Source organism: Arthrobacter sp. 001422645 (genome assembly GCF_059816125.1).
Genome location: NZ_JCBANT010000007.1, coordinates 115344 through 172931, shown reverse-complemented (window position 1 = coordinate 172931; position 57588 = coordinate 115344). Strand labels below are relative to the sequence as shown.

Sequence of the window (57588 nt, the reverse complement as noted above, 5' to 3'; positions counted from 1 at the left end):
CAAATTCAACCAATTCAATACAATAAATTGGTATCAACAAACTTGGCACACTATTGAGTTCTCAAACAACAGACACACCCGGCACCACCACAACCAATCGGTCGCGGATCGCTCCGGAGCAACTTTTCAAACTTACCGGGCCGCTTCACCCTTGTCAAATCCGCGTTCCGACTCAGTCTCGCCGTGAGGCATCTGGGTCGTGGTGGCGGATCAACTCCGGGGAGCAGCGCGGAAATAAACTCTACCACCACATTGCCCTGGTGACAAAGGGGCGCCGGCGGGCCCTCCGGTCGAGCGCTGGAAAGCCCGGAATCACGGGGATTCCGGGCTCTTCAGCGACACCCAGGCCAGCGCCCGCAGGGACCGCGGGCCGGCGTCAGCTCACCGGCTTGAAGAACGCGGCTCCCAGGGGAGGCAGCGTGACGGCAAGGGTCGCGGGCTGGCCGTCGGTGCCATCCTCCGTGGCCGTCAGCGTGCCCCCGTTCAGGACACCGGAGCCACCGTACGTGTCGGCGTCGGTGTTCAGCACTTCCTGCCATTCCCCCGCCACCGGGACGCCGAGGCGGAAGTCGGCGTGCGGTCCCCCGGAGAAGTTGAAGGTGCACACCAGCGGGTTTCCCGCGGCATCCCGGCGGATGAAGGTCAGGACGTTGCGGTCCGAGTCCCCGCCGTTGATCCACTGGAAGCCGGCGGGGTCGTTGTCTTGTTCGTAGAGCGCCGGGGTGGCGCTGTACAGCTCATTGAGGTCCTTGGTCAGGAGCTGCATTCCGCGGTGCGCGGGGATTTCGGCCAGCCACCAGTCCAGACCGTGCTGCTCGGACCATTCGGCTTCCTGGCCGAATTCGGTGCCCATGAAGATCAGCTGCTTGCCCGGGTGGGCCCACTGGTAGCCCAGGAAGGCGCGCAGGTTGGCCAGCTGCTGCCAGCGGTCACCGGGCATCTTGCGAAGCATCGAACCCTTGCCGTGCACTACTTCGTCGTGGCTGATCGGCAACAGGAAGTTCTCCGTGTAGGCGTAGACCATGGAGAACGTGATGGTGCCGTGGTGCCAGCGGCGGTTGAACGGGTCCTCGGAAATGTACTTGAGCGAATCGTGCATCCAGCCCATGTTCCATTTGATCCCGAAGCCCAGGCCGCCCTGGCTCGTGGGTGCGGTGACACCCGGGAACGCGGTTGATTCCTCGGCGATCATGACCGCTCCGGGGTGGGTCTTGTAGACCGTGGCGTTGACTTCCTGCAGGAAGGAGATCGCCTCAAGGTTTTCCCGTCCGCCGAAACGGTTCGGCTGCCACTGCCCTTCCTCGCGGGAGTAGTCGAGGTAGAGCATCGAGGCGACGGCGTCCACTCGCAGGCCGTCGATGTGGAATTCGTCGAGCCAGTACAGCGCGTTGGCGACGAGGAAGTTCCGGACTTCGCTGCGGCCGAAGTCGAAGATCAGCGTTCCCCAGTCCGGGTGTTCGCCGAGGTTCGGGTCGGCATGCTCGTACAAGGCTTCGCCGTCGAACCGGGCGAGCGCCCATTCATCCTTGGGGAAGTGCGCCGGGACCCAGTCCAGCAGCACGCCGATGCCGGCCTGGTGGAGTTCGTCCACGAGGTACCGGAATTCGTCGGGATGGCCGAAGCGTGATGTCGGGGCGAAGTACGACGTGACCTGGTAGCCCCAGGATCCGCCGAAGGGGTGCTCGGCCACCGGCATGAACTCCACGTGCGTGAAACCGAGCCACTTGACGTAGGCCACCAGCTCCTTGGCCAGTTCCCGGTAGCTGAGGCCTACCCGCCACGAGCCGAGGTGCACTTCGTAGACGCTCATCGGCGAGTTGTGCGGATCCCGTCCGGCCCGGGCCTCCATCCACTCCGCGTCCTTGAAGGCGTAGGAGGGTTCGACGACGCGCGACGCCGTCAGCGGCGGAACCTCGGTGCCGAAGGCCATCGGATCCGCTTTCTCCACCCAGTAGCCGTCCCGGGTCCGGATTTCAAATTTGTAGCACGCCCCTGCTAGAACGCCAGGGAGGAAGAGTTCCCAGACCCCGGAGGAGCCGAGGGACCGCATGGAGTGCTGCCGTCCGTCCCAGCCGTTGAAGTCGCCCTTGACCCGGACCGCCTGGGCGTTCGGGGCCCACACGGCGAAGGACACACCGTCGACGTCGCCCATGCCGGACTTGTAGTGCTGGACGTGCGCGCCGAGCACATCCCAGAGACGCTCGTGGCGGCCTTCACCGATCAAATGCAGGTCGAGCTCGCCAATAGTGGGCAGGTAACGGTAGGGGTCATCGGCCGGCTGCGGCGCCTGGCCCTCGTACGTCACTTCCAGCCGGTAGTCCGGCACATGGCCCTGCTCCAGCGGTTCCAGCACGGCAACCCACACGCCGCCGAACTCATGTGTCATCGGGAAGGTGCCGGCAGCGGTCACAACAGCGACGGCTTCGGCGAGGTGCTTGACCGTGCGGATGGTGACATGCCCGTGGTCATCGAGGTGCGCGCCCAAGACCGAGTGGGGGGCGTGGTGCTCGCCGGCGGCGACCCTCGCCAGGGTCTCCGCATCCACCTGGAGTGGACTTCCGGGACGATCGATACGTGCTGAACCTGTCATTTTGATACCTTCCGCTGCGGCCTCGGCCGGAACGCCGGAGCCTGTACTGCCGAGGAGACGACGTGATGCGTTGACCGGAATGGAGAGCCAGTCCGGCCTGTTCCGTAGTTCGTAGATGACTTCGTAGAGTGCCTTGTCGAGCCACAGTGCCACGAAAAGAGGCGAATCGCGGTCGATACTGCCGGGAATGACGTCCGCGTAGCCGGCCAGGAAGGCCTCGGCGCAGTCGTCGACCCAGGTTTCCGGGACGTCTGCGTCCGGGTGCTCGCGGACGGCCGCGCCGGCGGCGTAGTCAAAGGACCGCAGCATTCCGACGACGTCACGCAGTGGGACGTCCGGGAAATTCCGTTCCGAAATCGGCCGGAGCGGCTCCCCCTCAAAATCGAGGATGGCCCAGCGGGGCGACTTCCCGCGGCCACCCGGAACCTGGAGGATCTGGCCCAGGTGGAGGTCACCGTGGATCCGTTGCAGGGAACCGGCGCCGCTGCCCTCAAGCCGCAGGAGGAGACGGTCCAGCGCGTCGTCGTAGGGGCCGACGGCGGCCCCGGCCTGGGCCCAGGACTGCCGCACCCTCTGGGCGACGCCGGGCGCGATGTCACTTCCCGGGGCGGATTCGGACGCGACGCCAAGCGCCTCGGCCAAGCGGCGGTGCACCGTCGCGGTGGCGGCGCCGAGTGCGTGTGCCTCGGCGGTGAAATCCTGGCCGCGGCTCGCCGCGTTGACGGCCAGCCGCCAGGCGTCCAGTCCGCCGGCGAGGAACTCGTGCGCCACGGCCAGTTCACCGCGAGCGGGGCGGTCGCGTTGTTCCCCGGCCGGCGCGTCCCACTCCCCGGTGACCCACCCCAGGGTTGCCGGCACTTCAAAGGTGCGCCCGGCGGTCAGGGCTGCGCCGATTTCCACTTCCGGGTTTTGGCCCTCGGAGAGCACCCGGAAGAACTTCAGGATCGCGGCCGACTGGCCGTCTTCGACGATCACCGAACTGTTGGACTGCTCGCCGGAGAGGACCTTCACGACGCCGGTGGCCCGTGGCAGGATGTAGCCGGACTCAACGAGGTGGCCTGAGGCGTTCCCGGTCGGAATGGTGCCGCCGAGGCGCATCAGCTCCAGCCACGCGGCGATGAACTCGGGGTCGTGGACGCCGTCGTAAATCCACCGGGCGTCGGGCGCCCCCACGGCGTCGGGCGCCCCGGCGGCCCCGGCGGGGCCCGGTACGGATATCCGCCCGATCAGCCCTGCTTCCGCCCCGCCCAGCGGGGAACGCCGAATGCTGAGCGGGACCTGGACGACGTCGGTACGGGAGCCGTCCGGCGTCGGGTAGCTCACGGCCAGCAGCAGCACCTCGAGTCCGGCCGCAGCTGGTGCGCCGCCGGGTTCGCCGGCCAGGCTCAGGCGCCCGGCCGGCTCGAAGCTGAACGCCGCGCTTTTGACGGGGAACCATCGCTGGCGCGGGAGCCAGCCGCCGAGCAGTCCGCTCAGGGCAGGGGTAAGAGTGGGTCGGGTCATCTCAGCCTTCGATGGACAGGATCGGCATGGCCTGCGTGTAGGGCGACGCCGGGTTGGAGGCGGCCGAGCGGATCCGCAGCCAGAAGAAGTCGTGGCTGCCCAGGGTCAGCGTCAGGGTTCCGTCGTCGGAGATCCCCGGGAACGCCTGGCCGCCGAACACGTCCCGGAGGCCCCGGCCGGCGAACCTCGGTACCCGCAGGGTGGTGGCCACGGGGTGCTGGGACAGATTGAAGGCGCACAGGATGGTCTCACTGTCCTCGCCGGCTGAGTTGCCTTCCTTCAGTTCCCGAAGGTAAGCGAGGACGACGTCGTGGTCTGCTTCGACGTGCTCGAAGCCACCCAGGCCGAAGGCCGGGTGGTTCTTGCGGACACTGAGGATCTGGCGCGTCCAGCGCAGCAGCGAACCGGAATGGGCTGCTTCAGCTTCGACGTTGGCCATGCTGTAGTTGTAGACCAGCGACTGGATCACCGGGAGGTACAGCTTGCCGGGATCCGCATGGGAGAACCCGGCGTTGCGGTCCGGGTTCCACTGCATGGGCGTGCGGACGGCATCGCGGTCCTCGAGCCAGATGTTGTCCCCCATGCCGATCTCGTCCCCGTAGTACAGGAACGGGCTGCCGGGCAGGGAGAGCAGCAGGGCATTGATGAGCTCGATCTCGGAGCGGGAGTTGTCCAACAGCGGCGCCAGCCGGCGCCGGATGCCGATGTTGGCGCGCATACGCGGGTCCGGCGCGTACCAGCCGAGCATGGCGGCGCGCTCGTCGGCGGTGACCATTTCCAGGGTCAGCTCGTCATGGTTCCGCAGGAAAGTGCCCCACTGGGCGCCGTCCGGAATGTCCGGAGTGTCCTTCATCGTCTCGATGATGGGCGCAGCCTTCTGGTCGCGCAGCGCGTAGTACAGCCGCGGCATGATCGGGAAGTGGAAGGCCATGTGGCATTCCGGTTCCTCCTGCGTGCCGAAGTACTCGACGACTTCAGCGGGCGGCTGGTTGGCCTCGGCGATGATCACGCGGCCCGGGTAGCTTTCGTCGACCATCTTGCGCAGCTTGCGCAGGAATTCGTGGGTCTGGGGCAGGTTCTCGCAGTTGGTGCCCTCTTCCTCGAAGAGGTACGGGATGGCGTCCGCACGGAAGCCGTCAATGCCCTGGTCCAGCCAGAAACGCACGACGTCGAAGAGCGCGTCGATGACTTTGGGGTTCTCAAAGTTGAGATCCGGCTGGTGGCTGAAGAAGCGGTGCCAGAAGAACTGGCGCCGGATCGGGTCGAAGGTCCAGTTGGATTCCTCGGTGTCCACGAAGATGATGCGGGCGTCTTCGTACTTCTCGTCCGTGTCGCTCCAGACGTAGAAGTCGCCGAAGGGTCCGTCCGGATCCTTGCGCGATTCCTGGAACCAGGGGTGCTGATCCGAGGTGTGGTTCAGCGGAAGGTCAATAATCACGCGCACGCCACGGGCGTGGGCCTCCGCGACCAGGCGCTTGAAATCGCTGATGGTGCCGAATTCGTCAAGCACGGAGTTGTAGTCCGAGATGTCGTAGCCGCCGTCCCGGAGCGGCGACTGGAAGAACGGCGGGAGCCAGAGGCAGTCGACGCCGAGCCACTGCAGGTAATCCAGCTTGTCGATCAGCCCGTGGAAATCGCCGGAGCCGTCACCGTTTCCGTCGGCAAACCCCCGGACCAGCACCTCGTAGAACACCGCCTTGCGGTACCAGTGCGGATCATGCTGGAGGCCGGGCGCGTTCAGTTCAAAGGTCCCCTTCGGGCTGAAGTGCTGGTTGGGGTTCGTCGGGCCGAAACTCACTCGTTCTACCTCCGGATGCTAAGAATGTGTGCGGGTTCTACATGGGCGTCCAGTCGAACGTAGTTGTACTCCCCCCATTCCCAGCTCTCGCCGGTCAGCAGATCATCCACCATAAAACGGCCATTGTGCGTCAGGTTCTCCGGATCCAGCTCGAGCGCTGCCAGGTCCAGGGTCACCGTGCTCTCACGGATGCCGTGCGGGTCCACGTTGACGACGATGATCAGGGTGTCCTTTGTGCCGTCGGGAAGGGTCTTGTGCTTCGAGAAGACCACCGTGGCGTTGTCCGTGCTTGCGTGCACCGTCAGGTTCTGCAGGTCCCCCAGGGCGGGGTGGGCGCGGCGGATCGCGTTGAGCCGGGTCAGGTACGGGGCCAGGCTGCGGCCGGATTCGGCCGCGGCGTCCCAGTCGCGGGCCTTGTACTCGAACTTTTCGTTGTCGATGTACTCCTCGGCGCCGGGCCGGGCCACATGCTCGTAGAGTTCGAAGCCGGCGTAGACGCCCCAGATGGGACTCGCCGTGGCAGCCAGCGCCGCCCGGATCTTGAACGCGGGCGGCCCGCCATACTGCAGGAACTCGGTCAGGATGTCGGGGGTGTTGACGAAGAAGTTCGGCCGGAAGAAAGCCGGCGACTCGTGGCTGACCTCCTGGAAGTACTCCTCCAGTTCCTCCTTGGTGTTCCGCCAGGTGAAGTACGTGTAGGACTGCTGGAAGCCGGCGCGTCCCAGTGCGTGCATCATGGCCGGGCGGGTGAACGCCTCGGCGAGGAAGACGACGTCGGGGTGCTTCTTGTTGACCTTGGCGATCAGCCATTCCCAGAACCACACCGGTTTGGTGTGCGGGTTGTCGACGCGGAAGATCTTGACGCCGTGGCTTACCCAGAGGAGGACGATGCGCAGGATCTCGTTGGACAGGCCTGCGGGATCGTTGTCGAAGTTGAGCGGGAAGATGTCCTGGTACTTCTTCGGCGGGTTCTCCGCGTAGGCGATGCTGCCGTCGACCCGGGTGGTGAACCACTCGGGGTGGCTCGCGACCCACGGGTGGTCCGGCGCAGCCTGCAGCGCCAGGTCGAGGGCGACTTCCAGCCCCAGCTCCCCGGCCCGCGCCACAAAGGCGTCGAAGTCCTCAAAGGTGCCGAGGTCCGGATGGATGGCGTCATGGCCGCCCTCCTTGGCGCCGATGGCCCACGGGGAACCGGGATCGTGCGGTCCGGCCAGCAGGGTGTTGTTCGGGCCCTTGCGGTGCTGGATGCCGATCGGGTGGATCGGAGGCATGTAGATGATGTCGAAGCCCATGGCTGCGACGGCGTCGAGCCGCCTGGCAGCGGTGCGGAAGGTGCCGGAGGTCCACTCGCCGGTGGCGTGATCCTGGACGGCACCCTCGGACCGGGGGAAGAATTCGTACCAGGAGCCCCGGCCTGCGAGCTCGCGCTCCACCAGCAGGGGGTAATTTTCGGAGACGGTGACCAGTTCGCGGATCGGCTGGCGGTCGACGACGGCGGCCACCTCCGGGCTGAAACCGGCGGCGAGCCGCTCCTCGGGCGTCTTGCCGGCATCGTTGAGCCCGACGACGGCCATCCGCAGCGTTCGCCGGTCGGCGGACGGGCGCGAGGAGTCCTCGGACGCTTCGGTGAGCAGTGCGGCGCCTTCGGCCAGCATGAGTTCTACGTCGATGCCGGCTTCCACCTTGACCTCGGCGTTGTGGTGCCAGGTGCCGTAGCGGTCGTGCCAGGCTTCGATCACGAAGGACCAGTTGCCCGTGGTGGTCGGGGTCAGCAGACCTTCCCAGCGGTCGGTTCCCTTGCCTCGGTCGCCGCGGGGCGGGGCGAGACGGACGCGCTGGCGTTCCTTGCCGCGGGGATCCAGGAGGACGGCGCTGACGCCGAGCAGGTCGTGGCCTTCGCGGAAGGCGGTGGCGCCCACCACCAGGGTTTCTCCCACAACGGCTTTGGCGGGGAATTTCCCGCCGTCAACCGCCGGCTGTACGGCGGTGATCGGAAAACGGCCAAAGCGAAGGCCGTCCGTGATCAGGGCCTTCGGCTTTTGCTTGGACACGGCACTGGTTCGCGAGTTAGTCACAGGCTCGACGTTATCGACAAATCGGCCAGATTGCTAAGGCTGCTCCGTTTTTCCAATGGTTTTCCGGAAGCCTGTCCGTCATTTATACAAAAGAAACTTAAACCGGTTCCGGGCCTCCGACTTGTCCGTTAGTGTTTCGCAGGTGAAGGCAATCCGCAGATTTACCGTCCGAACCGTTCTTCCCGAGCCGATCCGGCCGCTTGCTCGCCTCGCCACCAATCTCCGGTGGTCCTGGCACCGGCCCACCCGGCAGCTGTTCGAGAGCCTGAATCCGAAGATCTGGGCCGAAAGCTCGCACGATCCGGTGAGCTTCCTCGGCCTTGTCAGCCGGGAGGAACTGCAACGCCTCGCCGCGGACCAGGACGTGGTGCGCCGGGTCCATGCTGCCGCCGAAGACCTCGACCGGTACCTCGAGCAGCCCCGCTGGTACCAGAGCCTTGGCGACGGGGCACCGGCGTGCATCGCCTACTTCTCCCCCGAGTTCGGCATCACCGAGGTGCTGCCGCAGTACTCCGGCGGCCTCGGCATCCTGGCCGGCGATCACCTGAAGGCAGCATCGGACCTGGGCGTGCCGCTGATCGGCGTCGGGCTGCTCTACCAGGCCGGCTATTTCAAGCAGTCACTGTCCCGTGACGCCTGGCAGCAGGAAACCTATCCCGTCCTTGATCCGGACGGGCTGCCGCTGACCCTCCTGCGCGAGGCCTCCGCGGACGGCAACGGCAAGCCCCTCCAGATCTCGCTTCCGCTCCCCCACGGCCGCCGGCTGCTGGCGCACATCTGGCGCGCCGACGTCGGGCGTGTCCCGCTCCTGCTCCTGGACTCCAACGTTCCCGGCAACGACGAAGCCGCGCGCGGCATCACCGACCGTCTGTACGGCGGCGGCGGCGACCACCGCCTCCAGCAGGAACTCCTGCTGGGCATGGGAGGCGTCAAGGCGCTGCGCGCCTTCCAGAAGCTCACCGGCAGCCCCGCGCCTGAGGTGTTCCACACCAACGAGGGACACGCCGGTTTCCTGGGAGTGGAACGCATCCAGGAATTGATGTCCGGGGAGAGTCCGCTGAGCTGGGACGAAGCACTGGCCGCCGGGCGCGCCTCCACCGTATTCACCACCCACACGCCGGTCCCTGCCGGCATCGACCGCTTTGAGGTCTCGCAGATCCAGCACTTCTTCGACGCCGGCCTGGCTCCGGACGTGCCGGTGGCCAAGATCCTGAACCTGGGCCGCGAGGACTACACCGACGGCAATCCGTTCGTTTTCAACATGGCCGTTATGGGCCTGCGGCTGGCACAGCGCGCCAACGGGGTGGCCAAGCTGCACGGCGTGGTGTCCCGCGGAATGTTCTCCGCGTTGTGGCCCGGATTCGACCACTCCGAGGTTCCCATCACGTCGGTCACCAACGGCGTGCATGTGCCCACGTGGGTTGACCCGCGCGTTTCCGCCCTGGCCCGTGACCAGTTCGGCTCCGACGCCGAAGAGCCGGGCCGCTGGGACCTCACCTACAACGTCAGCGACGAGGACGTCTGGGCCCTCCGCCGCGAGCTGCGCGTGTCCCTCGTGGAGGACGTCCGGCGCCGGCTCCGGGCCGCCTGGAAGAAGCGCGGCGCGGCCGACGCCGAGCTCGCCTGGACGGATTCCGTGCTGGACCCGGACATCCTGACCATCGGCTTCGCCCGGCGGGTGCCCACCTACAAGCGGCTCACCCTTATGCTCCGCGAGCCCGAACGGCTCAAGGCCCTGCTGCTGCACAAGACCCACCCGATCCAGCTGGTCATCGCGGGCAAGTCGCACCCGGCCGACGACGCGGGCAAGAAGATGATCCAGGACCTCGTCCGGTTCACCGACGACCCGGCCGTTCGGCACCGGATCGCGTTCCTGCCGAACTACGACATCGCCATGGCCCGGACCCTGTTCCCGGGCTGCGATGTGTGGCTGAACAACCCGCTGCGTCCGCTTGAGGCGTGCGGCACCTCCGGCATGAAGGCCGCCCTGAACGGCTCGCTCAACCTCTCCGTCCTGGACGGCTGGTGGGACGAGATGTACGACGGCGAGAACGGCTGGGCGATTCCGACCGCCAACAATGGAGCATCCCCAGAGGAACGCGACGACATCGAGGCTGCGGCGCTGTACGAGCTGCTGGAGACGCAGGTGGCACCGCGCTTCTACGGCCTGACGGTGTCCGACGGCGCCGGCGCCGCCGGACCTTCGCAGCCCGGGCCGCAGGCTGTCCCCACGCATTGGGTCTCGATGATCAAGCACACCATGTCCCACTTGGGTCCGGCAGTCTCCGCAGACCGGATGCTCAAGGATTACGTCAACGTCCTGTACCGGCCGGCCGCCGTCGCCGGCCGGCGGGCCGTGGCGGAAGATTTTGCCGAGGCCAAAGCCCTGGCGTCGTGGACTTCCGCGGTCCGGGCCGCGTGGCCCCAAGTTCAGGTGGAGCATGTGGACTCGGTGGGTGTGTCGGAGGACCCGCAGATCGGCGACATGCTCCAGGTAAACGCCTACGTGGCCCTGCACGACCTCACCCCGGATGATGTGTCCGTCGAGGTGGCGTACGGCAAGGCTGAAGACAGCGACGAGCTGGCCGATGTCACGGTGGCGGAGCTGAAGGCGATTGAAGACCTCGGCAAGGGCCGGCACCTTTTCAGCGGAACCGTCGTGATCGACCGGTCCGGTTCCTTCGGCTACACGGTCCGGGTGCTCCCGAAGCACACGGCCCTCGCGTCGAAAGCCGAACTGGGCCTGATCGTGAACGCCTAGGGGCCGCCGTTCCGCTAGAGGCAGACGGCGGTGACGGCCAGGTTCTCTCCGGCGTAGCGCTCGGCGTCCTGCAGGACTTCGCAGATCACGCCGAAGGAACGGTCGGCCCGGAAGGCGGCCGGGACCTCCCAAATGAAGGTGAGGGGGGCCTGGCCGTCGTCGGCGACGGCATCAGCGAAGTCGTGCAGGGTGTCGTTGAGCGCGTCGAAGTCCACGCCGTAGTCCTCCGGGAAGTCCAGCGTCTCCGCGAACGTCTCCAGGAGGGCCCGCTTGGTATCGGCGGCTGGGACCAGCAGAGTCCGCCGGCCGGCGTCGGCCGCCAAGGCCTGCAGCTCCTCGATGGTCCAGGTGTCTGCGGAGTAGATCTTCATGGGTTCCTTTGTTTTGCCTGTTCCGCGTGCCTGGGTGAGCACCGCCGGACTACGTGCGGTAGATGTTGATGGAATTGGCCTGCACCACGTCCCGCTCCCCGGAAGCGACGCGAACGCCCTGGCGCCGGTCGTGGAGCCCGGAGGTGGTCAGACGGAGTTCGAAGATCCGGTTGCCGGTCCCGTCCTCATTGCTCAGCTGCGGCAGCGTGACCTTGATGTCCTTGGCGCCGCCGTTGACCACCACGAGTCCGTCCACGTGGCCGTCGTCGGAACCGAGCAGGAGCTGCACCACCCGGTGTCCCGGATCCTGCCAGCGGTCCCCGGCCATGGGCTCGCCGCGCTCGTCGAACCAATGGAAGTAGGACTGCTTTTCGCGCGTCGGGTAGTCATGCGGCTGCCCGGCAAGAAACTCCTTCCGGAGCCGTATGACGCGCTTGGTGGTGCGCAGCATCGAGTGCGACTCGGGAGTGCTGGTCCAATCGATCCAGGTGATGGGGTTGTCCTGGCAGTAGGCGTTGTTGTTGCCCTGCTGGGTGCGGCCGATCTCGTCGCCGGCGGTGATCATGGGCACGCCCTGGGAGATCATGAGCGAAGCCATCAGGTTGCGGCTGGACTGGGCCCGCCGGGCGAGGATGTCCTCGTCCTCCGTGGGACCCTCGAAGCCGTGGTTGTAGCTGCGGTTGTCGCCGTGGCCGTCACGGTTCTGTTCACCGTTGGCCTCGTTGTGCTTGCGGTCGTAGGACACAAGGTCGGCCAGGGTGAAACCGTCATGGGCGGTGACGAGGTTGACGGAGGCGAGCCGGGACCTGCCGGACGGCTCAAACAGGCTTGCGGAGCCGGAGAGGGCGTCCGCGAGGCGGGCCACCGAACCGCCCTGCCCGCCGGCGTCGATCGAGGCGCGGTCTGCGAGCCAGAAGGTGCGGACGGCGTCGCGGAAGTGGTCGTTCCAGTCCACCCATCCGGCGGGGAAACGGCCCGTCTGCCAGCCCCCGTAGCCGATATCCCACGGCTCGGCGATGAGCTTCGTGGCGGACAGTACCGGGTCGGCGCCGATCGCGACCAGGAACGGGTGCCGGGGATCGAACTCGTTGGCGGCGTTGCGGGCCAGTGTCACCGCGAGGTCGAAGCGGAAGCCGTCGACGTGGAACTCGGTCACCCAGTAACGCAGAGAATCCAGCACGAGCTGGATCACGCGGGGCTCGCCGAAGTTCAGGCTGTTGCCGCAGCCGGTGGTGTCCACGTATCTGCCGTGGCCGTCATTTCGGTAGTAGGTCATCTCGCCCAGGCCGCGGAAGCTGAGCGTCCGGCCGTCCGGGCCGCCCTCCGCGGTGTGGTTGTAGACGACGTCGAGGATGACCTCAAGGCCCGCGGCATGCAGCAGCTTGACCATGCCCTTGAACTCATCCTGGACGGCCTGCGCGCCCTTGGCCTGCGCCGCCTCGGTGGCATAGCCGGGGTGCGGGGCGAAGAACGCGGCCGTGTTGTAACCCCAGTAGTTCGTCATGCCGAGGTTCTGCAGGTGCGGTTCGTCCACGTGGAAGTGCACCGGGAGCAGCTGCACGGAGGTGATCCCCAGCGCAATCAAGTGCTCGATCATGGCCGGGTGCGCCAGTCCGGCGTAGGTGCCCTGGAGGTCTTCGGGGACGTCGGGGTGCAGCTTGGTCTGGCCGCGGACGTGCGCTTCGTAGATGATGGTGTTGCGCCACGGAATCCTTGGACCGCGGTCGGCACCCCAATCGAAGTCGCTCTCCATCCGGACGCTCGTGATGAAATCCTCGCGCTCGTCCACCGCCCGGCCGTAGGGGTCCAGCAGCAGCGGCTGCACGCTGCCGGCGTCGAAATCCGTGGCGGGCATGGACAGCGGGAGCGCCTCGTGGTCCGGCGTCGCCCGGAAGCCGTACCGCGAACCGGCCGGCATGCCTTCAACGATGCCGTGGTGCACGCCGTCGGTCACGTTCGGCAGGGTTTTCACTTGCCAGACACCCCCGGGCGCCTGGTAGGCGATCTCCAGTGTGGTCACGCCGGGCGCGTAAACAGCCACATTCGCGAAGGCACCCCGAGGATCGTCCGTTGCCGGCGACCCGGTGACCGGAACGCTGATTCCCAGCGGAAACGCACGCGAGGCGTCTACGGTGGAAGCTGTGTCTACGTAGGGCATAACCATTGCTTCAAGTTTAGCCGGGCCGAACAAATAGCCCCGGATTCTGATTTCCTGACGAAGTGCAGTGTACGGAATAGCGGCGTTGCATACTGGAACAAGCGCCGAAAATGGAGGTAATAGTGCGGATTGCACTCGCTCAAATCATCACCGGACGCGATCTGGCCGGAAATCTGGACCTCGTCGCGGACTATGCGGCCCGGGCAAAATCAGGCGGCGCCGAGCTTGTGGTGTTTCCCGAGGCCACCATGCGCTCCTTCGGCAACTCGCTGCTGGACATCGCGGAGCCGCTGGACGGCCCCTGGGCATCGGCGGTGCGCGCCATCGCGGCGGAGCAGGACATCGTGATCGTTGCGGGGATGTTCACCCCGGGAACGGCGGACGACGGCGGCAAAGTGCGCAACACCCTGCTGGTCACCGGCCGCGGCATCGAGACCAGCTACGACAAGATCCACCTGTTCGACGCCTTCGGCTTCGCGGAATCGGATACCGTCGACGCCGGCACCACGCCCGTCACGTTCGAGTTCGACGGCGTGACGTTCGGCCTGGCCACCTGCTACGACATCCGGTTCCCGGGCCTGTTTACCGAGAACGCCGACCGCGGCGCCGAGGTCAATATTGTGTGCGCCTCCTGGGGTTCCGGTCCCGGCAAGGCCGAGCAGTGGAAGCTCCTCGCCCGGGCTCGCGCCGCGGATTCCACCACCCTGGTCCTCGCCTGCGGCCAGGGCAATCCGGCCAGCCAGGGCATCGAGCCGAAGGGTGCGGCGCCCACCGGCGTCGGGCACTCCGCCGTCGTCTCCCCCTTTGGCGAAGTCCTCGAAGAGCTCGACGGCGCCCCCGGCCTGCTGTTCGCCGACCTGGACCCCGCCGTCGTCAAAGAAGCCCGAACCAAGCTCCCGGTGCTAGCCAACCGCCACAAGTTCTAGGTTGCTCCGGTCGTTTCGTTCGCGGTCACCTTCGCCGAGGTCACCGTCCGCGGTCAGCGGCGCCTTGCCGTCGCTTAGCGGTCTGCCCCTTCCCAAACTTCGCAAGCTCAGTTCGGGGCCCTCGGGGCTTTCCTTCCTCCCGACGCTTCCTCCGGCCGCGGGCGGCCTGCGAAAGCTCTGGTCGGCGATGCGCTCCTAGCAAAACCCCGCCGCCCGCTCGTATTCAGCCCACCCCGCATCGAGGTACTGCAAAGAAACGACGCTCCCTCACCTTTCGCGATTTATCCGGCAACGCTTCCTCACCTTTCGGCGTTTAAAGGCAACGCTCCCTCACGAGACGTGAGGGAGCGTTGCCGTAATTTCACCGTAGGCGAGGGAGCGCTTGCCCAATCACCGCAAAAGGTGAGGGAGCGTTGGCTATCCACCCGTTAAAGGTGCGGGAGCGTCAGAGCCGGTACCGGAGTTTTGCAAGGAGCGCATCGCCGACCAGAGCGGAGTGAGGCCGTCCGCGGCCGACCGGAGCGTCGGGAGGAAGGGGCTGACCGCTAAGCGACGGCAAGGCTCCGGTTCCGGCGGACCCAGCCACAACTAAGCGACGGCAAAGCTCCGGTTCCGGCGGAACCTAACCACAACTCAGGTGACGGCAACCCGAACCGCCACCTGAAGCGAAGTTTACTTGGCGGCGCGCTGGCGGGAGATCTCGTAGAGGGAGATGCCGACGGCCATGGAGGCGTTGAGCGATTCCATCGCCGAGTCGATCGGGATGGAGACGATCTGGTCGCAGTTTTCGCGGACCAGGCGGCTGAGGCCCTTGCCCTCGGAACCCACGACGATGCAGACCGGCTCGGTGGCCAGGGCGAGATCGGGCAACGAGACGTCGCCGTCGCCGTCGAGCCCCAGAACATAGATGCCCATGTTCTTGAACGCCTTCAGCGTGTTGTTCAGGTTGGCCGCGCGGGCCACCGGGACGCGGACGGCTGCGCCGGCGCTGGTCTTCCAGGCCGAGGCGGTCACGCCGACTGAGCGGCGCTCCGGGACGATGACGCCGTGGCCGCTGAAGGCCGAGACCGAGCGGATGATCGCGCCGAGGTTGCGCGGATCGGTGATGCCGTCGAGCGCGACGAAGAGCGGCGCGTTGGAGACGTGGCCCCTCTTCCAGGCTTCGAGGGTTTCTTCGGCCAGTTCGTAGGCGTCCTGGTACTCGTACGGCGGGATCTGCAGCACGAGGCCCTGGTGGATGGCGTCGTCCGTCATGCGGTCCAGCTCGGGCTTGCCGGTTTCGAGCAGCGGGATGCCGCGCTCGGCCGCCAGCTTGAGCGACTCCTTGACACGATCGTCCATCTCGATGCGGATGGCAACGTGCAGGGCCTTGGCGGGAATGCCGGCGCGCAGTGCCTCGACGACGGAGTTGCGTCCGGTGACGACTTCCTCCGTGGCACGGCCCTTGGGGCCGGAGCGGGCACCGGCGTTGCGCGGGGCGCCCGGCCGCTTGGCTGCGGAGCGTTCCGCGAGCTGCTTGTTTTTGTGGGCCTTGTGGTAGGGGCGGTCCTCCGCCTTCGGCGTGGGGCCCTTGCCCTCAAGTGCCTTGCGGCCGTGACCGCCGGTTCCGACGGAGGGGCCCTTCTTCAATTTGACCGAGCGGCGACCGTTGTTGGCCATGAGTTTCACCCTTTAAATACGCGATTCGTTGATAAGTCTGACCTCCAGTCTACTGACTCGAGGTAAATCCTCGACCGGAGGAGACGACGGCGGCCCGCTTCACCGGCCGCCGTCAACGAGGTTCAGCCGCGCTTCAGGCTCCAGGTCGCACCGTCCGGGCCGTCTTCGACGACGACGCCGGCGGTGGCCAGGGTGTCCCGGATGGCGTCGGACGCCGCCCAGTCCTTGGCGGCCCGAGCCTGTGCCCGCGCCTCCAGTTGCGCATCGACCAAGACCCCCAGGGCCGTGGTGGAGCGCTCGTCGGCTGCTGGGGCCGCGGTGTCGTTGAGACCAAGGACACGCAGCATGTCCGTGACGCTGGCCAGTGCCTGCCGGGCGTCGTCGAGCTGGCCGTCGGTGAGCGCGGTGTTACCGGCGCGGACGGTGTCGTGCAGGACGGCGAGGGCCTGCGGGACGTTGAGGTCATCGTCCATGGCCGCCGCGAAGGCATCCGGAACTGTGCCGTGGCTGAAGAAGCCGACGGTGCCGTCATGCGTCATTGTGCTCCGAAGTGCCCGGCTGATGAACCCGTCAATGCGTTCGACGGCGGCGGCCGCTTCCGCCAGGGACGTCGGCTGGTAGTCCAGGACCGAGCGGTACTGCGCCTGCCCCAGGTAGTAGCGGACGACGCGGGCCGGGGCGAGTTCGAGCATGTCGGCCGGGCTGACGGTGTTGCCAATGGACTTGGACATCTTCTCGCCGGCGTAGGTGACCATGCCGTTGTGCATCCAGAAGTTGGCGAAGCCGTGGCCTGCCGCCTGGGACTGCGCCATTTCGTTTTCGTGGTGCGGGAAGCGCAGGTCCAGCCCGCCGCCGTGGATGTCGAACTCGGTGCCGAGGTACTTGGTGACCATCGCGGAGCATTCGAGGTGCCAGCCCGGACGGCCGGTGCCCCACGGCGAGGCCCAGCCCGCCGTCGTCGGCTCCCCCTCCTTGTGGCCCTTCCAGAGCGCGAAGTCGCGCGGGTCCTTCTTCCCCCGGGGGTCGGCGTCGGGAGCCCCCTGCATGTCATCGATCTTCTGCCGGGTCAGGGAGCCGTACTTGGCCCAGGAGCGCACGTCGAAGTACACGTCGCCGGAGTCGTCCAGGGCCGGGTACGCGTGGCCGCGGTCGATCAGTTGCTGGATGAGGGCGTGCATTTCCGGGATGTGGCCGGTGGCGCGCGGCTCATAGGTGGGGCGGGAGACGCCGAGGGTGTCGTAGGCCTTGAGGAATTCCTGCTCATAGCGGTAGGCCAGTGCCCACCATTCCTCGTCGCGCAGGGCCCCGGGCTCGTCTTCAAAGTCAGGCCCAAAGGACGCGGCGGACTTGGCGAGGATCTTGTCGTCGATGTCGGTGACGTTGCGGACCGCGGTGACGCGGAAGCCGCGGTACTGCAGCCAGCGGGTCAGCTGGTCAAACGCGATGGCCGAACGGATGTGCCCGACGTGCGGCATGCCCTGCACGGTGGCTCCGCAGTAGTACAGGCTCACCTTGCCCGGAACCAGGGGGACGAAGTCGCGGACTTCGGCGGATGCAGTGTCATAGAAGCGCAGGGTCACCGCTCCAGATTAGCCGATGGGGTCCGGCCCGGGCGCGCGGACCGGTGCGGGCGCCTACTTGCAGTACTCGCCGATCTTGTTCATCTGTTCTGCGAGCTGTTTGGTCTGTTCGTCGCTCTTGGCGCCCAGGGAGGAGCCGGAGACGTCTTCCATGACGTCGGCCATCTTCTGGATGGGGGCTGCCACCTCCGGAGCCACCTTGTCCGCGACCTCCTGGTAATGCTTGGCGATCTGTTCCGCCTGTTGCTGCTGGTTGCCGGTGGGGACAAAGGTGTCCTGGTTGAGGAACGCGCAGCTGTCCGGGACGCTCATTTTCGGCGTCCCGGCACAGCCGGCCAGCAGCAGTCCGGCCACAAGTACGACGGCGGGCAGCAGCTTTTTCACGGGGAGTCTCCTGGTGTTTCGCGGGAAGGGATCTGCGTTAAGCCTAGGCGACGGGCTCCGGCGACGCGGATGGGACGGGGTAGACGAGGGCCGTCGCCGTGGCCGAAATGCCTTCGCCGCGGCCGGTGAAACCCAGGCCGTCACTCGTGGTGGCCGAGACGCTAACGGGAGCGCCTGCTGCCTCGCTCAAGACCCGCTGGGATTCCTCCCGGCGGGGGCCGAACTTGGGCCGGTTGGCCACAAACTGCACAGCAATGTTCCCGATCTCGAAGCCCGCGGCACGGACGATCCGCGCGGCCTCGGCCAGCAGCGTCACGCCGGAGGCGCCGGCGTACTCCGGACGGTCGGTGCCGAAATGCGTCCCGAGGTCTCCGACGCCGCAGGCGGAGAACAGGGCGTCGGCGGCAGCATGGGCTACCGGGTCGCCGTCGGAGTGGCCGGACAGTCCGCGCTCCCCGTCCCAGAACAGCCCTCCAAGCCAGAGCGGCTGGGGCGCGTCCTCGGGAGCGTAGGCGTGGACGTCAATCCCAATTCCGGTCCGCGGGATGACGGGCAGATGCGCGTGCTGGGGTCCGGACATGCTCAGCCTTCCACCCAGCGGGCACCCAGCGGACCTTCGAGGAGCCCCTCGGCGATGATCAGGTCCAGCGGCGTGGTGATCTTCAGTGATTGGCTGGCGCCGCGGACCGCGTGGACGGGGACGCCGAGGAGTTCCACCAGCATGGCGTCGTCCGTGACGGCGGCCGCCTGGCCGGCGTCGAACGCGGCAGCGGCCTCGTGGGCACGGCGGAGGGTGGCAAGGTCGAATCCCTGCGGGGTCTGCACGGCCCGGAGGGTCTCCCGGGCCGCGGTGCCGGTGACGATCTCGGGGGCGATCGCGGCGCCGTCGCCAGTGGACGGTTCCACCGTTTTGACCGTGTCCACCACTGGGATCACCGGGATGACAGCCAGGGCGCCGGCCGTGAGGGCGTGGGCGACACGGTGGAAGACGGCCTCCGGCGCCAGGGCGCGGGCGGCGTCGTGGACCAGGACGGCCTCCGTGGCCGGCAGGAGCGCTGCCAGCGCGGCGCGGACCGACTCGGCCCGGCTGGCACCGCCGTCGACAATGGTCACGACCGGGGGCTGTCCGCCGCCCGTGGCAGGCATGCGGAGATGCTCCGCCTTGAGGTCCCGCGCGAAGGCGTCGCAGAGGGCATGGAGCTCCGTGTCCCCGGGAGGAACGGCGACGCAGATCTGCTGCGCTATACCTGCCGCCGCGACGCCCCGCAGCGCGTGGGTGAGGATGGTGTCGCCGCCCAGCGGAACCTTGGCCTTCGGCATGCCGTAGCCCAGGCGCTGGCCGGAGCCGGCAGCCACGACGATGACGGCCACGACGGGACCGGCCGGTGACGTGTTCGTCGGTGCAGTATCCATGCGGACAAGACTACGTCCCTGCGCCCGCAGCATCCCAGTGAGCTATCAGTTTTGATGCTTCCGGGGCGCTGTTAGGGACCATATGTGATAGTGCAACCCCGGGTGCGGGGGAAGCGGGCAAGAAGAAACCCCGGCAGCCTGAGGCCACCGGGGTTCGATTCTTGTCTGTTCGACGTGTTGCTTAGGAAGCCAGGACCTCGTCGAGAACGCTTGCAGCCTTCTCTTCATCAGTCTTCTCAGCCAGCGCCAGTTCTGAAATCAGAATCTGGCGGGCCTTGGCCAGCATGCGCTTCTCCCCTGCGGAGAGACCCCGGTCGTGATCGCGGCGCCACAGGTCGCGGACGACCTCTGCCACCTTGATGACGTCACCGGAAGCAAGCTTTTCCAGGTTTGCCTTGTATCGACGTGACCAGTTGGTGGGTTCTTCAGTGAACTCGGCCCGCAGCACTTCAAACACGTGCTCCAGACCTTCTTTGCCCACTACGTCCCGGACCCCAACTAGGTCAACGTTTTCTGCTGGAACTTCAATGGTCAGATCACCCTGAGCCACCTTGAGCTTGAGATACATCTTCTCTTCGCCCTTGACAGTGCGCATCTTGATTTCTTCAATTTTGGCTGCACCGTGGTGAGGGTAAACTACTGTCTCGCCGACCTCAAAAACCATGTGGACATTCCCCTTTCCCGCAGACCAGTTTATCACGTTTAAGGCATACGACTGCCATGGAACGCACCCAAGAACCGCATGAATACGCGGAAAATGGCCCCAAACGGCCCTTCAAACCCCTTGACGAATGCGGATATTAGTGCATCACCCCGCCTTTGCCAAGGGCCGGCGGCATCCCTTCGAGCGGCCTGCCGGGTCCGCATCCGAGGGGCAATATGTGCGACCCGAATCATCGTTTGGGACGGATTGCCGATAGGCTATGGCTGAATACTGTTCCAAGACTCTCAAGGAGTGCGTGACGTGGGTTTCACTGCGATGAACCGGGGCCAGCGCGGCAAGCTGGCAATGGCAACGGCGGCTCTGGGCATCGCCCTGCTGTCTGTAACGGGCTGCGGCTACATCAACCCCCAGTCGACCGGCGCGGAGTACGCGGCGTCGGACGGAACGCAGGCCAACGTGGGTCCGCTGCAGCTGCGCAACATGATGATCATCTCCGCCGGTGAGGACAAGCCCGGCCGAGTGATCGGCGCTGTCTACAACACGTCCGGCGAGGACGTAACTCTGACCATCCTCGGTACCGCCGGCTCCCAGACCCAGGTCCCGGTCAAGCCGAACTCCTACACGATGCTCAACGATTCCACGGACGAGGCCATCCTGAGCACCACCGGCGGCGCTCCGGGATCCCTCGTAGAGGTCAGCATCAGCGAGGACGGCACGAACCAGGACACGAAGTTCAAGGTTCCGGTACTGGACGGGACGATCGCCGACTACCAGCAGTACCTGCCGGCAGGCAGCGAGCCCACCGGCACCGCCACGCCGACCCCGTCGCCGACGAGCACCACAGACCACTAGCTTCCACACAGAAGGTAGGGGCACCCGCACTGAGCGTTTAGTGCGGGTGCCCTTCCTTTTCTGCGCTATGCGCGGGCGGGCTGGCGGCCCGGAGCTGGTTTAGGGGTCGAACTTGTAACCCAGGCCGCGGACTGTGATCAGGTGTCGCGGCGCGGAGGGATCCGGCTCGACCTTGCTGCGCAGCCGTTTGACGTGAACGTCCAAGGTCTTGGTGTCCCCCACGTAGTCCGAGCCCCACACCCGGTCAATCAGCTGCCCCCGGGTGAGGACCCGGCCGGAGTTCCGCAAGAGCATCTCCAGCAGCTCGAATTCCTTCAAGGGGAGCGAGACCTGCTCGCCGCTGACGGTGACCACATGCCGCTCAATGTCCATGCGCACCGGTCCTGCCTGCACCGTGCTGGAGACCAGCTCCTCGGGTTCGCCCTGGCGGCGCAACACAGCCCGGACACGGGCTACCAGTTCCCGGGATGAGTAGGGCTTGGTGACGTAGTCATCGGCGCCGAGTTCCAGACCCACGACCTTGTCGATCTCCGCGTCCTTCGCCGTCAACATGATGACCGGGACGGACGAGCGCTGCCGCAGCTGCCGGCAGACCTCAGTGCCGGACTGTCCGGGCAGCTGCAGGTCCAGCAGCACCAGATCGGCTCCGTTGCGGTCGAATTCGATGATGGCGTCAAGTCCGTTGTCCACCACCTCCACTTCGAACCCTTCCTTGCCCAACAGATAGGACAGAGGGTCGCTGAACGACTCTTCGTCCTCGACAACTAGAATCCTGCTCAAGCGGTAGCTCCTTGCTCATGGGCGCCTGCGGCGTCACGTCGTACGGGTCTTGGGTTCTGGGACGAGCCGTGCGCCGCGGACTCCGTGGCCGCGCGGGCCGAGGGGTCGCGCTCCCCGGCAGCGGCGTCATTGTCCTGGCCCTCCAGTTCCGGAAGGCGGATGGTGAAGGTGGAGCCCTGGCCGGGCTGTGACCAGAGAGTCACCTCACCGCCATGGTTGGCGACCACGTGCTTGACGATGCTCAGGCCAAGGCCCGTGCCGCCGGTATGGCGGGACCGTGCCGCGTCCACGCGGTAGAAGCGTTCAAAGACGCGCTCCTGGTCCTCGGGGCTGAGCCCCTCGCCCTGGTCCGTCACGGACACAGCCACCAGGCCGTCCTTGGACCGGATGCCGATCCCGACGCGGGTATTTTCCGGGGAGTAACGGATGGCGTTGTCGATCAGGTTGCGCAGCGCCGTCACCAGCTGGTCCTGGTCGCCGTAAACCATCGCGTCCGCATGCCCGCCGACCACGAGTTCGATGTTCCTGCTCTCTGCCGGCAGCTGCGAGCGGTCCACCGCCTCGGCGACCACGGTGTTGATGTCCACCGCCCGCCCCTGCTGCGCGACGTTGGTGCCCTGCAGCCGGGAGAGTTCGATGATGTCCTGCACCAGGGCGGCCAGCCGGGCGGATTCCTTGTGCGTGCGCCGGGCGAAGCGCCGCACGGCTTCCGGGTCATCCGCGGAGGACTCAAGCGCTTCGGCCAGCAGCGAGATGGCCCCGACCGGCGTCTTCAGTTCGTGGGAGACGTTGGCGACGAAGTCGTTGCGGACTTCCTCGGTGCGGGTGACCTCGGTCCTGTCGTCGGCCAGCAGGAGGATATATTCCTCCGCGATCACGGCCGCCCGCACCTGGACCACGATGGTTCCCTGGCCCAGCGGACCTCGCGGGAGTTCCAGGAGCCGTTCGAGGATGACGCCGTCGCGCCGGACTTTGGCCGTCATTTCCAGCAGCTGCTCGTGGACCAAGGTGTGGCCGCGCACCAGGCCGTAAGCGTACGCGGCGGGGCTGGCACGGACGACGCCGTCGATCGCGTCCACCACCACGAACGCCCGTCCGACGGCGGCCAGCACCTCGGCGGCGCCCTCGGGAAGCGAGGGGTCCTCGAACTCGACGTCCACCAGCTTGCGCTGCCGCTCGCTGACCCGGAACGCGTGCACTCCGAAGACGCCAAGCGCCAGGCCGATCAGGCCGGCGATCACGCCGATAAGCATTGGATCCACGGCTCCAGCTTATGCTCTGCCCCGCGTCGGAAACTGTAATCTCCCGCTATTGCCGCTCCGGTTCAGCTAACGTTCACCTATTGGGGCGTAACAGTTCACCGGATGCTGGAACACTTGACAGTTGGAGCGCCGCGAGGTGACCGAAATGGGCCCGCCACTGTTGGTGGCCGGCAATATTTCCGAGGAAAGGATGCACACGTGCGCAAGGTTTTTCAGGAAGAGCTCGCCCAAGTGGGGGAACAGCTCGTCGAAATCTCAAAGCTGGTCAGTGAGGCCATCGAGAAAGCCACGACTGCCTTCGACGGCGCCGACATCGATCTTGCCGAGGACGTCATCGCGGCCGATGCGCGGATCGACTTCCTGCAGAACAGCCTCGACGAGCGCGCCATCGATATCCTCGCCCTGCAGGGCCCCGTGGCCAGTGACCTGCGGATGATTGTGGGATCCCTCCGGATGAGCGCCTCCCTGGAGCGCATGGGTGACCTCGCCCGGCACCTCGCCCAGCTCGCCCGCCTGCGCTATCCCGCGACCGTGGTTCCCGCCCAGCTGCGGGAAACGTTCAAGAGCTTCGCCGAACACGATCTGCTGATCGCTGAGAAGCTCACGGTGCTGCTGGAAACCCGGGACCTCGAAGTGGCACGGGACATCATGAAGGCCAACTCGGCCGTGAACGACCTGCACCTGAGCGTTTTCAAGGCGATCGCACGCAGCGACTGGCAGGAGTCCCCGGCCACAACCGTCGACGTCGCACTGGCCAGCCGCTACTTCGAACGTTTCGCGGACCACGGCGTCTCCGTGGCGCAGAAGGTCACCTACCTGGTCACCGGTGCGTGGCAGCCGAACAGCATCGAGCACAGCTAGCCCTCCCCGGGTCGGGAGAATATTGTCCGGACTCCAGCGCCGGACCGCACATCGTACGACGCCGGCCGGTCACCTTCAGAGGTGACCGGCCGGCGTCGTACGTTCAGTGGTTGCGTGAGCCGAGGGCGCTACTTCTTGCCCTGGTTGGCGACGGCCTGGATGGCTTCGGCCGCGGCCTCGGGATCGAGGTACGTGCCGCCCGGATTGAGCGGCTGGAAGTTCTCGTCCAGTTCGTAGACCAGCGGGATGCCCGTGGGGATGTTCAATCCGGCGATGGCCTCGTCGCTGATGCCGTCAAGGTGCTTGACGAGGGCGCGCAGGGAGTTGCCGTGGGCAGTGACCAGGACGGTCTTGCCGGCCTTAAGGTCTTCCTTGATGTCCGATTCCCAGTAGGGCATCAGGCGGACCAGGACGTCTTTGAGGCACTCGGTGCGGGGCAGGTCGTCACCGAGGTCCGCATAGCGCGGATCGTGGGCCTGGGAGAACTCGGAGTCGTCGGCCAGGGGCGGCGGCGGGGTGTCGTAGGACCGGCGCCAGGTCATGAACTGCTCTTCACCGTATTCGGCGAGGGTCTGGGCCTTGTCCTTGCCCTGCAGGGCGCCGTAGTGACGCTCGTTGAGCCGCCAGTCGCGCTTGACCGGAATCCAGCCGCGGTCGGCCTTGTCGAGGGTCATGTTGGCGGTGTTGATGGCCCGCTTCAGCAGGGACGTGTAGACGACGTCCGGGAGGATGTTGTTCTCCACGAGAAGCTCGCCGCCGCGGATCGCCTCGGCCCGGCCCTGGTCGTTGAGGTCAACGTCCACCCAGCCGGTGAACAGGTTCTTGGCGTTCCATTCGCTGTGGCCGTGGCGCAGCAGAATCAGCTTATAAGTCATGGTTTTCATCCTAGCGGAGCGGCCGCGGGCAGTGCCGTGCATTACATCTCCCCCGCCACAACGCAACGCGGGGTCAGTCCGCGCCGGTCCCGCCGGGTGCCTCATGGGCCGGAACTGAACCCGCGCTGGAGGATAAGGTGGGCAGGTGGTGCAGAAGGCTGAGCGGGTGGTGCCCCCGCAGACCCATGTCATGGACAAACGCGGCATGGACAAACGCGGCGTGGCGAAAAGCGGACCCCGCGCCGGCCGCCCGGTGGGCAACATTACCCGCGGCACCACCAACCCCAACCGGATGCGCCGGCTGGACCGCTGGCTGACCGGCACGCAGGCCTGGCGGCTGCGCGCGGCGGCCGATCCCCTGGTCGTGGATCTGGGCTACGGCGCCTCCCCGGCCACCGCTGTCGAACTCTTTGACCGGCTGTCCGCGATCCGGCCCGATGTGCGGGTGGTCGGAATCGAAATCGAGCCCGAGCGGGTCCGGCTGGCCAGGGAACTGGAACGGCCCGGGTTGAGCTTCGAGCTGGGCGGATTCGAACTGCCCGTGGCCGGCCGCCCCGTCCTGGTGCGGGCCTTCAACGTGCTGCGGCAGTATGAGGAAGCCGACGTCGCGGCCATCTGGCGGCTAGTGCAGGGGCGGTTGGCGCCGGGCGGGCTGTTCATTGACGGCACCTGCGACGAAATCGGCCGCCGGGTGACGTGGGTGGCGCTGGACGCCGAGCGGCCGCTGAGCCTGAGCCTGTCCATGCGGTTCGGCAGTTTTGCGCTGCCCTCGGAAGTCGCCGAGCGGCTACCGAAAGCCCTCATCCACCGGAATGTCCCGGGCGAGCGGATTCAGGGCTTCCTGCAGGCCATGGACAAGGCCTGGCTGGAGGCGGCTCCGCTCGCGTCCTTCGGAAACCGGCAACGCTGGACGGCCATGTGCCGGTCACTGCGCGACGGAGGCTGGCCGGTCCAGGACGGCCCGTCCCGGTGGCGGCTGGGAGAACTTACGGTCGGCTGGGACGCGGTGGCGCCGGGTTAATGTGGAAGGGTCACCAGGGTCCGTAGGGGCCCATGTTGCGACTGCCGCCGCGGCCGGCGTCCTTGACGGCAGGGCGGACGTCGGCGAGGTAGACGGACGCCGCCGTTACGGCGACGAGTCCGAACAGTCCCAGCGGACCTAGTAGGCCACCGCCGCCGCCCAGGAGGGAGAGCAGGCCGACGGCCAGGGCGCCGCCGGTGACGGCCAGCCAGAAAGTCTTGGTGCGCTTGGACACGGCTTCGAAGGCGTTCGCCTTGTGCCGCAGGCAGTCAAAGAACGCCCACACCTCAAGGGCGAGGGCTACCAGGGCCAGGAGAAAATAGATCCCTGTTTCGACATAGTAAATAAGCGCTCTTCCGTCCATCCCCCCAGCCTAACCGCCCAGAGTGGCCAGAGCCTGCTCCAAATCGGCCCAAAGGTCCTCGACGTTCTCGATCCCGACGCTCATCCGGACCAGGTTGTCCGGCACACTGGCTGGCTCGGCCGTGTGCCTCCGCCGCCGTTCGATCAGCGACTCCACGCCTCCCAGGGAGGTGGCCGGCAGCCACAGCTTCAGGGCACGGATCATCCGGTCCGCGGCGTCGGCTCCGCTGAGGCCGCCCACCGGGGCCATTTCAATGCACAGCACCGAGCCGAACCCCTTCATCTGGCTCTTGGCCCGTTCGTGGCCGGGATCGGTGGGAAGTCCCGGGAACCGGATGCTGCCGACCCGCGGATGCGTGCGCAGCCGCTCGGCCAGCACCGCTGCTGAGGCCTGCGACCGCTCAACCCGCAAGGCCAGCGTGCGCAGCCCGCGCAGCGCCAGCCAGGCCTCAAAGGGCCCGGCGATGCCGCCGTGGATGGTGCGGTGGTGCAGCAGCGAGGCGCGGAGTCCGGCGTCGGAAGTCACCAGGGCGCCCAGCACGACGTCGGAGTGGCCGGACAGGTACTTCGTCACTGAGTGCAGGACGACGTCGGAGCCCAAGGCCAGCGGTTGCTGCACCAGCGGCGTCGAGAAGGTGTTGTCGGTGACGACGACGGCGCCCGCCGCGTGCGCGGCCGCCGTCAGCGCACGGATGTCCGCGACGCCCAGCATCGGGTTGGTGGGACTCTCCAGCCAGAGCATGCTGGCTGGCCGCCCGTCCGCCGGAGCGAGCTGCGCCAGGACGGCATCGGTGTCCGCGATATCCACGGTGCGCAGCTCCAGGAACCCCTTCTCGGCCAGCTCCGTGGCCATCACCAGGGAGCCTGCGTAGCTGTGGGACGGCATGACCAGCACGCCTCCGGCGGGAACCAGGGAAAGGGCCGAACTGACGGCGGCAAGGCCGGAGGCGTAGAGGAGGCCGGGAAGCGCGGCGCCTTCGAGCTGGCCGAGGGCTTCCTCGAAGGGGTCCCAAGTGGGGTTGGAGTATCGCCCGTAGCCGCGGTCGCCGTCGCCCAGCGGACCCGTCCCGAAATACGTGGAGGACAGCACCAGCGGAGGGTTGACAGGTTCGTCGCGTTCGCGCGGCGGGCGGCCGGCCGCCACAACGACTGTTTCTGCGGAAAGCGCGGCTGCCTGTTGTTCGGAAAGACTCATGGTCACAGGGTACTTCGGGGCCCGGCAGGGCGCCCAAGGCGTTACGCCGCGGCGCGTTTCTGTCAGGGATTGTCGGTAGGCTAGAGCAGTGACTACCCAGAACCCCGGACTGTTTATCGCCTTCGAAGGCGGTGACGGCGCCGGCAAGTCCACGCAGGCGGCTGCGCTGGCCGCGGCGCTTGAGTCGCGCGGCCTCACGGTGCTGCGGACCCGGGAGCCGGGCGGCACTCCCATCGGCGAGAAACTGCGTTCCCTGGTCCTGGACCACGGCCACGGCCACATCGACGCGCATACCGAAGCCCTGATCTTTGCGGCGTCCCGCGCCGCCCACGCCAGCCAAATCATCCGCCCCGCCCTGGAGCGCGGCGAGATCGTCCTCACGGACCGCTACATCGACTCCTCGGTCGCTTACCAGGGCGCGGGCCGGGACCTCGGCATCGACGCCGTCCGGGACATCAATCACTGGGCCACGTCGGGACTGCAGCCGGATCTCACCGTGTTGCTCGACGTCGACCCCGAGGTCGGGCGCCGCCGCCGCACCGCGGGCGACGCCGCCGAGGACCGGCTGGAATCCGAGGCCGACGAATTCCACGCCAGGATCCGGACCGCCTTCCTCACCCTCGCCGCGGCCAGGCCGGAGCAGTACCTCGTCCTCCCTGCCCGCCTACCGGTCGAGGACCTGGCCGCGCGGATCCTGGCACGGGTCGAGGCCCTGCTGCCCCTCCCCCGGAGCGTGCAAGCATGAGCGTCTGGGACGACCTCCAGGGCCAGCCCGCCGTCGTGGACCAACTGCGCCAGGCGGCCCAGGGCGAGGGCCTGACCCATGCGTGGCTTTTCACCGGCCCGCCGGGTTCCGGCCGGTCCAACGCGGCGAAGGCCTTTGCCGCCGCCCTGAACTGCGACCAGGACGACGTCAGCAGGCGCGGCTGCGGCGAATGCGCGGCCTGCCTGACGATCCTGGGCGAAACACACTCCGATGTGGCTTTTGTGCGCACCGAAAAGGTCACCATCACCATCGATGAGGCCCGCGATCTGGTCTCCACCGCCGGTAACCGGCCGTCCTCGGCTCGCTGGCGCATCATTGTCGTGGAGGACGCGGACCGGATGGCCGAGCGCACCACGAACGTGTTGCTCAAGGCGATCGAGGAACCGACTCCCCGCACCGTCTGGATGCTCTGCGCGCCGTCCCCGGCCGATGTCCTCGTCACCATCCGTTCCCGCTGCCGTCCGGTGGCGCTGCGGCTTCCGCCCGCGGCCGACGTCGCGGCGCTGCTGGTGAAGCGCGACGGCGTCGATCCTGCCGTCGCCGAACGTGCGGCCCGGGCCGCGCAAAGCCATGTCGGGATCGCCCGACGTCTGGCCCGCGATCCCGAAGCCCGTGAGCGGCGGCTCGAAACTGTGCGGTTCCCCTTGGGCCTCCGGGGCGTCACGGCCGCGGTGCTGATGGCCGAAAAGCTCGTCAAGATCGCCACAGAGGAAGCCAACAGCTCCAACGATGAGCGCGACGCGGCGGAGAAGGCTGCCCTGCTCGCCACCCTTGGAGCGCCCGAAAGCGGCACGCTGCCGCCGGCCATGCGCGGCCAGGTCAAGCAGCTTGAGGATGACCAGAAACGCCGCGCCAAGCGTTCGGTGACCGATTCCCTTGACCGCACGCTGACCGATTTGCTGTCCTTCTACCGGGACGTGCTGATCATCCAGATGGGGAACGCCGTGGAGCTGGTCAACGTTGAACTCAGGAGTGAACTCGTGGAGTTCGCCCGCCACTCTTCCGCCGAAACCACCCTCGCCCGCATGGACGCCATCAACAAGGCCCGCAAACGGATCACGACTTCCAACGTGGCCCCGTTGCTGACCATCGAGTCCATGGCCGCCAGCCTCATCTGAGGGACCATCAAGTGACCCCGTCCCGTCAAAGGAGAACCGTATGAAGTCTGCACGAGCCGTGCCCGCCAGATCCCGATCCGTAGCGATCGGCATGCGGGCAGTCGGTGCCATGGCCCTGGCCCTGACGCTCTCCTCGTGCACCCTCTTCGGCGGCGGCAGCGGGGCGAAAGACTCCAGCACGCCGAATCCCGAGATCGCCGCCGCCGCTCCCGCCGAACTCCGCAGCTACTACACGCAGCAGGTCGATTGGGCCCCATGCGAGTCAGACTTCGAGTGCGCCAAGATCAAGGTCCCGCTCGACTACAGCAAGCCGGACGGCGAGAGCATTGAAATCGCGGCGCTCAGGCTGCCCAGCGAGGGCAGCAACAAAAAGGGCAGCCTGCTGGTCAACCCCGGCGGCCCCGGCGGCTCCGGCTACGACTTCGTCCGGGACGCCGGCTCCACCAACATCTCGGAAAAGGTCCGCTCCAACTACGACATCGTCGGATTCGATCCGCGCGGCGTGAAACGCTCGGCGCCGGTCAAGTGCATGACCGACCAGGAGCGCGACGCCTCCCGGGCCAAGGTCTATGAACTGGACACCGACGCCGGGCTGGCCGAGGCCATCGCGGACAACAAGGCCATCGCCGCCCAGTGCGCGGAGAAGACCGGTCCCGTCCTGGGCCACATCGATACCGCCAGTGCCGCCAAGGATCTGGACATCCTGCGCGGCGTGCTCAACGACGCCAAGCTGAACTATCTGGGCTACTCCTACGGCACCTTCCTCGGCTCCACGTACGCCTCGCTGTTCCCGGACAACGTCGGCCGCATGGTCCTCGACGGCGCGATGGATCCTTCGCTGAGCTATGAGGAGCTGACCAGCGGGCAGGCGAAGGCGTTCGAGAAGGCCATCCGGGCCTACGTGACTCACTGCCTCGAAGGCAGCGACTGCCCGCTCAGCGGCACGCCGGACGACGCCGTCGCCCAGATCCAGGACATCATCGCGGCCGTGGAAGCGGACCCGCGGGCCGCGAAGGACGGCCGGGTAGTCAACGCCTCCATGTTTGTCAGCGGGTTGATCCTGCCGTTCTACAACGATGACAACTGGCCCCTGCTGACGCAGGCCCTGGACAGCGCGCTGAAGGGCGACGTGACGCCGATGCTCCGGCTCGCTGACTTCGGCGCGGACCGGGAGCCGAACGGCAGCTACTCCGGGAATTCGAGCTTCGCCTTCTCTGCCATCAACTGCCTGGACTACCCGATGGTGACGGACACGGCCGGGATGCGGGCTGACGCGCAGCAGCTGCGCCAGGACTCCCCCACCTTGGGCTCCTACTTCGCCTACGGTGGCACCAACTGCAAGGACTGGCCGTACAAGAACGTCCGGACCCCCGCTCCGGCGGACTACAAGGGTTCCACCGACATCCTAGTGGTCGGCACCACGGGCGACCCGGCAACGCCGGTGGAGTGGGCCGCCGAGCTGCGCAAGCAGCTGGGCACCGCAGCGCTGCTGACGTGGAAGGGCGAGGGCCACACGGCCTACGGCCGCTCCAACGACTGCATCGGCGATGCCGTGGACGGCTACCTCGTCGACGGCAAGACCCCTGCGGACAACACCGTCTGCTGAGGCGTTCCGCACTCATTTTGACCCGGGCCTGAGGACTCTACTACAGTTGTCTCTGGCATGAAGCGGCCGGGCCACCCGGACCCTTCACGCGGTTGCTTCCTTAGCTCAGTTGGTAGAGCGTCTCACTCGTAATGAGAAGGTCGCCAGTTCGATTCTGGCAGGAAGCTCGGAAAGAACCCCCGGAAATCAACGATTTCCGGGGGTTCTGTCGTTGTCCATGATGCCGCCGAGAGATTTCCGCGCGGTGCCACGCGGGCCGCTGGTGCGTTCCTGTCGTTCACGAAAACCCGCCTCCTTGGCGCCCGGCGCGAGCCAGCGGAGTCGAGATACGCCGTCCTCGGCGCGGCACAAGAAAAAGCCAAGGACGCAAGCGCACAGTAAGAGCATGAAATCACTACGAAGCGATGAAGTCGTCGCCGTACGTGGCGTCCTCACCGATACACACTCCGTCGATTTCCATGTACTTGGGGTAACCGGCGCAATTGACCGCTTGACTCTTCCCCTCCGCGAACGCGGCATCGTGGTGCACTTGGAGGCTCCGCACCACGGGATGGAAGTGGACCGGCAATCTGCAACGCTCCTGTACCGGGCGGCGCAGGAGCTCCTCAGCAACGTCTACAATTTCGCCCAGGCGTCAGCGGTGACGATCCGGGTGGGCTGCGTCACCCACGGCACGAGCCACGGCGTCCAGCTCAAAGTGACCGACGACGGCGGAGGTTTCGACGTGCCGGCAGCCATGATTGGCCGGCACACCGGTATGGGACTGCGACTCATGCGAGCGTCCGTGGGGCTTGCCGGCGGAGAAATGATCATCGATTCGGCCGCCACGGGAACCTGTGTGACGGTAACGCTGCCCCTGGACTAGCAACGGTTTTTCTGCCAACGCTCCCTGCCGGGGTCCCGTCTGGGCGCGGTCCGTGCCCCTACGATGGATCGGGTGAAGACCACAAAAGGGGCCTCCTACACCGCTGCCGCGGCGCTGATGCTGGCAGCCGTGCCGCTGGTCCTCGCCCCGCCAGCCGCCGCAGGCCCCTGCGATCACATCGGCGGGATCGTCCCGGCACTCATCTGCCCGACGCCCCCGAGCAGTCCGGTTCCCACCGCGACGCCGGCCCCGACATCAAGCGCCACCGCCGGGCCGCCCGCCCCGTCAATCCCGTCCGGAACGGCCCCTGCTCCGCAAAACCCAGGAGTCACCGCCGCGGCGGGCGTGCAGGCCCCAACGCAAACCGGCGGCGCTGGCACTCCGACGCCGGCCAAAGTTCCGTCGGCCACGGCCTCTCCCGCTAACAGCACCCCGGCCTCGACAGCGCCGAAGCCGACGCCGGCAGCGCCACCGTCGCCTGCGACAGAGGGCCTCGTGGCCGCAGTGACGCCCGCGTCCGAGGACCTGGCTGCCGGCGGCCTTGCCGGCGCGGTCCTCCTGGCATGTGGTGGACTGCTGGTTATTGCCTGGGCGTTCCTGGATGTCCGGAAGCCCCGCTAGCAGGCAGGGCGTCGCGGGACCCGCGCCGCTGGCCCCTCCGGAGGGCAATTGTGCGGAGTTCTCGTCGAACCACGGCACTGTCGACGCTAAGCGGCCCAGACCGAGGCAGCGCCGGAGTGGCCGGTGACGATGCTCTGGTAGATGAAGAAGGCCCCCACTGCCGCCGAGACAACCAGGAGGGTTATCCGGACGGCGCGGTTTGTCCGCAGGCGGCCCAGGAAGGAGAAGCGCCGGCCGATGGGGTCATAGGCCGCGATCAGCGCCGCGGCGACGACCACGAAGAAGACTACGGAGACGGCCTTGAGCACGTCCCCTTGCTCCGCATGTTCCCGGATGAGGGCCGACGCGGGGCGGGTCTCCTCCAGCTGTTCCCCGGCCTCCGCCGTGAGCAAGGACAGGGGAACCAGGCCCAGGGACAGCACTCCCAGCGGCCAGGCCAGGTAGCTGCGCCAGCGGGGCAGCGCGGCAAACAGGATCGCGGCCAGGCCGGCGATCGGCGCCAGCACCACGACGCCGTGGATGAGCAGGATGTGCGCAGGGAGCCCTGCGATGTCGATCATGCGTGCCTAACCTCCTGAATTACCGTCCGGTGGCGCGGCTTTGCCGGGGCCGGGCTTCTATGATTCTTGCATGGAAGAGCGAGGCCTGGCGGACGTTGCGGCGCAGCTCTATGCCCTCCCCTTCGACGAATTTGTTGCCGAGCGGACCGTAGCCGCCAAAGACGCAGCCGCCACGAAAGACCGGTCCTTCGCCGCGGACGTGCGTTCCCTGCCCAAGCCGTCCGTGGCGGCGTGGGCAGTGAACATGCTCACGGCCCGGCGGCCGGAGGTCGTCCGCGAACTCGCCGCGCTGGGGCAGTCGATGCGCGCCGCGCAGTCCGCCCTCGACGCCCCGGAGCTCCGACGGCTGGGACAGGAGCGGCGCCAACTGCTGGTCAGTGCGGTCAAGGCCGCGCAGGCGGTCGCCGAAGATCTGGGCCGGAAGATCAGCGGAACGATTGCGGCGGAGGTGGAGGAGACCTTGCGCGCGGCGACGGCGGATGAGGGGGCCGCCGCTGCCGTACAGTCGGGCCGCCTGCTCCGGGGGCTGTCCGCCGACGGCGTCGACGTCGTGGATCTTTCGGGTGCCGTTGCGCTGCCCGGCCTCGTGGTACCTCCGCGGGGTCCCTCGCTTCGCCCGCCTGCGGAACGCACCGGAACATCCGGCGGCGCCGGAACCCCGGCCACAAAAGACGCGGACCAGCCCCGGCTGCGGGCCGTCCGGCCGGACACGCGGAAATCCACTCCGTCTGCAGTGGAGCGGGCCCGGGCTTTGCTCAAGGACGCGGAAGAAGCATCGAGTGCCGCTGCAACGGAAGCCCGGGAGCATCAGGAGGAGCTGGCATCGGCCACCATGCAAGCCTCGGAGCTCACCGACACCGTAAGGCAACTGCGGGAACAGCTGGCCCGGTGCGAGCAGGAACTCACGGCCGCCCGGAAACGGCGCGAGCTGGCCACCGCCCGGGCCCAGCAGTCAGCCCGGGCAGCGGCCAGAGCCGTGCGCACCGCGGACCTTGCCCGGGAACGGGTGCTGCGGCTTGGCAACACGCCGGACTCATGACCACAAAGTGTCAGAGGCCGGCAGGACACTTAATTCATGGACACCAACCAGTACTTCGAAGTCACGTATCTGGACACTGACTGCGGCCGCATCCGCACCGAGACCTTCGATCACCTCGCGGACGCCGAGCGCTTCGCCAGCCGCCAGGCCGCCGACGAGCACGGCTGGGCCACCATCGACGCGGCGCCGGTACGGGAAAGCCGGAAGGCAGCCTAGCCCGGTCGCCGGGTAACCGGACAGCAGCAGGGCCCCCATCCGGTTCGGATGAAGGCCCTGCTACGGTCTACGCCTCTTCGCCGGGTAAGGCTTAGGCGAAGTCGGAGACTGCCGGGTCGGGGCCGATGCGGCCGGCGCCCTCGGCGGACTTGTCCAGGCCGTTGATGGCCTGCACATCGGTCTCATCCAGGCTGACCTCAAGCGCAGCGTAGTTCTCGCGGATGCGGGACTCGGTCACGGACTTGGGGATGACCACGTTGCCGATGGCCAGGTGCCAGGCGATAACCACCTGCGCCGGAGTGGCGCCGTGCTTGGCAGCGATCTGGGCGATGACCGGGCTCTCCAGCAGCTCGCCGCCCTGGCCCAGCGGCGACCAGGCCTGGGTGAGGATGCCCTTGGAGGCGTTGAATTCGCGCAGCTCGGACTGGTTGAAGAAGGGGTGCAGCTCGACCTGGTTGATGGCCGGCACGACGCCGGTCTCGTCAATCAAGCGCTGCAGGCCTTCCTTGGTGAAGTTGGAGACGCCGATGGTCTTGACGCGGCCCTGCTTCTGCAGCTCGATGAGCGCCTTCCAGGTGTCCACGTACTTGTCCTGCTTGGGCTGCATCCAGTGGATCAGGTACAGGTCCAGGGTCTCCAGGCCCAAGCGCTCCATGGATTCCTCGAAAGCCTTCAGCGTGGACTCGTAGCCCTGGTCAGCGTTCCACAGCTTGGTGGTGATGAAGATGTCCGCGGCAGAGAGGCCCGAGCGCTCAATCGCACGCCCCACTCCTGCTTCATTGCCGTAGATCTTGGCGGTGTCGATGTGGCGGAAGCCGGCTTCGAAGGCCTGGACCACCACCTTCTCGGCGACGTCGTCTTCAACCTGCCACACTCCGTAGCCAAGCTGGGGAATGGTGTTGCCGTCATTGAAAGTCAGTACCGGTGAAAGTGTCATCCAGCCATCCTGCCAACGCCGGCAAGGGACCGCCAGCGCAAAGCCCGCCGCTAAGCTAGGCGCTTAACCGGGAATTTTAGGCGCGGGTCAGGGGCGGTGCAGAGCTCTCAGTGCGCGGCGCCCGCCTCCGCAAGCCTGCGTTCCGCGTCGTTGACCTGCTCCATCACCGATGCGGCACGGCGCCGTACCGACTCCGCGCCGGCCGGGACAGGACCGACGGCGAGGCGGAGCATTGCCGCCGCCTCGGCCGTGGTGGCCAAGGAGTTTCCGGCCGTGGACAGGGCCCGGTGGACCCCGGCCAGGCTACCCGGTATGTCGAGTCCCTCGCTGGGTACACGCCGCTGGGCCTCCATGCAGACCTGCCGGACCCGCCCGGACAGCGCAGACAGCTCATTGGCAATCTCAAGGAGCTCGGCGTAGAGGGCGTCGTCCTCTACCCCCTCGAGGACCTGGTGGTAGCGGTCCAGGCCGCGGGTGAAGCGGTCGTGGGCCCGCCGCCAGAGTCCCTTGCCAAGCTCGGCGTCGTCTTTCCGTCCCTGCCGGGCGGCACTGAAGAGTCCCAAGGCTGCCCTAGAGGTACTGGCCGGGGCCGTGGTCCGGGTCCACTGGTACGGGAGCCTGCCCGGGATCCGCACCCGGTCTGGGCGCCGCGGCCCGCTGGGGCTCGCCGTTTTCGCCGATGATCACGCCGGGGGCGATCACGGTTCCGGGCGGCAACTGGCGGAGCTGCGCCTGCGCGGCAGCGTGGTCCCGGGCGGCATGCTGCGCTGCGAGGGCCGTCTGGATACCGTGGAAGAGGCCTTCGAGCCAGCCGACCAGCTGCGCCTGCGCAATCCGCAGCTCCGCGTCCGACGGCGTTCCGTCAGCGGGGAAGGGAAGCGTGATCCGTTCCAGCTCCTCGACAAGTTCCGGGGCGAGGCCGTCTTCCAGCTCTTTGATCGAGCGTTCGTGGATGCCGGCCAGCCGTGCCCGCGCCGCGTCGTCGAGCGGGGCGGTCCTCACTTCGTCCAGGAGCTGCTTCATCATGGTGCCGATCCGCATCACCTTCGCGGGTTCATCCACGAGATCCTGCAGCCGGCTGGGCCGGGCGGGCACCGCCGTCTGTTCCCGCGTCCGCGCCTCCGGGCCGCCGTCGCGCGCCGTCCGGCGGTCTAAGGTGGCGCCTTCGACGGGAACCTCGTCTGCGGGCTGAGTGTCGTGCGGATCGCTCATGGCTTCATACTCTCACGAGCCCGGAGCCGCGCAGGCGGCATCCCCGGTTCAACACATGGCACAGCACACGGCACAACATCTGGCGCAACACACGGCCCGCCAAAGGGTCCAAAAACAGCTGCGGGCGCCGTCGGGCACTCATGTGCCCGGCGGCGCCCCGGCCGGAGGCTAATCGGACCGGTCGAAACCGGTCAGCAGCACCGGCCCTGCGGATTGGCATCCTGGCGGTCCGTCTGGTCCCGCCAGAATTCCCGCTCGGTCATCGGCGGGGAGCCGTGGCCTGCTTCGGCGTGATGTGCCAGGTACTTCGCATACGCGTCCGCACCCATCACACTGCCCAGGTATCGGGAGAATCCCCGGAAGCCCGCAACTATTGTGTTCATTTCTGGCTCCCCGTTAGTGGTGGCCGGCCTTTTCGGTCCGTTTGTCCGCCGGCAACTGGTTCCACTGGACCATGAGCTCACGCTCGGATGCCGTGGGAACCGGGCCGGCCGGGGCGAAGACACGGGCCGGCAGCGCCGGATCCTCGTTGTCTGTGTTGGCCACACCGGCCTTGGCATTGCGGAACGCCTTGTAGGTGGCGATCAGCGCCGTCGTGATGACGATGATGCTGAGCACCACGAAGATGACCGACAGCCAGCCCTGGATCGCGGTGTTGCGGATCACGGCTTCCATCGCCGGGACCGTCTTGGCCGTCCCGAAGGAAGTCTGGCCCTCCGCGAGTGCCTTGGAGAAGGCCGCGTTGTTGGCGAAGTAGCCAACCGCCGGGGTGGAGGAGAAGATCTTCAGGTAGCTGGCCGTGATGGTCACGACCGCCGCGAAGGCCATCGGAATCGCCACGATCCACAGGAACTTGAAGGAGCCCTTCTTCGCCGCGATGGCCAGGCAGACGGACAGTGCGATGGCGGCGAGCAGCTGGTTGGCGATGCCGAACAGCGGGAACAGCGTATTGATGCCGCCCAGCGGATCCGTGACGCCCATCAACAGCACGGCGCCCCAGGCAGCTACCATAACGGCGGTGGCGAGCCAGGCGCCGGGACGCCAGGAGTGCTCCTTGAACTTCGGGATGAAGTTGCCGACCGAGTCCTGCAGCATGAAGCGCGCAACGCGCGTGCCGGCGTCGACCGCGGTGAGGATGAACAGCGCCTCGAACATGATGGCGAAGTGGTACCAGAAGCTCATCATGGCGGTGCCGCCGATGAACTGCTGCATGATGTGCGCCAGGCCGACGGCGAGGGTGGGGGCGCCGCCGGTCCGGGAGACGATACTTTCCTCACCGACGTTGGCGGCCGTCTCCGCGAGCATGTTCGGGCTGATATTCACGCCGGACAGTCCCAGGCTGTTGACCCAGGCGGCCGCGGTTTCCACGGTGCCGCCGGTGAGTGCCGCCGGCGAGTTCATCGCGAAGTAGAGGCCGCGGTCAATGGAGATGGCTGCCACGAGGGCCATGATGGCCACGAAGGACTCCATCAGCATTCCGCCGTACCCGATGAAACGCGTCTGGCGTTCCTTCTCGATCAGCTTCGGTGTTGTGCCGGAGGCGATCAACGCATGGAATCCCGAGAGCGCGCCACAGGCGATGGTGACGAACAGGAACGGGAACAGCGCGCCCGGGAAGACGGGACCGTTGTCGCGGCTGGCGAATTCGCTGAACGCCGGGACGGAGATTTCCGGGCGGACCACGATGACGGCCAGGGCCAGCATCACGATGACACCGATCTTCATGAAGGTGGAGAGGTAGTCACGCGGTGCCAGGAGGAGCCAGACCGGCAGGATGGCTGCGACGAAGCCGTAAATGATGATGGCCCAGGCGAGGGTGACCTTGTCCAGGGTGAAGAGGGCATCGCCCCATTCGGTCGCGGCGACGACGCCGCCGCCGATGATGGCGGCCATGAGCAGAACAAAACCGATCAGCGAAACTTCCATGATCTTGCCCGGACGGATAAAGCGCAGGTAGACGCCCATAAAGAGGGCGATAGGGATGGTCATGCCGACGGAGAAGACACCCCACGGGCTCTCGGCCAGCGCGTTGACGACGACGAGGGCGAGGATGGCGACGATGATCACCATGATCAGCAGGGTGGCAATCAGCGCGGCGGTGCCGCCGATGACGCCGAGTTCCTCGCGAGCCATCTGGCCCAGGGAGCGTCCGCCGCGGCGCATGGAGAAGAACATCACCACGTAGTCCTGGACGGCCCCGGCGAAGACTACGCCGATGATGATCCAGATGGTGCCCGGCAGGTAGCCCATCTGGGCGGCGAGAATCGGGCCCACCAAGGGGCCGGCGCCGGCGATGGCGGCGAAGTGGTGGCCGAACAGGACGTTGCGGTCCGTGCGGACGTAGTCCTTCCCGTCCGCTTTGTACTCCGCGGGTGTGGCACGGCGGTCATTCGGCTTGAGCAGGTAGCGCTCGATGACCTTGGAGTAGAAGCGGTAGCCGATCAGGTAGGTGCACACGGCGGCGAACACGAACCAGATGGCGTTGACCGTTTCACCGCGGACAATCGCGAGCATGAACCATGCCACGGCGCCCAGCAGGGAAATTCCCACCCAGAGCCCGATCTTGGCCGGCGTCCATTTGCGGTCTTCGGCGTCGCGCACGGATTCGTCCACTGATGTGGGCGGCAGGGCCGGATCCGGCGTAATGCCGTCCTCGACCAGTACGTTCTTTGGCGTGCCATCTGGCATTTTGCCCATGTCTCCTCCTTGAGAAACCCCGACTGGGGCAAATCCACTCGACAGATGTGCCCCAAGGCACCCTACCAACGGCAGCGATGCATGGGTATGGCTTTGCGCCAGGCGGGCCCGCCGGGGCGACGAGCGGTGCCGCCGGCGCGGAGACTGACTGGCCTGGCTACTGCCGGCGCGTTCCTAGGGAGGGGTTCGCCCGGAAATGGAGCCTAGCCGGGGCCGGCCAACTGCATCAGGCGGGCTTCGCAGAGGTCCAGCCACCGTACCTCGGCCTCGGTCTGGAAGATCAGTGAATCCAGCACCAGCAGGCGGGCGGTGTCCGTCGGCCGCTGGTGCGACGCCATGTCGCGCCGGGCTTTGGTGTAGTCCTGCAGCGCCCGGATGGAGACTGCGCGCTGGGAGTGGATGGCGGCGCCGACGTCGACGCCGGGAAGCGTCAGGGCGAGGGCGAGCTTGATGGCCAGTTCGTTCCGCGGAGGGCTGCTTCGCGGCACCGGCGACGTGAACCAGCCGCGGACCTCGGCACGCCCCTCGGCGGTGATGCTGTAGATGACGTGGCCTTCGCCGTCGGCTCCGTCCTTGCGGACCAGGCTGTCGCGCTCCAGGCGGTCAAGGGTGGTGTAAACCTGTCCGATATTGAGGGGCCAGGCGGATCCGGTGCGGTCCTCGAATTCGATCCTCAACTGGTAGCCATAGCGTGGCCGGTCCTGCAGGAGGGCGAGGAGGCTGTGACGGATGGACATGATGCTCCCGGAGGGTAGCGGGACGACAGCATACACGCGCCCCAAGACGCGTGTATACCGCGTATGGAATTACATTACCGTTATTCTGCGCGCCAAAGCAATTCGGCATATGTCGTATCTGGCATATGTGCTATCTGACCAGCAGAATCTTTCCCACATGGTCGCCGGTGTCGAAATACCGGTGCGCGGCGCCGGCCTGGTCCAGCGGGAAAGTCTTCGCCACCAGCGGCCGGACCCGTCCGTCCGTCAGCAGCGGCCATACCGCATCGCGGACAGCGTCCATGATCACGGTCTTCTCCGCAACGGACCGCGGACGCAGCGCCGTCGCAATGATCGCGGCACGCTTGCTCAGCAGCTTGCCCAGGTCCAGTTCACCCTTGGCGCCGCCCTGCAGGCCGATCACCACCAGCCGCCCATAGTCCGCCAGCGCGTCCACGTTCTGTGTGAGGTACTTCGCCCCGACGACGTCGAGAATGACGTCCGCGCCCTTGCCGCCGTTCTGCGCCCGCAGGCTCTCGGGGAAATCTTCCTCCGCGTAGTTGATCGCGATGTCGGCGCCCAGGAACGCCTTGGCCGTGCCCACCTTTTCCGCGGTGCCCGCCGTGGTGGCCACCACGGCGCCCAACGCCTTCGCGAGCTGGATGGCCATGGTGCCGATGCCGCCGGTCGCCCCGTGGATGAGCACGGTCTCACCCGGCTGCAGCTGCGCCGTCATGACCAGGTTGGAGTAGACGGTGGCCGCAACCTCCGGCAACGATGCAGCGGTCACCAGGTCGACGCCGTCGGGAATCCTCAGAACCTGTCCCGCTGGCACGGCCACCTGTTCGGCGTAGCCGCCGCCGGACAGCAGGGCGACAACCTTGTCCCCGACGGAGAACGGCTTGGTCACGCCGGGGCCGAACCCGGCGATCCGGCCAGAGACCTCCAGCCCGGGAATCTCCGAGGCCCCCGGCGGGGGCGGGTAATGGCCCTTGCGCTGTTGGACGTCGGCGCGGTTGAGCCCCGCAGCGACGACGTCGATCAGCACCTCGCCGGTGCCGGGCACCGGCGACGGGACCTCGCGGACCTCCAGGACCTCGGGTCCGCCGGGCTCTGAGATGTAGACAGCCTTCATGGAGAGCTCCCGATTCCTAACGAACTTCTTGCAGCCTTCTTACAGGGATGCGCCTGCAGCACGCCACGTCCGAAGCGCCTTCTCCCAGAGTAGGCGGAGGACTTACCCGTGTCCGCGAGCGCAACCGCGTTTTTTGTTGCTGCCGACTGCCTATGAAACACTACTCGTTAGGGAAGGTTGTCCGAGCGGCCGATGGAGCTGGTCTTGAAAACCAGTGTGCGGTGACCCCGTACCAAGAGTTCGAATCTCTTACCTTCCGCGAATAATGCCCCTGGTTCTGCGCTTGCCGTGGAACCGGGGGCATTTTTGCGTGCGGGCTGGCACCGTGACGCCGCGGGATGCCGCCGGAGCCGATCACGCGGACCCATTGAAACCGTCAGTGCCCCGGCATAGTCTCACTGTGTCTTGACCACCCATATGATTCCGGCGGCGGGCAGCGCCGCCAAAGGCCATTCCGCCGCAGAGCAGAGCAGGAGCCCACTATGCCTACACCGGACCACACGAACGGCGCGCCATGCTGGATCGATCTGATGACCTCCGACACCGGAAAGGCCAAAGAGTTCTACGGTGAGCTGTTTGGCTGGACCTTCGAGACGGGTGACCAGGAGAAATACGGCGGGTACATCATGGCGGCGAAGAACGGGAAGCCCGTCGCCGGAATCATGCAGAAGCAAGAAGACCAGGCCGGCTTCCCGGATGTTTGGTCCACCTACCTGCGCACCGATGATGCCAGTGCGACTGTCTCCAGTGCGGCGGAGCACGGCGGACAGATCTACCTGCAACCCATGGACGTGCCGGATCAGGGACGCATGGCCATGGTCGCCGATGCCACCGGGGCGTCCATCGGCGTCTGGCAGCCCGGCGAAATGAAGGGCTACGGGCTGGCAGCCGAACCGGGGACCCCCGCCTGGCACGAACTACACACCAAGGAGTACGCCACCGCGGTGAAGTTCTACCAGGACGTGTTCGGGTGGGACACCGACGTCATGAGTGACACCCCTGAATTTCGCTACACCACGCTGGGCGCCGGGGACGCCGCCAAGGCAGGGATCATGGACGCCTCGGGCTACCTTCCCGCGGAGGTCCCGTCCAACTGGCAGGTCTACTTCGCCGTTGCAGATGCGGACGCCTCAATCGCCAAAGCCCAGTCCATGGGCGCCCGGGTGGTCGACGGACCGGACGATTCCCCGTTCGGACGGCTGGCCACCCTGGCCGACCCCACCGGCGCCATGTTCAAAATCGTGGCCGACACCGGGCAGGGGTCCCAAGCCGCCGCGGACGCCTAGCCGCGAAGCGCGGACAGCCCGTTCCCGCTAATTAACAAAATTGTTGTAAGAAATACCGGCCAGCCCCTTTCGCAAGGGCTACTGGCCGGTATTCTGCTGTGGAGCGCCCGGCGAGGTCACCCGGTCGCCACTCACAGGCACCACCTAAAACCCTGACCCGGGCGTTCGAGCCGTTCCGGGGAGGCTGTGACACGTTCCGCTGGGGGGCGTCTCGCCGAATGCACATGCCGTACACATCGTGTTCATTCACCCCTGTTTTGCTGTGCCGGAAACTGCTTGACCAGGAGCAGTGACCGGCGGTCCGCGGGCATCACCCGGACACATTCCACCCAGCCCCTACCCGGGCACCTAATGAGAGTTAGAGCGGATGAAACGCATACCTTGGAAAACCGCGCTCGGCACAGCGCTGTCGGCGGGGCTCATCGCAGCCCCGCTGGCCGCTGTCCCGGCGTTCGCCGTGGAGGTCTCCCCGGCGGCTGGCACTTCGCCAGTCATCATCAACGAGGCGTACCTCAGCGGCGGCAGCAGCGGAGCAGCCTTCAAGAACAAGTTCGTTGAGCTGTACAACGCCTCGGACGCCCCGGTCTCGCTGGACGGCTGGTCGCTCCAGTACCGCTCATCCACGAGCACCACGGCCCCCAGCTTCGCCGCTGCCCTGACCGGCACAATTCCGGCAAAGGGCTACTACCTGCTCAAGGGCGCCGCCAACGGCGGTACTGCCGCCGTCGGCGCCGAACTCCCCGCCGCAGACGTCACCGCCACCGGATTCAACCCCGCGGGCGGGGCGGGAACCATCGTCCTGGCCAAGCAGGCCGCCGCGCTGAACCCGCTGGCGTCCGGCTCGGTAGTCGAATCCTCCAACGTGGCCGATCTCCTCGGCTACGGCACCTCCAACACCTTCGAAACCCAGGCGGCCACCGCTCCGACGAGCAACACCGACGTCAAGAGCCTGAACCGCAGCAACGGTGTTGACAGTAACAACAACTCTGCAGACTTCACGCTGAACGCCACGATCACCCCCAAGGCCGCCAACGGCGCAGCCGCCCCGGTCGATCCTCCCGTCGACCCGGGCCCGGTCACTCCCCCGGCCACCAAGACCATCGCCGGGATCCAGGGCACCGGTACCGCCAGCCCCCTCGTGGGCACCTCGGTCACCACCCGCGGCAAGGTCACCGCCACCTTCCCCACCGGCGGATTCGCGGGTTACTACATCCAGACCCCCGGCACCGGCGGGGACCTGACCCCGGCCAACCACACGGCGTCGGACGCTGTCTTTGTGTACTCGGCCGCAACGGCCGGTTCCGTCCAGGCCGGCGACTACGTGGAGGTGTCCGGCACCGTCAGCGAATTCTTCGGCATGACCCAGGTGACGGTGGCCGCCGCGGCGGACATGAAGAAGCTCACCGAGGCAGCACCCGAGGTCAAGGCCACCGGCTTTGCCCTGCCGGCCGAGGAAGCCTTCCGGGAGTCCCTCGAAGGCATGCTTCTGACCCCGCAGGGTCCCATGACCGTCAGCGACAACTACTCCCTGAACCAGTACGGCGAAATCGGCCTGGCCGGCGGCACCACCCCGCTGGAGCAGCCCACCGCCGTCGCGGAGTACGGTTCCGCCACGTACACCGCCACCGTCGCCGAGAATGCCGCCCGCGGCATCAAACTCGACGACGGCGCCACCACCAACTTCCTTAAGGACTCCGCCACCAAGGCCGAGGTGCTCCCGTACCTGACCACGGCGGACCCCGTCCGGGTGGGCGTACCGGTGAGCTTTAAGACCGACGTTGTGCTCAGCTACGCCAACGGCTCGTGGAAGTTCCAGCCCCTGACCCACCTGACCCCCGCCAATGCGGAGTCAGTCCAGCCGGTCAGCTTCGGCGCCACCACCCGTACGGACGCTCCGGCGGCAGTCGGGGGCAACCTCAAAATCGCCTCGTTCAACGTGCTTAACTACTTCCCCACCACCGGCGACACGATCGCCGGTTGCAAGTTCTACAACGACCGCCAGGGCAACCCCATCACCGTCAGCGGCGGCTGCAACGTCCGGGGCGCGGCCAACGCCGCAAACCTCCAGCGCCAGCAGGACAAGATCGTCGCCGCCATCACGAAGTCCGGCGCCGACGTCGTGTCCCTCATGGAGGTCGAGAACTCCGCACAGTTCGGCAAGAACCGTGACGATGCCCTGGCCAAGCTGGTTGATGCCCTGAACATCGCCACGCCGGGGATCTGGGACTACGTCCGCACACCCGCCAACGCACCCCCGCTGTCCGACGAGGACATGATCCGCACCGCCTTCATCTTCAAGAAGGCCTCAGCAGAGCCGGTGGGCGAGTCCATCATCCACAACGACACGGTCGCTTTCGCCAATGCCCGCAAACCGCTGGCACAGGTCTTCAAGCCCGTGGGCGCCGCGGATGACAAGAAGTTCATCGCGATCGCCAACCACTTCAAGTCCAAGGGCTCGGCCGCCACTCCGGAGGACACCGACAAGGGCCAGGGCGCCTCGAACCTCGCCCGCACCGCCCAGGCGAAGTCCCTGCTGGCCTTCTCCGAGGAGCTGCAGCAGTCCAAGGGCACGGACAAGGTCTTCCTGATCGGCGACTTCAACTCCTACGCCAAGGAAGATCCGATCAACGTCCTCACGGCCGCCGGCTACGTCAACCAGGACGAAAAGGCCAAGAACGCCGACGGATCCGCCAAGCACTCCTACCTCTTCGGCGGCCTGGTGGGCTCGCTGGACCACATCCTGGCCTCCCCCGGCGCCAATACCGTCGTCACCGGCGCCGACATCTGGAACATCAACTCCGTGGAGTCCGTAGCCCTGGAGTACAGCCGGTACAACAACAATGTCACCGACTACTACGCTCCGGACCAGTTCCGGGCGAGCGACCACGACCCGGTGGTGGTGGGCCTGAACCTGCCAGTCACCCCCGCCAGCGTTGAGCTGAACTTCCTAGGCATCAACGATTTCCACGGCCGCATCGACTCCAACACCGTCTTCTTTGCGGGGACCATCGAGAAGCTGCGGGCCGCGGCTGCTCCCGGCGCCACGGCGTTCCTCTCCGCGGGCGACAACATCGGCGCCTCGCTGTTCGCCTCCGCGATCGCGAAGGACCAGCCGACCATCGATGTGCTGAACGCCTTGGACCTGCGCACCTCTGCGGTGGGCAACCATGAGTTCGATGGCGGCTATGCGGACCTGCGCGACCGTGTGGTCGCGGGCGGCAGCAATGCCAAGTTCCCGTACCTGGGCGCCAATGTCTACAAGAAGGGCACCACCGAGCCGGTCCTGCCGGAGTACACGGTGCTCGACATGAACGGCGTCAAAGTCGCCGTGATCGGAACTGTCACGCAGGAAGTGCCCTCCCTGGTCACCCCCGCGGGCATCGCCGACCTCGAATTCGGCGACGCCGTCGACGCAATCAACCGCGTCGCCGCGAAGATCAAGGCGGAGAAGCTCGCCGACGTGATCATCGTGGAGAACCACGACGGCGCCGGTTCTGGCGCGCCCGAAGGCTCCACCCTGGCGCAGGAAGTCGCCGCCGGCGGCCCCTTCGCCAAGATGGTCACCGAGGTCACCCCCGATGTGGCGGCCATTTTCAACGGCCACACGCACAAGCAGTACTCCTGGGATGCCCCCGTTCCCGGCGTTGAGGGCAAGACCCGCCCGATCGTCCAGACCGGCAACTACGGCGAGTTCATCGGCCAGATCCAGCTCACCATCGACACGAAAACCATGTCGGTCACCGGCTACAAGGCAGCCAACGTCAAGCGGACCACCTCCGCTGACCAGCCGGCCGCCGATCTCGTGGCCAAGTACCCGCGGGTCGCCGCCGTCAAGACCATCGTTGACAAGGCCCTGGCCGACGCAGCAGTGGTCGGCAACCAGCCGGTCGGCGCCGTGACCAAGGACATCACCACCGCGTTCACCCCGGCCACCGCCACCACCCCGGCATCCCGGGATGACCGCGGCAGCGAGTCCACCCTGGGCAACCTGGTGGCGGATTCCCTCGTGGATTCGCTCAAGGCCCCTGAACTGGGCGGCGCCGAGATCGGCGTCGTCAACCCGGGCGGCCTGCGCAACGAGCTGTACTACGCGCCGGACGGGACCGTCACCTACGCCGAGGCCAACGCGGTCCTGCCGTTCGTGAACAACCTGTGGACCACCTCGTTGACCGGCGAGCAGTTCAAGACGCTCCTGGAGCAGCAGTGGCAGACCAACCCGGACGGTACGGTTCCCAGCCGTGCGTACCAGCAGCTGGGCCTGTCCAAGAACGTCAACTACACCTACGACGCCGCCCGCGCAGCCGGTGACCGGATCACCTCGATCCGGATCAACGGCGCACTGATCGACCCGGCGAAGTCCTACCGGATCGGAACGTTCAGCTTCCTGGCAACGGGCGGCGACAACTTCCGTATCTTCACGTCCGGCACCGGCACCAAGGACTCCGGGCTCGTGGACCGCGACGCGTGGATCAAGTACCTGCAGGCACACAACCCCGTGTCGCCGGACTTCGCCCGCCGTTCCGTGGCCGTGGTGAACACCACCGCAGCAGAGGTCAAGGGTGGGGATGCCATTACCCTGGCTGTCTCCAAGCTGGACCTCACCTCGTTGGGCAGCCCGGTCAACACCTCGCTGGCCGCGGAGTTCACGGATGCCAAGGGCACCGTAACGTCCCTCGGCACAGTCCCGGTCTCCGCCGGTGCTGCCACCGTGGCTGTGACGGTCCCCGCCGGCGCAGCAGCCGGCACGGGCACCCTGGTGCTCACCGCCGTCGAGTCCGGCACCGTGGTGAAGGCCAGCGTCCTGGTTGCGGCAAGCACCCCGGTCCCGCCGAAGTGCACCGCGCCGGTCCCGCCGACGAAGTGGTACGACTTCAAGGCCTGGATCAAGTACACGGTCGCCTGGTTCCAGTACCAGAAGTGCCTTAGGGGCTAATCCCTTAGCCCCGCACCAGTGAGCATGCCCTCCCCCGGGCTGCAGCGGTGGACATATTGCGTATATGTCCACCGCTCAGCCCGGACGGAGGGCATGCTCATTTTTTTGCGTCCCGGAACCACGCTCGGGAGTGGTGCCACAGTGACAGGAGGGACACAAGTTGCGCTGGTAGCATGTGCCCGGTGCGAAAAGGAAGATTTAATCGGGCCGTCGGCATCTTCATTGCCCTGACGGCCAGCGGCGCGGCGGCGCTCCTCTGGTTCGCCGTCGCCGCCGGCGGGCCGGAGTTGAGCGAGTCCCCGGCCCAAGGCTTGTTGCTCGGCTTCTGGAGCATCCTGTACAACACGGACGCACCGGCCCCCCGAGTGATCCTGGCCGCCATGGCCCTGGCCCTCCTCATGGCCGCCGGCGTGGCCACAGTGGATCGCAGGATCGCCAACCGCTCACGCCGGTCCCTCGATCCGCTCACCGGCCCGCTGGCCCCCAGAGTGGTCATGTCCGCGACGCGCGGCGTCTATGCCGGTCCGGTGACGGTCACGGTGCTCATCCCGGCCCACAACGAGGAAACCTCGCTTCCCCTGACCATCGCCTCCCTGCTGGAGCAGTCCCGCCGCCCGGACCGCGTCATTGTCGTAGCGGACAACTGCACCGATGCCACCGTCGCCCTGGCGCAGCGGGCCGGCGTCGAGGTCGTCGAATCGGTGGACAACACCCAGAAGAAGGCCGGCGCACTCAACCAGGTGCTGAAGCGGCTGCTTCCCGGGCTTGGCGACAACGACGTCGTGATGATCATGGACGCGGACACCCGGCTCGACGACGGCTTCCTCGCCGCGGCGGTGGACCGCTTCAGTCACGACCGGGCGCTGATGGCGGTCGGCGGCCTGTTCTACGGCGAGGACGGCCACGGGCTGATCGGGCAGTTCCAGCGCAACGAATACCTGCGCTACAGCAGGGAGATCGGGCGCCGGCGCGGCCGCGTGTTCGTGCTGACCGGGACCGCCTCCATGTTCAGGTCACGGGCGCTGCGCACCGTGGCGGAGAGCCGCGGGGCCTCCATCCCGGGCACCCCCGGCGACGTGTACGACACCGCCGCGCTCACCGAAGACAACGAACTGACCATCGCGCTGAAGTCCCTGGGCGGGCTGATGGTCTCGCCCGCGCAGTGCACTGTGGTGACCGAGCTGATGCCCAGTTGGTCCACGCTCTGGGCCCAGCGGCTGCGGTGGCAGCGCGGGGCACTCGAGAACATCGGCGCCTACGGCATCACACCGCAGACCCTGCGCTACTGGGCCCAGCAACTGGGGATCGGCTACGGCGTGATCGCCCTGGGGTCCTACCTGCTGCTGATCTTCCTGATGGTGTTCTCGCTGGATACCTGGATCTGGTTCCCGTTCTGGCTGGGGCTGGGCGTCCTGTTCATGGTTGAACGGGTTGCCACGGTGTGGAGGGGCGGATGGCGGGCCCGGCTTCTCGCCGTGACCCTGTTCCCGGAGCTGTTCTTCGACATGTTCCTCAATGTGGTTTACCTCAAGGGCGTCGCCGACATCTCGCTGGGCCGGACGGCCAGCTGGCAACATGTCACCCATGCCCGTCCGCGCGAAACCATGGGAGCGGAACGATCATGAGCAGTATGGCCATCGCTGTCCCCGCGGGACTGCTGTTTCCCGAGGCGCTGTTGCATACCCATTGGTTCGCTGTTCTTGCCACCTTCGTGGCGATAAACACCGTCATGTACGCCGCACTGGCGTTGGCCAAGATCCTGCCCAAGGTCAGCCCCTCAGACTGGATCCGCAAGCGCAATGAGCGCTCCGAGACGCGCAGTATCGACCCCGGCTCGACCCGCTGAGCATGCCCTCCTCCGGGCCGCAGCGAAGGACATACTGCGAATATGTCCACTGCCCAGCCCGGACGGGGAACATGCTCAGTCCTCGTGAGCCGCGGACAGCGCTCAACTAGCGCCCGAGAATAGCCCGGGCAATCTCGTCGGCGTCCCGCAGCGTGCGCTGGCCGCTGCGGTACACGGGTCCGCTCTTCTGCCGGGCCTCGGCCGCAATGGCCGTTCCCCACTGCACGGCGGACAGCTGCAGCCCGAGGACGTAGAGGCCTTCGGTCACCGAGCCGTTTGCGCCGAGCGGCCGGTAGGGATGCGGGGCGACGTCCAGCCCGGACGTCGGCACCGGAGATCCCTCCACCGTCATCATGAGCCGGGGCCGGACCAGGCCTTCGGCGAGCAACTGCTCCAGCAGCGGTGACTCGTTGACAGCGACCTTGTTGGCTGGCGCCAGCGCCTCGACCATGGCGACGGCGTTGACGACCTCGCCGGCGGCGTTGTCCGTATTGTTCCCCACCCAGGGCGACACCGCCGTGAAGGCCTTCGCCTTGCGGTCCACGCCGAACTTGGGATCCGGTCCGACGAACCGCACGACGCCGGCCCGCACCAGGGCAGCGAGCTGTTCGGCGCGCAGCGCCGGCGGCCCGCTGGCCAGGCCCTCCACAAACGCTTCGAACCAGCCGCGGAGTCCGGCAACCCACGATTCGTCGGTGATCCCACCGTCCGCGACGGCGGTCTTCAGCACCGCCCGGCCGTGGTGCAGGGCGCCGATGGTCATCTTCACCGGGTCGTCCTCGCCCAGAGCGGAACGCCGGGCGTCGTCGAGCAGGTAGTCGACGACGGCGTCGTCGAGTTCCGCGCGGGAGGCGAAAGGCCGCCCGGCCAGCGGCGCCGCGAGTCCCAGCAGGTTCAGCCGGTGGGCGGGACGGAGGTGGATCTCCAGGACGGAGTCCACCAGGTCCTCCCATTTCGCAGCGGAGTGCGCATGCGGGCGCAGGGCCCCTTCCAGTGCTGTCAGGAACTCCTTGGGTGCCGTCAGGATGGCACCGGGCTGCGAGCGCGCCAGCGTGGAGTAGTAGGCCCACAGTGCGTCGCGGTGCAGGAGGGGCCAGAGGTCGTGGTCGAAGGCGGGGCGGATTCCCGCCTCCGCGAATTTTGCCAGGGCGTTCTCCGTGCAGTATCTCAGCGTCACGGCGTCGGGGTAGTAGCCGGCGAGGGTCGCCTTGGCCCGGTAGGGGGTGCCGCGCCGCGAGGCCGCGATGATGAGCGGTTCGCGGCCGGAGGGAAGGTAGCTGAGCCCGCCGTCCGCGCCGGGAAGGAACCGGCCGCCGCGGCCTTCTGTCAACTGGCCCATGGCATCAAAGAAGTTCAGCCCCATGCCGCGCACCAGCACCGGTTTGACGGCCGGCACCAGCGACCAGTCGACGTCGGCCGGGGCCGCCGGCGGCAGGTACAGCAGCCCGAATTCCTCCGCCGCCGCCTGCAGCTCGCGCTGCTCGGGGTTGAGTCGCGATTCGAGGTGGCCCAGGGCCAGCACCACGGAATCGACGGTGAGGACCGCGCCGTCTGCCAGTTCGACGTCGAACCGGCCCCTGCCGGCGCTCCCGTCCCCGGCGGCAGCACCGGCGGCGTCCCCGAGTCCGGCAGCGTGGCGGACCGATGTCGCCGTCGTGCTGTGGAAATCCACCGTCACCCCGGCGGGGAGGCGGGCGAGCAGTTCCTCCAAGGTGGCGCGGAGGTAGCGGCCGTACAGGGCCCGGCTGGGGAAGTCGGCCGTGTCCAGCCCGGCGAGTTCGGCGCGCTCCTCGGCTGTGAGGGAGGGGTGGGGCTGCTCCCGCTGCAGCTCGCGCCAGCGGTCGAAGGTGTGGCCGGCCAGCGGCGGTGCGAGGTCCGGGTCCTCGGGGATGACGGTGGGGTAGAACGACTGCGTGTTCATCAGGAAGAGCCGGGACTGGCCCGGCTGCCAGACGTGCCCCGGGCCCGCGGGATAGGGGTCGATGACGTCAATGTGCAAGCTGGCGTCCGGGCCCTCAGGAACCCAGTTGGCCAGCAGCCGCTCCAGCACGCTCGTGCCCCGGGGACCGGCGCCAATCACTGCCGTCCGGATGCTCTGCGATTTGCCCACGGCATCCAGCGTATCCGCAACGGACCCTCAGCCCTGACCTGCCCGGCGCATCCGGGACGGGCTCGGCGGGGCGCCGGCTTGACTTGCTACTGGCGCGCGGATGTTGCTTGGATGGAAAAATGACCACCACTGACGCTGCTCCCCCGCCCGCCTCCGAACCCAACGCCGGGGCCGCCGCCGAGGTGACCGCCCCCGAACCCGTCGACGAGAACATCTGGCTCGAGGAGATCTACGGCGAGGAACAGCTGGCCTGGGTCCGGGAACAGAACGCCCGCACCGAGGAGCTGCTGGAAGACGCGGAGTACGCCGCGCTGGAGGCCAGCATCCTCGAGGTGCTGGACTCCACCGACCGGATCGCCATGGTGGGCAAGCACGGCGAGTGGTACTACAACTTCTGGAAGGACCGGCACAACCCGAAGGGCCTGTGGCGCCGCACCACCTGGGAGAGCTACCGGGGCGGGTCTCCGGAGTGGGATGTCCTGCTGGACGTGGACGCGCTGGCCGCGGCGGAAGGCGAGGAATGGGTCTTCCACGGCGCCAGCTTCCTGCGCCCGGCCGAGGGCGAGGCGCACCGGCTGGCGCTGTTGGCCCTCTCCCCCGACGGCGGCGACGCCAACCGCTACCGCGAGTTCGACGTCGAGGCCCGCGGCTTCGTCGACCCGGCGGCCGGCGGCTTTGACCTGCCGACGGCGAAGGGCAACGCCTCCTGGCTCGACGCCGACACCCTGCTGGTCGCCTCCACCGCCGAAGGCCTGCCCAGCACCACGTCCTCGTACGCCCGGACCGGCGTCAAGCTGCGCCGCGGCGAATCCCTGGCCGCGGCGGAGCGGGTGTTCGAAATCCCCGAAGACCACATGATGGCCCTCGTGGCGCACGACTCCACCCCGGGGTTCGAGCGGACCTTCGCCGTGGACTGGATCAGCTTCTTCGAGAAGACCACCTCGGTGCTGCGCGACGGGGAGTGGGTGCAGCTCGACGTCCCGGTGGACGTGAACCTCAGTTCGCACCGCGAATGGCTGCTGTTCAGGCCGCAGAAGGACTGGGCTGTCGGCGCCACGAGCTACCCGGCAGGATCCCTGTTGGCCGCCGACTTCGAGTCCTTCCTGGCCGGCAGCCGGGACCTGTCTGTGCTGTTCACCCCCGATGAGCACACGTCCCTGCAGTCCTGGAGCTGGACGCGGGACTTCCTGCTGCTGAACCTGCTCCGCGATGTCTCCTCGGAGATCCGGGTCCTTGATCCGCAGGAGCCCGGGACGGACACCGCCTGGGCGTCGACCGTGCTGGACGCCTGCCCGCCGCTGCACGACGTCAATGCCTACGCCGTCGACGACGAGGACACCGCCGGCGGCTCGGACGACGACTCCGACGATGACGGTACCGATGGTGCCGCACCGGTGTCCGAGACCGAGGCTCCCGGGGCAGGGAACGACTTCTGGCTCGTGGCCACCGGTTTTACGACGCCGACCACCCTGAAACGCGGCACCCTGAAACGCGGAGCGCCGAAGGGGGACGCCACGGCCGGCGCCGGTGTGGACAGCACGCACGAGGTGGTCCGGTCCTCGCCGTCGTTCTTCAATGAATCGGACTATGAAGTCCAGCAGCATTTTGCCGTGTCCAAAGACGGCACCCGGGTGCCGTACTTCCAGGTGGCGGCGCGGGACCTGGTCCTGGACGGCCAGAACCCCACGCAGCTGTCCGGCTACGGAGGCTTCGAAATCTCCCGGACCCCCGCGTACAGCGGAGCGATCGGCCGGGCCTGGCTGGAGCGCCGCACGGAGGAATCCGCCGGACACGACGGGGATGCCCCGCACACCCGCGGCGGCGTCTACGTGGTGGCCAACATCCGCGGCGGCGGGGAATACGGGCCCTCGTGGCACCGCGCGGCCCTGCAGGAGAAGCGGCACCGGGCCTACGAGGATTTTGCCGCCGTGGCCGCGGACCTGATCTCCCGCGGCGTGACCTCCCGGGAGCGGCTCGGCTGCGTGGGCGGCTCCAACGGCGGGCTGCTGGTGGGGAACATGCTCACCCGGTACCCGGAGCTGTTCGGCGCCGTGTCCTGCGGGGTCCCGCTGCTGGACATGCGCCGCTACACCAAGTTGTCCGCCGGCTACTCCTGGATTGCCGAATACGGCGACCCGGACGTGCCGGAACAGTGGGAGTTCGTTAAAACGTTCTCGCCCTACCACCTGCTCCGGGACGGCGTGGACTACCCGGAGGCGTTTATCTGGACGGCCACGTCGGACGACCGCGTGGGGCCGGTCCAGGCGCGCAAGATGGCCGCCCGGATGCAGGCGATGGGCATCCCCAATGTCTGGTTCCACGAGTCGCTGGAGGGCGGCCATGCGGGAGCCTCCGACAACCGCCAGGCTGCGGCCCTGCAGAGCCGCAGCCAGCACTTCCTGTGGCGGGCACTGGCGGGCCGCGGCGCCTGACGCCGGGCGGCCGCTGCTGGCTCCTCCCCCGTGGACAACGCGGGGTCAGGTCACGCCCATGCTCCGGCCCGGGAAGGACGCGATCTGACTCCGCATTGGCCGTTTTGCACTGCATGGCACCTTCTGCGTATCCTTGGTTGGCTAGTTAATAGCAATTGGAGACGTGCCAGAGCGGCCGAATGGGCTTCACTGCTAATGAAGTGTGGGGCACAACTCCACCGGGGGTTCAAATCCCCCCGTCTCCGCGTTTGACCCCGGTCCCTGGACCGGGGTCTTTTGCGTTTCCGGGGACTTTTGCGGGGCTCTGGGGTTAGCGGCACGTCCGGAGGCCGGACACCTGACGCCGTACCGGGGGTCCGGATGGCAGGATGGGCCCATGTCGAGCAACCCCTTGTCGAGCAACAGCGCGTTTGACGCCATCATCGTCGGCGGCGGCCACAACGGCCTGGCCGCGGCAGCGTACCTGGCCAAAGCCGGACGGACGGTCCTGCTGCTGGAAAAACTTGAGCACCCCGGCGGAGCCGCGGTCTCCGCCCAGGCGTTCGACGGCGTCGACGCCCGCCTCTCGCGGTACTCCTACCTCGTGAGCCTCCTCCCGCAGCAGGTCATTGACGACCTGGGCCTGCGCATCCGGCTGGCGCGGCGCCGGTATTCGTCCTACACCCCCGACCCGCACGACGGCGGCCGTGCCCTGCTGATCGACAACGGGGACGACACGGCCACCGCCGCCTCCTTCGCCGCCGTCGGGGCACCCGACGGCGAATTCCAGGCTTTCACCGAGTTGTACGCCGGCTTCCGACAGCTCACCGAGGCCCTGTGGCCCACCATGACCTCGCCGCTGCCGACGCGCTCCGAAGCGAAAGACCTCGCAGCCCGGGCCGGCGCGGGGGCGGCATGGGACGCCCTGACCGGACGGCCCATCGGGGACGTCATCGCCAAGTCGCTCCAGCACGACCTGGTCCGCGGCGTGGTGCTGACCGACGCCCTGATCGGCACGTTCGCCCGGGCCGACGACGAGGACCTGCAGCAGAACATCTGCTTCCTGTACCACCTGGTGGGCGGCGGCACCGGCGACTGGGATGTGCCCATTGGCGGCATGGGCGCGGTGTCCGGGGAACTGGAACGCGCCGCTCGCGAGGCGGGGGCGACCATCCTGACGTCCGCGGACGTCACCGCCGTCCGCCCGGGAGGTGTGGTCAGCTACCGCCACGCCGGGGCGGAACACACGGCCAGCGCATCCTGGGTCCTCGCCAACGTGGCCCCGGTGGTGCTGGACCGGCTGCGGAATTCCGCCGCGTCCGGCGGTACCGCCCCGCAGGCAACACCCCACGCCACCCGGAACCCGAACCATCTCCGGGAGGGTGCCCAGATCAAGGTGAACCTGCTGCTGAAGCGGCTCCCCCGGCTGCTGGATGAAACGGTAAGCCCGGAAGCGGCCTTCGGCGGGACGTTCCACATCAATGAAACGTGGTCGCAGCTGGACGCCGCCTACCTCGCCGCCGCGGCCGGAACCATCCCCGACCCGCTGCCCTGTGAGATCTACTGCCATTCCCTCACGGACCCCACCATTTTGTCGCCTGAACTGCAGGCCGCCGGCGCGCAGACCCTCACAGTGTTCGGCCTGCACGTCCCGGACCGGCTGATCACACCGGAGAACAACGAACAGCGCCGGGCGGAGCTGCAGGCGGCCGTCCTGAAATCGCTGAACTCGGTCCTGGCCGAACCCATCGAAGAGCTGCTGCTGACCGGCCCGGACGGACAGCCCTGCATCGAAGCCAAGACCACGCTCGACATCGAACGGGCGGTCGGCATGCCGCGGGGCAACATCTTCCACGGCGGCCTCGACTGGCCCTTCGTCGAGGACAACGCGCACCTGAACACCCCGGCGCAGCGCTGGGGGGTGGCGACGGATGACCCGCAGATACTGCTCTGCGGCTCCGGCGCCCGGCGCGGCGGTGCCGTCAGCGCCATCGGCGGGCACAACGCGGCCATGGCGGTGCTGGAGTCCGACACGCCTTCCCAGAGCTGAGCGTGGTGCCGCGGAGGTCCCTGAATGAGTGAACCCTCGCCGCCTTCCAACGCCGCCGCGGACCCGTGGAGTCCGCGCCTGGCCCTGCTGGTCGCCGCGACGTTTTTTATGGAGTTCCTGGACGGCACCGTCCTGACCACCGCCATCCCCAGCATCGCAGCGGACTTCTCGGTGCCCTCTGCGGACGTCAGCATCACCATGACCGCGTACCTGATGACGGTGGCGATGGGGATCCCGCTCAGCGGCTGGATGGCCGAGCGCCTCGGGGCGCGGCGGGTGTTCTGCCTGGCCATTGCGGTGTTCACGGTGGCCTCACTGCTGTGCGCGCTCAGCCAGGACCTCACCATGCTGACCCTGACCCGGGTGCTGCAGGGCGCAGGCGGCGCCATGATGGTCCCGGTGGGCACCCTTGTGGTGCTCCGCGGGACGGCGAAGAAGGATCTGCTCCGGGCCACGGCCTATCTGGTATGGCCCGGACTGCTGGCACCGGTCCTCGCCCCGCTGGTGGGAGGCGCGCTCACAACCCTCCTGTCCTGGCACTGGATCTTCCTGATCAACCTCCCGCTGGGACTCGCTGCGTTCGTCGCGGCGCTGCGGCTGGTCCCCTGCACCGCGGGCGACGCCAAACGGCGCCTGGACTGGCTGGGCCTGGCCCTCACCACCCTGGGGGTCGGGGCCGTGATGGTAGGGCTGGAGCTGGCCGGCGGCCGCGAGGCCGGCATGTTGGCGGCCATCGGCATCACCGCGGGCCTGATGTTCCTCAGCACTGCAGCCTGGTGGATGCGGCGGGCCCGGCCACCATTGTTCGACCTGGGCGTCTTTTCCACCCGGACGTTCCGCTCCACGGCGACCGGCGGATTCATCTACCGCCTGACCATCAGTGCGGTGCCGTTCCTGCTTCCCCTGATGTTCCAGAACGGTTTCGGCTGGGATCCGCTGCGCGCCGGGGTGCTCGTCGCAGCGGTCTTCATTGGCAATATCGGGATCAAGCCGGCCACCACCCCGCTCATCCGGCGCTTCGGTTTCAAACCGGTCCTCGTGTTCGCCTCGCTGGCATCGGCGGTCACCTTTGCGCTGTGCGCCATGCTCGACGCCGGCACTCCGGAACCGCTGATCTTCGCACTGCTCGTGGCCAGCGGCGCCTTCCGGTCCATCGGGTTCTCGGCCTACGCCTCGGTGCAGTACGCCAACGTCGTGCCCGCCCAGCTGCCGTCCGCCAACGCCGTTTCCGCGACCCTTGTGCAGCTCGCGACGGCGGCCGGGATCGCGATCGGGGCGCTGCTGATCCGGGTTTTCGAGGCCAGAGCCCTGCTGGACGGTGTCGGTGCCAATGCCTCTGCCGCCGCCGGGGATCCGGTGGCACCCTACCGGGCGGCGTTCCTGGCCATTGCGGTGATCATGCTCCTGAGCACCCTGGACAGCCTGACGCTGCCCCGGCACTCCGGAGCCGAGGTCAGCCGGCCTGGCCCAGCACCAGAGGGAGCACCGCGCCGGCGCCCGCGAGCCTGAGGGCGCGGCCGGCGACGGTCACGGTCCAGCGGCTGTCGACCAGATCGTCAATCAGCATCACACTCTGGCCCTGGATCCCGGCCAGGGCTGCCTCCAGCTCCGGCCCCACCACCAGTCGGTCCCAGACGCCGGCAAGCCGGTAGGCGCTGTTGCCGCCGCGCCCGCCGGTCGGTCCGCCGTGTTCGAGCTGCAACTGCCCCAGATAGGGGATCCGGCCGATTTCCGAGATGCCGCGGGCCAGCGAGTCCACCAGGGCGGGCTTGCCGCGGGACGGGACGCTGATGATCGCGGCGGGCCGGCCTGCCCCGCTCCAGCCGGGAGTTCGGGAATCGCCGGTACCCCATTCGCGCAGCACCTGGACGCACGCCTGCAGCATGCCGGGGTCCACGGTGCGGTCAGGGGCTCCGGCGGCGAAGGCTTCGCGCAGGGCGCCGCCCCAGCCCAGGTCGGTGAGCCGCGCCAGCGCGCGGCCGCCGGCAACGCTTTCTTCAGGCTTGATCTTGCCCTTCACTGGTACACCCAGCCGGTCCATGCCGCTGGGCCACTGCAGCCGCGGTTCCAGCGGCACCCCTGCGCGGCTGAGTGTCTGGCCGGCGGCTTCGGTGGCCGAGGCGGCAATGTCTGCCGGGAACCACTGGCCGGCGCAGTTGTCGCAGCGGCCGCAGGCACGGGCGGTCTCGTCGTCGAGGACGGAGGTGATGTATTCCATCCGGCAGCCCGCCGTGTCCTGGTAGATCACCATGGAGTCCTGTTCATCCACCCGGGCCTCCGCGATCCGGCTGTACCGCTCGGCGTCGTAGGTCCACGGCTGGCCGGTGGAACGCCAGCCTCCGCCCACACGCTCGACGGCGCCGTCGACCGCCA

Annotated in this window: 45 protein-coding genes and 3 tRNA genes (1 of these 48 cut by a window edge); 22 read left to right on the top strand and 26 right to left on the bottom strand. The window is 67.4% G+C overall.

Features of this window, described 5'->3' with window-relative positions:
• Positions 1-376: 376 nt before the first annotated feature.
• From AC6EUH_RS09805 to AC6EUH_RS09795, 3 genes are read right to left on the bottom strand one after another with little or no spacing between them, the layout of a single operon-like run.
• Positions 377-4093 (bottom strand): 1,4-alpha-glucan branching enzyme, encoded by a 3717-nt coding sequence (locus AC6EUH_RS09805; protein ID WP_056427193.1) that lies wholly within the window; start codon positions 4091-4093, stop codon positions 377-379.
• A gap of 1 nt (position 4094) precedes the next feature.
• Positions 4095-5891: a maltose alpha-D-glucosyltransferase gene (treS, locus tag AC6EUH_RS09800; protein WP_056427195.1), complete on the bottom strand. Its 1797-nt coding sequence runs from the start codon at positions 5889-5891 to the stop codon at positions 4095-4097.
• Between the two features lie 5 nt (positions 5892-5896).
• Positions 5897-7966 carry an alpha-1,4-glucan--maltose-1-phosphate maltosyltransferase gene (locus AC6EUH_RS09795; protein ID WP_326951834.1) on the bottom strand — a complete coding sequence of 690 codons (2070 nt, stop codon included), beginning with the start codon at positions 7964-7966 and terminating at the stop codon, positions 5897-5899.
• 142 nt (positions 7967-8108) lie between these two features.
• Between AC6EUH_RS09795 and glgP the strand changes: the two genes are divergently transcribed.
• The gene (gene glgP / locus AC6EUH_RS09790; protein ID WP_499738501.1) at positions 8109-10727 is read left to right on the top strand and encodes an alpha-glucan family phosphorylase; all 2619 of its coding nucleotides are present in this window, start codon (positions 8109-8111) and stop codon (positions 10725-10727) included.
• Between the two features lie 14 nt (positions 10728-10741).
• On the opposite strand, the gene AC6EUH_RS09785 is transcribed toward glgP, so the two are convergent.
• Positions 10742-11098 carry a barstar family protein gene (locus tag AC6EUH_RS09785; protein WP_499738500.1) on the bottom strand — a complete coding sequence of 119 codons (357 nt, stop codon included), beginning with the start codon at positions 11096-11098 and terminating at the stop codon, positions 10742-10744.
• Positions 11099-11147: 49 nt separating this feature from the next.
• Positions 11148-13262 (bottom strand): glycogen debranching protein GlgX, encoded by a 2115-nt coding sequence (glgX, locus tag AC6EUH_RS09780; RefSeq protein WP_499738499.1) that lies wholly within the window; start codon positions 13260-13262, stop codon positions 11148-11150.
• Positions 13263-13378: 116 nt separating this feature from the next.
• Between glgX and AC6EUH_RS09775 the strand changes: the two genes are divergently transcribed.
• Entirely contained in the window at positions 13379-14182 is an 804-nt protein-coding gene (locus tag AC6EUH_RS09775) for a carbon-nitrogen hydrolase family protein (RefSeq protein ID WP_499738498.1), read from the top strand.
• Positions 14183-14854: 672 nt separating this feature from the next.
• Here the strand turns inward: AC6EUH_RS09775 and rlmB are convergent.
• The 6 genes from rlmB to AC6EUH_RS09745 all read right to left on the bottom strand — a co-directional run bounded on the left by rlmB (position 14855) and on the right by AC6EUH_RS09745 (position 19882).
• The gene (rlmB, locus tag AC6EUH_RS09770; protein WP_056429164.1) at positions 14855-15841 is read right to left on the bottom strand and encodes a 23S rRNA (guanosine(2251)-2'-O)-methyltransferase RlmB; all 987 of its coding nucleotides are present in this window, start codon (positions 15839-15841) and stop codon (positions 14855-14857) included.
• Between the two features lie 122 nt (positions 15842-15963).
• Positions 15964-17421, bottom strand: a complete 1458-nt coding sequence (gene cysS, locus AC6EUH_RS09765) for a cysteine--tRNA ligase (RefSeq protein ID WP_499738497.1) — start codon at positions 17419-17421, stop codon at positions 15964-15966.
• Between the two features lie 54 nt (positions 17422-17475).
• Complete coding sequence (locus AC6EUH_RS09760) at positions 17476-17805, bottom strand: hypothetical protein (RefSeq protein WP_499738496.1); 330 nt, start codon at positions 17803-17805, stop codon at positions 17476-17478.
• 43 nt (positions 17806-17848) lie between these two features.
• A complete protein-coding gene (ispF, locus tag AC6EUH_RS09755; RefSeq protein WP_499738495.1) occupies positions 17849-18385 on the bottom strand; it encodes a 2-C-methyl-D-erythritol 2,4-cyclodiphosphate synthase in 537 nt (178 codons plus the stop codon).
• A 2-nt stretch (positions 18386-18387) separates the two neighbouring features.
• Complete coding sequence (ispD, locus tag AC6EUH_RS09750; RefSeq protein WP_056427214.1) at positions 18388-19218, bottom strand: 2-C-methyl-D-erythritol 4-phosphate cytidylyltransferase; 831 nt, start codon at positions 19216-19218, stop codon at positions 18388-18390.
• 181 nt (positions 19219-19399) lie between these two features.
• Positions 19400-19882: a CarD family transcriptional regulator gene (locus AC6EUH_RS09745; RefSeq protein ID WP_024367191.1), complete on the bottom strand. Its 483-nt coding sequence runs from the start codon at positions 19880-19882 to the stop codon at positions 19400-19402.
• A 315-nt stretch (positions 19883-20197) separates the two neighbouring features.
• Here AC6EUH_RS09745 and AC6EUH_RS09740 point away from each other — a divergent pair, with 315 nt between their 5' ends.
• Positions 20198-20734, top strand: a complete 537-nt coding sequence (locus tag AC6EUH_RS09740) for a hypothetical protein (protein WP_056429167.1) — start codon at positions 20198-20200, stop codon at positions 20732-20734.
• A gap of 99 nt (positions 20735-20833) precedes the next feature.
• Here AC6EUH_RS09740 and AC6EUH_RS09735 read toward each other — a convergent pair whose 3' ends face one another.
• Together AC6EUH_RS09735 and AC6EUH_RS09730 are read right to left on the bottom strand one after the other, a co-directional pair.
• Positions 20834-21514 carry a winged helix-turn-helix domain-containing protein gene (locus tag AC6EUH_RS09735; RefSeq protein ID WP_056427215.1) on the bottom strand — a complete coding sequence of 227 codons (681 nt, stop codon included), beginning with the start codon at positions 21512-21514 and terminating at the stop codon, positions 20834-20836.
• Entirely contained in the window at positions 21511-22767 is a 1257-nt protein-coding gene (locus AC6EUH_RS09730; RefSeq protein WP_499738504.1) for a sensor histidine kinase, read from the bottom strand. Before AC6EUH_RS09730 ends, AC6EUH_RS09735 begins: the two co-directional genes overlap by 4 nt.
• Positions 22768-22974: 207 nt before the next feature.
• Between AC6EUH_RS09730 and phoU the strand changes: the two genes are divergently transcribed.
• Positions 22975-23637 (top strand): phosphate signaling complex protein PhoU, encoded by a 663-nt coding sequence (phoU, locus tag AC6EUH_RS09725; protein WP_056427221.1) that lies wholly within the window; start codon positions 22975-22977, stop codon positions 23635-23637.
• 128 nt (positions 23638-23765) lie between these two features.
• Here the strand turns inward: phoU and AC6EUH_RS09720 are convergent, their stop codons facing one another.
• Entirely contained in the window at positions 23766-24512 is a 747-nt protein-coding gene (locus AC6EUH_RS09720) for a phosphoglyceromutase (RefSeq protein WP_499738494.1), read from the bottom strand.
• A 205-nt stretch (positions 24513-24717) separates the two neighbouring features.
• Between AC6EUH_RS09720 and AC6EUH_RS09715 the strand changes: the two genes are divergently transcribed.
• The gene (locus tag AC6EUH_RS09715; protein WP_499738503.1) at positions 24718-25533 is read left to right on the top strand and encodes a class I SAM-dependent methyltransferase; all 816 of its coding nucleotides are present in this window, start codon (positions 24718-24720) and stop codon (positions 25531-25533) included.
• 10 nt (positions 25534-25543) lie between these two features.
• Here AC6EUH_RS09715 and AC6EUH_RS09710 read toward each other — a convergent pair whose 3' ends face one another.
• Positions 25544-25897 (bottom strand): DUF2516 family protein, encoded by a 354-nt coding sequence (locus AC6EUH_RS09710; protein WP_056427227.1) that lies wholly within the window; start codon positions 25895-25897, stop codon positions 25544-25546.
• Positions 25898-25906: 9 nt separating this feature from the next.
• Entirely contained in the window at positions 25907-27091 is a 1185-nt protein-coding gene (locus AC6EUH_RS09705; RefSeq protein WP_499738493.1) for a trans-sulfuration enzyme family protein, read from the bottom strand.
• 88 nt (positions 27092-27179) lie between these two features.
• Between AC6EUH_RS09705 and tmk the strand changes: the two genes are divergently transcribed.
• The 6 genes from tmk to AC6EUH_RS09675 all read left to right on the top strand — a co-directional run bounded on the left by tmk (position 27180) and on the right by AC6EUH_RS09675 (position 32067).
• Positions 27180-27836: a dTMP kinase gene (tmk, locus tag AC6EUH_RS09700; protein WP_056427230.1), complete on the top strand. Its 657-nt coding sequence runs from the start codon at positions 27180-27182 to the stop codon at positions 27834-27836.
• A complete protein-coding gene (locus tag AC6EUH_RS09695; protein ID WP_056427233.1) occupies positions 27833-28975 on the top strand; it encodes a DNA polymerase III subunit delta' in 1143 nt (380 codons plus the stop codon). The genes tmk and AC6EUH_RS09695 overlap by 4 nt, the downstream gene beginning before the upstream one ends.
• 40 nt (positions 28976-29015) lie before the next feature.
• Positions 29016-30581, top strand: a complete 1566-nt coding sequence (locus AC6EUH_RS09690) for an alpha/beta hydrolase (RefSeq protein ID WP_499738492.1) — start codon at positions 29016-29018, stop codon at positions 30579-30581.
• Between the two features lie 94 nt (positions 30582-30675).
• A tRNA-Thr gene (locus AC6EUH_RS09685) sits at positions 30676-30748 on the top strand.
• A gap of 218 nt (positions 30749-30966) precedes the next feature.
• The gene (locus AC6EUH_RS09680) at positions 30967-31446 is read left to right on the top strand and encodes a sensor histidine kinase (protein ID WP_499738491.1); all 480 of its coding nucleotides are present in this window, start codon (positions 30967-30969) and stop codon (positions 31444-31446) included.
• 72 nt (positions 31447-31518) lie between these two features.
• Positions 31519-32067 (top strand): hypothetical protein, encoded by a 549-nt coding sequence (locus tag AC6EUH_RS09675; RefSeq protein ID WP_499738490.1) that lies wholly within the window; start codon positions 31519-31521, stop codon positions 32065-32067.
• Between the two features lie 86 nt (positions 32068-32153).
• Here AC6EUH_RS09675 and AC6EUH_RS09670 read toward each other — a convergent pair whose 3' ends face one another.
• Positions 32154-32627 (bottom strand): hypothetical protein, encoded by a 474-nt coding sequence (locus AC6EUH_RS09670; protein ID WP_499738489.1) that lies wholly within the window; start codon positions 32625-32627, stop codon positions 32154-32156.
• Positions 32628-32697: 70 nt separating this feature from the next.
• Between AC6EUH_RS09670 and AC6EUH_RS09665 the strand changes: the two genes are divergently transcribed.
• Together AC6EUH_RS09665 and AC6EUH_RS09660 are read left to right on the top strand one after the other, a co-directional pair.
• On the top strand, positions 32698-33666 hold the full coding sequence (locus AC6EUH_RS09665) for a hypothetical protein (protein ID WP_499738488.1): 969 nt from the start codon (positions 32698-32700) through the stop codon (positions 33664-33666).
• A gap of 36 nt (positions 33667-33702) precedes the next feature.
• Positions 33703-33882 (top strand): hypothetical protein, encoded by a 180-nt coding sequence (locus AC6EUH_RS09660; protein WP_056427249.1) that lies wholly within the window; start codon positions 33703-33705, stop codon positions 33880-33882.
• A 91-nt stretch (positions 33883-33973) separates the two neighbouring features.
• Here AC6EUH_RS09660 and AC6EUH_RS09655 read toward each other — a convergent pair whose 3' ends face one another.
• The 7 genes from AC6EUH_RS09655 to AC6EUH_RS09625 all read right to left on the bottom strand — a co-directional run bounded on the left by AC6EUH_RS09655 (position 33974) and on the right by AC6EUH_RS09625 (position 40579).
• A complete protein-coding gene (locus tag AC6EUH_RS09655) occupies positions 33974-34819 on the bottom strand; it encodes an aldo/keto reductase (protein WP_499738487.1) in 846 nt (281 codons plus the stop codon).
• A gap of 107 nt (positions 34820-34926) precedes the next feature.
• Positions 34927-35382, bottom strand: coding sequence for a hypothetical protein (locus AC6EUH_RS09650; RefSeq protein ID WP_056427254.1), 456 nt, complete (start codon positions 35380-35382; stop codon positions 34927-34929).
• Positions 35383-35389: 7 nt separating this feature from the next.
• Positions 35390-36031 (bottom strand): bacterial proteasome activator family protein, encoded by a 642-nt coding sequence (locus AC6EUH_RS09645; RefSeq protein ID WP_056427257.1) that lies wholly within the window; start codon positions 36029-36031, stop codon positions 35390-35392.
• Positions 36032-36222: 191 nt separating this feature from the next.
• Positions 36223-36414: a YbdD/YjiX family protein gene (locus AC6EUH_RS09640; RefSeq protein ID WP_056427260.1), complete on the bottom strand. Its 192-nt coding sequence runs from the start codon at positions 36412-36414 to the stop codon at positions 36223-36225.
• Positions 36415-36427: 13 nt separating this feature from the next.
• Positions 36428-38728: a carbon starvation CstA family protein gene (locus tag AC6EUH_RS09635; RefSeq protein WP_499738486.1), complete on the bottom strand. Its 2301-nt coding sequence runs from the start codon at positions 38726-38728 to the stop codon at positions 36428-36430.
• Positions 38729-38931: 203 nt separating this feature from the next.
• Positions 38932-39465, bottom strand: a complete 534-nt coding sequence (locus AC6EUH_RS09630; protein ID WP_056427267.1) for a PadR family transcriptional regulator — start codon at positions 39463-39465, stop codon at positions 38932-38934.
• Positions 39466-39595: 130 nt separating this feature from the next.
• Complete coding sequence (locus AC6EUH_RS09625; RefSeq protein ID WP_499738485.1) at positions 39596-40579, bottom strand: NAD(P)H-quinone oxidoreductase; 984 nt, start codon at positions 40577-40579, stop codon at positions 39596-39598.
• Positions 40580-40750: 171 nt separating this feature from the next.
• Between AC6EUH_RS09625 and AC6EUH_RS09620 the strand changes: the two genes are divergently transcribed.
• The 5 genes from AC6EUH_RS09620 to AC6EUH_RS09600 all read left to right on the top strand — a co-directional run bounded on the left by AC6EUH_RS09620 (position 40751) and on the right by AC6EUH_RS09600 (position 48644).
• Positions 40751-40838, top strand: a tRNA-Ser gene (locus tag AC6EUH_RS09620).
• 223 nt (positions 40839-41061) lie between these two features.
• Positions 41062-41865, top strand: coding sequence for a VOC family protein (locus tag AC6EUH_RS09615; RefSeq protein WP_056427272.1), 804 nt, complete (start codon positions 41062-41064; stop codon positions 41863-41865).
• A gap of 367 nt (positions 41866-42232) precedes the next feature.
• On the top strand, positions 42233-46798 hold the full coding sequence (locus AC6EUH_RS09610) for an ExeM/NucH family extracellular endonuclease (RefSeq protein ID WP_499738484.1): 4566 nt from the start codon (positions 42233-42235) through the stop codon (positions 46796-46798).
• A 182-nt stretch (positions 46799-46980) separates the two neighbouring features.
• Complete coding sequence (locus AC6EUH_RS09605; RefSeq protein WP_235500145.1) at positions 46981-48423, top strand: glycosyltransferase; 1443 nt, start codon at positions 46981-46983, stop codon at positions 48421-48423.
• Positions 48424-48428: 5 nt separating this feature from the next.
• Entirely contained in the window at positions 48429-48644 is a 216-nt protein-coding gene (locus tag AC6EUH_RS09600) for a hypothetical protein (RefSeq protein WP_499738483.1), read from the top strand.
• Between the two features lie 106 nt (positions 48645-48750).
• On the opposite strand, the gene AC6EUH_RS09595 is transcribed toward AC6EUH_RS09600, so the two are convergent.
• Positions 48751-50754 carry an FAD/NAD(P)-binding protein gene (locus AC6EUH_RS09595; RefSeq protein ID WP_499738482.1) on the bottom strand — a complete coding sequence of 668 codons (2004 nt, stop codon included), beginning with the start codon at positions 50752-50754 and terminating at the stop codon, positions 48751-48753.
• A 119-nt stretch (positions 50755-50873) separates the two neighbouring features.
• Here AC6EUH_RS09595 and AC6EUH_RS09590 point away from each other — a divergent pair, with 119 nt between their 5' ends.
• The 4 genes from AC6EUH_RS09590 to AC6EUH_RS09575 all read left to right on the top strand — a co-directional run bounded on the left by AC6EUH_RS09590 (position 50874) and on the right by AC6EUH_RS09575 (position 56724).
• Entirely contained in the window at positions 50874-53186 is a 2313-nt protein-coding gene (locus tag AC6EUH_RS09590) for a prolyl oligopeptidase family serine peptidase (RefSeq protein ID WP_499738481.1), read from the top strand.
• A gap of 157 nt (positions 53187-53343) precedes the next feature.
• A tRNA-Ser gene (locus AC6EUH_RS09585) sits at positions 53344-53431 on the top strand.
• A 131-nt stretch (positions 53432-53562) separates the two neighbouring features.
• A complete protein-coding gene (locus AC6EUH_RS09580) occupies positions 53563-55215 on the top strand; it encodes a phytoene desaturase family protein (RefSeq protein ID WP_499738480.1) in 1653 nt (550 codons plus the stop codon).
• A 24-nt stretch (positions 55216-55239) separates the two neighbouring features.
• Positions 55240-56724 (top strand): MFS transporter, encoded by a 1485-nt coding sequence (locus AC6EUH_RS09575; protein WP_499738479.1) that lies wholly within the window; start codon positions 55240-55242, stop codon positions 56722-56724.
• On the opposite strand, the gene AC6EUH_RS09570 is transcribed toward AC6EUH_RS09575, so the two are convergent.
• Positions 56669-57588, bottom strand: partial view of a RecQ family ATP-dependent DNA helicase gene (locus tag AC6EUH_RS09570; RefSeq protein WP_499738478.1) — the 3' end only. Its footprint extends 1270 nt past the window's final position; 920 of the gene's 2190 nt are visible here — the last part of the coding sequence; its start codon lies beyond the right edge, outside the window; it ends in the stop codon at positions 56669-56671. The genes AC6EUH_RS09575 and AC6EUH_RS09570 overlap by 56 nt on opposite strands.

What these genes read in the sequence shown, in the direction of transcription:
- rlmB (WP_056429164.1), bottom strand. Translation starts at nt 15,841, where the DNA reads ATGGCCAACAACGGTCGCCGCTCGGTCAAATTGAAGAAGGGCCCCTCC.
- ispD (WP_056427214.1), bottom strand. Translation starts at nt 19,218, where the DNA reads ATGGATACTGCACCGACGAACACGTCACCGGCCGGTCCCGTCGTGGCC.
- AC6EUH_RS09715 (WP_499738503.1), top strand. Translation starts at nt 24,718, where the DNA reads ATGGACAAACGCGGCGTGGCGAAAAGCGGACCCCGCGCCGGCCGCCCG.
- AC6EUH_RS09745 (WP_024367191.1), bottom strand. Translation starts at nt 19,882, where the DNA reads ATGGTTTTTGAGGTCGGCGAGACAGTAGTTTACCCTCACCACGGTGCA.
- ispF (WP_499738495.1), bottom strand. Translation starts at nt 18,385, where the DNA reads ATGTCCGGACCCCAGCACGCGCATCTGCCCGTCATCCCGCGGACCGGA.
- AC6EUH_RS09635 (WP_499738486.1), bottom strand. Translation starts at nt 38,728, where the DNA reads ATGGGCAAAATGCCAGATGGCACGCCAAAGAACGTACTGGTCGAGGAC.
- AC6EUH_RS09580 (WP_499738480.1), top strand. Translation starts at nt 53,563, where the DNA reads ATGTCGAGCAACCCCTTGTCGAGCAACAGCGCGTTTGACGCCATCATC.
- AC6EUH_RS09710 (WP_056427227.1), bottom strand. Translation starts at nt 25,897, where the DNA reads ATGGACGGAAGAGCGCTTATTTACTATGTCGAAACAGGGATCTATTTT.
- AC6EUH_RS09630 (WP_056427267.1), bottom strand. Translation starts at nt 39,465, where the DNA reads ATGTCCATCCGTCACAGCCTCCTCGCCCTCCTGCAGGACCGGCCACGC.
- AC6EUH_RS09680 (WP_499738491.1), top strand. Translation starts at nt 30,967, where the DNA reads ATGAAATCACTACGAAGCGATGAAGTCGTCGCCGTACGTGGCGTCCTC.
- AC6EUH_RS09695 (WP_056427233.1), top strand. Translation starts at nt 27,833, where the DNA reads ATGAGCGTCTGGGACGACCTCCAGGGCCAGCCCGCCGTCGTGGACCAA.
- AC6EUH_RS09590 (WP_499738481.1), top strand. Translation starts at nt 50,874, where the DNA reads ATGACCACCACTGACGCTGCTCCCCCGCCCGCCTCCGAACCCAACGCC.
- AC6EUH_RS09730 (WP_499738504.1), bottom strand. Translation starts at nt 22,767, where the DNA reads ATGCTTATCGGCGTGATCGCCGGCCTGATCGGCCTGGCGCTTGGCGTC.
- AC6EUH_RS09640 (WP_056427260.1), bottom strand. Translation starts at nt 36,414, where the DNA reads ATGAACACAATAGTTGCGGGCTTCCGGGGATTCTCCCGATACCTGGGC.
- AC6EUH_RS09575 (WP_499738479.1), top strand. Translation starts at nt 55,240, where the DNA reads ATGAGTGAACCCTCGCCGCCTTCCAACGCCGCCGCGGACCCGTGGAGT.
- AC6EUH_RS09645 (WP_056427257.1), bottom strand. Translation starts at nt 36,031, where the DNA reads ATGAGCGATCCGCACGACACTCAGCCCGCAGACGAGGTTCCCGTCGAA.
- AC6EUH_RS09615 (WP_056427272.1), top strand. Translation starts at nt 41,062, where the DNA reads ATGCCTACACCGGACCACACGAACGGCGCGCCATGCTGGATCGATCTG.
- AC6EUH_RS09660 (WP_056427249.1), top strand. Translation starts at nt 33,703, where the DNA reads ATGGACACCAACCAGTACTTCGAAGTCACGTATCTGGACACTGACTGC.
- glgX (WP_499738499.1), bottom strand. Translation starts at nt 13,262, where the DNA reads ATGGTTATGCCCTACGTAGACACAGCTTCCACCGTAGACGCCTCGCGT.
- AC6EUH_RS09720 (WP_499738494.1), bottom strand. Translation starts at nt 24,512, where the DNA reads ATGACTTATAAGCTGATTCTGCTGCGCCACGGCCACAGCGAATGGAAC.
- AC6EUH_RS09785 (WP_499738500.1), bottom strand. Translation starts at nt 11,098, where the DNA reads ATGAAGATCTACTCCGCAGACACCTGGACCATCGAGGAGCTGCAGGCC.
- AC6EUH_RS09670 (WP_499738489.1), bottom strand. Translation starts at nt 32,627, where the DNA reads ATGATCGACATCGCAGGGCTCCCTGCGCACATCCTGCTCATCCACGGC.
- AC6EUH_RS09690 (WP_499738492.1), top strand. Translation starts at nt 29,016, where the DNA reads ATGAAGTCTGCACGAGCCGTGCCCGCCAGATCCCGATCCGTAGCGATC.
- AC6EUH_RS09625 (WP_499738485.1), bottom strand. Translation starts at nt 40,579, where the DNA reads ATGAAGGCTGTCTACATCTCAGAGCCCGGCGGACCCGAGGTCCTGGAG.
- AC6EUH_RS09600 (WP_499738483.1), top strand. Translation starts at nt 48,429, where the DNA reads ATGGCCATCGCTGTCCCCGCGGGACTGCTGTTTCCCGAGGCGCTGTTG.
- AC6EUH_RS09610 (WP_499738484.1), top strand. Translation starts at nt 42,233, where the DNA reads ATGAAACGCATACCTTGGAAAACCGCGCTCGGCACAGCGCTGTCGGCG.
- AC6EUH_RS09705 (WP_499738493.1), bottom strand. Translation starts at nt 27,091, where the DNA reads ATGAGTCTTTCCGAACAACAGGCAGCCGCGCTTTCCGCAGAAACAGTC.
- AC6EUH_RS09655 (WP_499738487.1), bottom strand. Translation starts at nt 34,819, where the DNA reads ATGACACTTTCACCGGTACTGACTTTCAATGACGGCAACACCATTCCC.
- AC6EUH_RS09805 (WP_056427193.1), bottom strand. Translation starts at nt 4,093, where the DNA reads ATGACCCGACCCACTCTTACCCCTGCCCTGAGCGGACTGCTCGGCGGC.
- AC6EUH_RS09740 (WP_056429167.1), top strand. Translation starts at nt 20,198, where the DNA reads ATGAACCGGGGCCAGCGCGGCAAGCTGGCAATGGCAACGGCGGCTCTG.
- AC6EUH_RS09665 (WP_499738488.1), top strand. Translation starts at nt 32,698, where the DNA reads ATGGAAGAGCGAGGCCTGGCGGACGTTGCGGCGCAGCTCTATGCCCTC.